The sequence below is a fragment of the Larkinella humicola genome (assembly GCF_008727875.1).
GTDB lineage: Bacteria > Bacteroidota > Bacteroidia > Cytophagales > Spirosomataceae > Larkinella > Larkinella humicola.
In genome coordinates this window covers 575,856-633,526 of the sequence record NZ_VTWS01000001.1, presented here as the reverse complement: position 1 = coordinate 633,526, position 57,671 = coordinate 575,856, and the positions used below count along the sequence as shown (strand labels likewise).

Below are 57,671 nucleotides of genomic sequence, written 5' to 3'. Positions count from 1 at the left end.
CGGAATGGGAATATAAAAGCTTAGGTTTTTCCATCAAATAAGCGCATTTAAGACTCAATAGATAATGTCATCAGAAGCTCCCAAAAACCGCCCGGATATTTCGCCAACCGCTTTTTGGGATGTCGATTTTGAGCACCTTGACTTCGAAATCAAATCCCGGTTTGTGATTGAGAAAGTATTGAATTATGGCCTTTGGGCGGATATTACCGCTTTATTTCACTACTACGGTTTTGAACGGGTTAAAGCCGAAGTGCTTGAAATTGCTTACCTAAAAAAGAAAACGCTTTCGTTTTGTTGCGTTATCTTTGACCTGAAGCCCGAGCAATTTCGATGTTATACACGGCAACAGTCCAGCCCGGCACCCTGGAATTACTAAAAAACTTACTAAAATTTCCGTTGCTTCAACCATTTGCTTTGGCTGGGGAGACGAATTTGTCTTTACGGCTTGGTCATTGGATTTCAGTCGATTTAGATTTGTTTACAAATCAGGCCTTTTCTGAGCAGGAAATTTTTGAAGAAATCTTGTTGCACTTTACCCCGGTTATTGAACTGGACGAAGCCCGAAACACATTGAGCTTATTGATTGAAGGCATCAAAGTTGATTTGCTGGCCCACCGATACCCCCTTGTTCAGCCGTTTTTTCAAGAAGAGACCATCCGTTTTTGGTCAGTTGAGGATGTCATTGCGATGAAGCTGGGAGCCATCAGCAGTCGGGGAGCTAAAAAGGATTTTTGGGATCTAGCAGAACTAATGAACCATTTTTCATTAAACCAAATGCTTGACTTCTTTGTATTGAAGTACCCTAATAGCTATATTGGGTATGTCATACGCTCTTTAACTTATTTTGAAGATGCTGATCCACAAGAAGATCCCGTCAGTCTGAAAGCAGTTTCCTGGGAACAGGTCAAACACTTCATTAATAGCTCGGTCAAGTCTTACATCCGCTTTTAACAAAAAGCAGTCGTTAAAATACATTAGCATGCAATTCTCACACCTCCATTGCCACACCCAATACTCGCTGCTCGACGGGCAGGCTGAGATCAAGAAACTGATTAAAAAAGCCAAATCCGACAACATGCCGGCCGTCGCCATCACCGACCACGGCAACATGTTCGGGGTGTTTGAGTTTGTGGCCGAAGCCGCCAAACAGGGCATCAAACCGATTGTGGGCTGTGAGTTTTACGTGGTGGAAGACCACTCCAAAAAGCAGTTTACCAAAGAACAGAAGGACATTCGCTATCATCAGCTGCTGCTGGCGAAAAACCCGCAGGGCTATAAAAACCTGATCAAGCTCTGTTCGCTGGGCTATACGGAAGGACTCTACGGGAAGTACCCCCGGATTACGAAGGAACTGATCGATCAGTACAAGGAAGGTCTGATTGCGTCCACCTGCTGCATCGGGGCGTCGGTGCCGAAAACCATTCTGAAAAAAGGCGAGGAAGCGGGTGAAAAAGAATTTCAGTGGTGGCTCGACCGGTTTGGGGAAGATTATTACGTGGAATTGCAACGCCACGAGATTCCCGATCAGATCAAGGTCAACGAAGTGCTGGTCAAATTTGCCCGGAAATACAACGTCAAAATCATTGCCTCCAACGACTCGCATTACGTGGATCGGGAAGACTGGGTGGCACACGACATCCTGCTGTGTGTCAATACGAACGAAAAACTGAGCACGCCGTCGGAAAAGGAATTCAACGATGAGGAAGGTTCTAAAAAAGGAACCCGCTTTGCGTTTTTCAGCGACCAGTTTTACTTCAAAAATACCCAGGAAATGTCGACGCTCTTCCGCGATTTGCCGGAAGCGATCGATAACACCAACGAGATTGTGGACAAGGTGGAGACGCTGAAACTGAAGCGCGACATTCTGCTGCCCAACTTCGTGATTCCCGACGGTTTTGCATCCCAGGATGACTACCTTGAATTTCTAACCTTCGAAGGGGCCAAACAACGATACCGGGTGTTGACGCCCGAAGCCGACGAGCGGTTGCGGTTTGAGCTGGGGGTGATTCGCCAGATGGGTTTTGCAGGGTACTTTCTGATCGTTTCGGATTTCATTCAGGCCGGGCGCGACCTGGGCGTGATGGTGGGACCGGGCCGGGGGTCGGCGGCTGGGTCGGCGGTGGCCTATTGCATCGGAATAACGAACATCGACCCGATCAAATACAACCTGCTGTTCGAGCGGTTTTTGAATCCCGACCGGAAGTCCATGCCCGATATTGATACCGACTTTGACGACGAAGGTCGCCAGAAGGTAATCGATTACGTAGTCAAAAAATACGGCAAACAGCAGGTAGCCCAAATCGTAACGTACGGTACGATGGCGGCCAAATCGGCCATCAAGGACGTGGCCCGAGTGATGGAACTGCCGCTGCCCGAATCGAATGCGCTGGCGAAACTGGTGCCCGACAAGCCGACGTACAACATGACCCTCAAGAAAATTTTTGAGGATTCCATCGAGTCGCTGGGCATGATGATTCAGCCGGAAGAGGTCGAGAACGTGAAAAAGATGCGGGCGATCGAGTCGGGAAATGACTTGCAGGCAAAAGTGCTGAAACAGGCCCGGAAACTGGAAGGAAACATCCGAAATACCGGTATTCACGCGGCCGGGATCATCATCGCACCCGAAGATTTATCGAACATCGTGCCGGTTTCGACGTCCAAAGAATCCGACTTGATCATTACCCAGTATGAGGGGAAAGTGATTGAGGATGCGGGGGTTATCAAGATGGACTTTCTGGGTCTGCGAAACCTCACGATCATCAAGGAAAGCCTGCGGCTGATCAAGCAAAACCACGGCGGTTTGTTTGTCAACGGCGTCGAAACCGACATTGACGACATTCCGCTCGACGACGAGGAAACGTACAAAACTTTCCAGCGCGGTGAAACGAACGCGATTTTCCAGTTCGAATCCGACGGGATGAAAAAATACATGAAAGACCTCAAACCGGACCGGTTCGAGGACTTGATTGCCATGAACGCCCTCTACCGCCCCGGCCCGATTGCCTACATTCCTAACTTTATCAACCGGAAACACGGGCGGGAAGAAGTGAAATACGATTTGCCTGAAATGGAAGAATACCTGGCAGACACCTACGGGATCACGGTTTATCAGGAGCAATTAATGCTGCTGTCGCAGAAATTGGGCAACTTCACGAAGGGGGATGCCGACGTGTTGCGGAAGGCGATGGGAAAGAAAGACCGCGCAACGCTCGACAAAATGAAGGGCAAGTTTATGGACGGTTGTGCGGCTAACAAGCTGGCCATCAAGACCTGCGAAAAAGTCTGGACCGACTGGGAAGCCTTTGCCTCCTACGCCTTTAACAAATCACACTCGACTTGTTACGCCTTTGTTGCGTACCAAACCGCGTATTTAAAAACGCATTACAAGTCGGAATACATGGCGGCCGTTTTGACCAGCTCACTGGGCAACATCGAAAAAATTACCTTCTTCATGGAAGAATGTAAAGCCATCGGCATTCCGGTTTTGGGGCCGGACATCAACGAATCGGAGCGGTTTTTCGGGGTCAACCAGAAAGGAGAAATCCGGTTTGGATTGGGTGCCATCAAAGGTACCGGCGACGCAGCGGTAGATTCCATCATTGAAGAACGCAAAAAAGGCGGGCCGTTTAAAGATGTGTACGATTTCGTAATTCGGATCAATTTGCGAACGGTCAATAAAAAAACGCTGGAAAGTCTGGCCTACGCGGGAGCCTTTGATAATCAGGAGGAATTCCACCGGGCGCAGTATTTTACCCCCGCCGAGGGAGAAACCGCCACGTATATTGAGAAACTGACGCGATACGCCAATAATTACCACGCCGAAAAGTCGGCGGCCCAGCAATCGTTGTTTGGCGGAATTGGCGGAGAACCCAACATTGCCCGGCCTAAACCGCCCGTTGTAGAGCCCTGGAGCGAGATTGAACGGCTGAAATTCGAAAAAGACGTGGTCGGTTTTTACATCTCCGGTCACCCGCTGGATGAATTTCGGATTGAACTGGAAAGTTTCTGTACCTGTACGCTCGATAAACTATTCGACGAAGCGAATCAGGGACGGGAAATTACCGTGGGCGGTATTGTGACAACCAAGCAACTCCGGCAGTCGAAAAACGGAAACCCGTTTGTGATTTTCAAACTGGAAGATTACAATGGAACGGTCGAAATGAGTTTATTCGGGGAGGATTTTGTGCGAATGGGGAATTACATCGAAGAAGGCTTGTTTCTCCATGTGAAAGGAAAACTGCAAAACCGCTGGAACTCCGACGCCTTCGAATTCCGCCCGAATTTCATTCAGTTACTAACCGAAGTCCGGACAAAATACAGCAAAGAATTGTGTGTTCAACTGGATTTGAAGCTGATTAACAATGAGTTTGTGACCAAAATTGCCGATCTGGTGAAGACCTATCCCGGTTCCTGCAACCTGATACTGCGGGTAACGGACGACGAAGACCGGGTTGACGTCAGCATGCTGTCGAGGCCGTTTAAAATCTCGCCGGTCAATGAATTACTGAAAGAATTGGACGCCATCGATGGAGTCGGCTATCGTTTGAATTAACAGTGAAGAGATTATGTTAACGTCATTGATTGAACACAATCTTGAGCCTATCAGGCAAATTGCCGCGCGACATCACGTAAGCAAATTATATGCTTTTGGCTCGGCTTGTACGGGTCATTTTAAGCAGGATAGTGACATCGATTTACTTCTCAGCTTTGATCGCGAAAAGATCAAAATTGAAGATTATGCGGATAACTATTTTGAACTGGCGGAAGAATTGGAAACGTTATTAGGACGCCCGGTTGAGTTAGTAGAAGAAGTTACTTTGCAGAATCCGTATTTCATTCGGTCGGTGAATCGTACCAAAATATCAATTTTGGAATGACCGAAGAAATCCGCAAATGTTTGACAGATATTGTAGTCTCTATAGACTCAATAGATGGCTATCTGGCAAACAATAGATCATTTCAGGTATATCAAACCAATAAAATGCTTCGCAGGGCTATGGAACGGGAACTCGAAATTATAGGAGAAGCAACCAATAATGCATTGCGTCTGGATTCTGCGCTTTCCATTTCTAATACCCGGAGAATTGTTGATACCCGAAATCGAATTATACATGCGTATGATGCTGTGAACGATACAGTTGTGTGGTCAATTGTGATCAAACACCTTCCAATTTTGAAAGGCGAAATTGTACAATTGCTTGAAAATACGAATGATTCAGTTCGTTGAACTTTTTTTCAATTCAAAACATTGTACGTACATAAGAGTTAAAGAAGACAAAAAATCGAGATACAATCATGGCAAAAGCGATTGAAATAACCGACGCCAACTTCGCAGAAGTAATCAATTCTGATATACCGGTACTTGTGGATTTTTGGGCTGAATGGTGTGGCCCCTGTAAAATGATCGGACCCGTTGTGGAACAACTGGCTGGCGAATACGAAGGCAAAGCCATCGTGGCGAAAATGGATGTGGACATGAATGCCCAGATTCCGGCCCAATTCGGTATCCGCAGCATTCCGACTTTGATGGTGTTTAAAAACGGAAAAATGGTGGACAAGGTCATTGGTGCCGTTGCCAAATCCGTTCTGGAACAGAAATTAGTAGCCCAATTGTAAGAATTGCGTGCTATTTTATCATAGATTGCCAAAGCCCGACAGCCATGTTGGGCTTTTTTGTTTGCATTTTGGGTGATTGAGTCACAATCTACTTGTCAAAGCTTGCCCGGTTTCGCGTTTTGGCCTATCTTACGAAGGAACGAATACCGCCTTTACACCCTGTACGATGCGATCACTTTTCTTCCTGCTTATTCTCCTGAGTGCATTACCCGCCTGGACGCAGGCTTTCCGACCCGACGAAGTCAAACGCTGGCAGCAGCGGGCCAAAGGCATCACCATCACCCGCGACACCTGGGATATTCCGCACATTTACGGAAAAACCGATGCTGACGTCGTTTTCGGGCTGTTGTATTCCCAATGCGAAGACGATTTTGCGCGGGTGGAAGAAAATTACATCGATGCCCTTGGCCGCATGGCCGAGGTCGACGGCGAAGACGCCCTGTACCACGATCTCCGCGCCCGGCTTTTTATGGACACCACGCAGGCCATGGCGATCTACAAAAAATCACCGGCCTGGATGAAAAAACTGCTGGATGCCTTTGCCGAGGGGACGAACTATTATTTGGCCACACACCCCAATGTCAAACCGCGCTTATTAACGCGGTTTCAGCCCTGGATGCCCCTCATGTTCAGCGAAGGTAGCATCGGCGGGAACCTGAGTGTTATTTCTACGGAGCGGATCAAAGCGTTTTATACCATTTCGAAATGGTCGGCGCAGGCGTATGATTTTGAGAAGACCGATCGCGAACCCGTCGGATCGAACGGTTTTGCCATTGCGCCTTCTAAAACCGCATCGAAAAACGCCATGCTGTTGATTAATCCTCACACCTCGTTCTATTTCCGGTCGGAAGTGCATGTGGTCAGTAAAAAAGGCTTGAATGCATACGGGGCTGTAACCTGGGGGCAGTTTTTTGTCTACCAGGGGTTTAACCAGAATTGTGGCTGGATGCACACCTCCGGTGATGCCGACTCGATGGACGAGTACCTGGAAACGGTTGAAAAGAAAGACGGCATTTACCAGTACAAATCCGGTACGGAATGGCGTCCGGTGAAAACCGAAACGATCTCGTTGCCCTACAAATCCGGAAATGAAATCAAGCACAAAGACTTTACAATTTACCGCACGCACCACGGCCCGGTGGCGGGTCAGCTCGGTGACAAGTGGATCACCATCAGCATGATGAACGACCCGTTGAATGCGCTGGCGCAATCGTATCTGCGGACGAAGGCCAAAGATTACAAGAGCTATCAGAACGTCATGAAGCTCAATGGTAATGCGACCAACAACACGGTTTATGCCGACCGCCGGGGAACGATAGCGTATTGGCACGGAAATTTTATCCCGAAACGAAACCCGAAATTCAACTGGAACGAGCCCGTCGATGGGAGCGATCCGGAAACGGACTGGAAAGGACTACACGACATCACCGAGATTGTGCAGGTGAAAAACCCGGTTAGCGGCTGGATTCAGAACTGCAATTCAACGCCGTTTTCCGTTTCGGGACCCAGCAGCCCGGCCATCAGCCAGTATCCGACCTACATGGCACCGGATGCCGAAAATTACCGGGGCGTCAACGCGGTCCAGGTGTTGAGCCAGAAGTCGGTTTTCACGTTGGATACACTGATTGCGGCCGCCAACGACCCCCATCTGCCCGGTTTTGACGACCTGATTCCGTCGCTGGTGCAGGCCTATAAAACCGTTTCTGCCAAGTCAGAGGAACCGTCCAAACCGTTGGGCGAAGCCATTGACCTGCTAAACAACTGGGATAAAACGTACGGAACAACTTCAGTGGCCACCACGCTGGCGGTTTTCTGGGGCGAAAAGATTCAACGGCTGGCCCGTGCGCAAATCAAAGGAAATCAGCGGTTTGACTTTCTGACGTTTACGGACTACGTCGTGAAAAACACAAGCCCGAAGGATAAAGTGAAAGCACTTGCCGAAGTGCTGGAGGAGCTTACGCGGGATTTTGGCACCTGGAAAACCCCCTGGGGCGAAATCAACCGGTTTCAGCGACTTACCGGAAAAATTAAAGAAACCTTCGATGATCAGAAGCCCAGCTTTCCGGTCGGTTTCACCTCCGCTACCTGGGGATCGCTGGCGTCATTTGGAGCACGGACCTATCCCGGAACGAAAAAAAGATACGGCAGTGTGGGCAATAGTTTTGTCGCTGTCGTGGAGTTTGGCGATCGCGTGAAAGCCCGGACGGTTGTCAACGGCGGCCACAGCAGCGACCCGGCTTCTCCGCATTTCAATGATCAGTCCGCGCTGTTCAGTGCCGGGAAATTCAAGGACATCTGGTTCTACCCGGAAGATATTCAGCAACACGTTGGCAGGACGTATCATCCTGGGGAATAGGATTTCTAATTTCAAATGAAAAAGGTTGAATGTTGAATGTAAAAGTGGCATAACGCTCTTTAAACACTTTTACATTCAACATTCAACCTTTTTCATTTGAAATTCTTTATGAAACAATTTACTGAAACATCCGAATGATGGCGAGAACTTCTTCGCCGATCATTTTGACTTTCGTTTTTCCGAACCCTTTTACGGTTAATAATTCATCCAGCGTTTTGGGCCGGATGCGGCTTAGTTCCAGGATCGTTTTCCGGGGAAGCACCATGTACCCGGCACTGTCGTTTTCACCGGCCAGATCATCCCGCCATTTCGTCAGAGCTTTGTAGAGGCTGGTACCGTTTTTACTACCGCTGCTGTCGGACGGCTCACCGGTTTTCCGACGCTCCTTTAATTTCCGGTTCGGCTGAAAAGCCAGTTCAGATTCGTTGCGTGCTTTCAGGTACGCCAGTGCTTCAAAACCGCTTCGGCAACCGTCGAAACAGTGCATTTTGATGAACAATTCTTTCTCCAGTTCTTCCAGTGATTCGCGCAGGGACTCCTGAACCAGTTTGTTATCGGAACCGGTTGGATAATAATAAAGAATGGGTAATAGTTCGTTATTGATCAGGTTGTAGAAGTAAGAGCCCGCTTTTCGAATGCGCTCTTGCAACGGCTGGTTATCCTCCGGCAAGAGATTTTCGGCAAAGTAGGCCGGCAGTTGCTGGCGGAACCGCATGGCTAAACTACCGGCTTTTTCGTGGAAGTGGGTCTTAAAATGAGTCAGAATTTGCCCGGCCCCTTCATCCAGACTGGAAACATTTTCAGTAACCAGCCGCAGCGATTTGTTGATCAAATACTCCGATCGGTCGAACAGAAACAGGTCCAGCAGCAGGTTTTCCTGGTTGATTTGCTTCGAATTCCACAACTCCTGTTCGTCGGGCGTTTGCAATTGAACCTGTTCGTGGAATTCCTCCAGCATCAGCTCGGTTTTAATGCTGTGGGAGGGTATGGGCGCACGCAGCACCAGCCCATCCAGCGATTTGCAGCGACTCAGGGCCACATATACCTGCCCGTGAGCGAAGGCCGAAGCCGCGTCGATAATGGCTTTTTCAAACGTTAGGCCCTGGCTTTTATGAATCGTAATGGCCCAGGCCAGTTTGAGCGGATATTGAACAAATTTACCGACCGGCTCTTCTTTGATTTCATTGGTAGTCGCATCCAGCGAATACCGGATGTTCGTCCACTCCATTCGATCCACGGCGAGTGTTTCGATTTCTTTGGGACATTTTACATAAATAAAATCGTCGTCGATGTCGGTTATTTGCCCAATTTTTCCGTTATAGAACAGCTTTTCGCGGGAAATATCATTTTTGATGAACATCACCTGCGCACCCACTTTCAGTTCCAGGCTGGCATCAGTGGGGTAAGCGTGGGCGGGAAATTCGCCTTCGAGGGTGGCTTCAAAGGTGTGGGAGGGCGTCTTTAAGGCCCGCAATTTCTGATTGTTGATTTGCTGGGCCGCGTTGTTATGGGTCGATAGGGTGATGAATCCTTCGCTGTCGTCCGGTGAAAAATCGGCAATATACCGTTGGTTCAACTCGTCCAATTGCAAATGCGTGACGCGTTTTTCGCGAATGCTGTTCAGAATCTCGATGAAGCGCTGGTCGGACTGCCGGTAAATGTGCTGGAGTTCGATTGAGATATACGGCGTTTTGCGGAGGGCGCGACTCCCGAAAAAATACCCGGTTTCGTAATAGGGTTTCAGAAAAGCCCAGTCGTCGTCCCGAATCACCGGCGGTAACTGCTGCATGTCACCAATGAGCAGCAACTGAACGCCCCCAAAGGGTTCGGAACGATGCCGGTAGCGTCGCAGTACTTCATCGATGCCGTCGAGCACATCGGCGCGAACCATGCTGATTTCATCGACAATTAACAGATCAAGTGTCCGGAATAATTTGATTTTTTCCCGGTTTATTTTTTTGGATTCCTGACCGGCCGTTCCCGGAACCAGCGGGCCAAACGGCAATTGAAACAGCGAATGAATGGTGACGCCCCCGGCGTTGATGGCGGCCACGCCGGTGGGAGCCACTACCGCCAGTCGTTTGGATGTCAACTGTTTAATTTCGTGCAAAAATGTTGTTTTCCCCGTACCGGCTTTTCCCGTCAAAAAGACATTTCGATTGGTATGCAGGATGAAGTCGTGCGCAAGCTGGAGCTTTTCGTTTACAATGGTGGGCATAAAGAAACAACTAATAAACAGATAGCGGATAGCAAGTTACAGATTGGGAGGAACGTGCCAGTTTTTCCCGGAAAAGGTGAAGATAGCAAAAGGAAAGGGGACTGCCAATCCTTTTTTTGCCCCAAACCGCTTTCCAGATTTACGGTGGGCAGGCAGCGGTTTTGCTCGCATTGCTCTCGAAATAGCACTATTCTGGTAACAAAATTTATTAATTGAAAGAATCCTGGTAAAGAAAAAATCATACTGACTGTAGAGCTTGCGGTTTTGGTGTCTGCGACTTATTTTTACTCATCATATCATCTGATGACTACCGATACGATCTTAATCAAGCGCGAGAGTCTGGCCGATGCGGTTGTCAACAAGCTCCAGCACCAAATCGCGTCGAACCACTACAAAATTGGCGAAAGGCTGCCTTCCGAACCCGAACTCATGCACCAGTTTGGCGTGGGCCGCTCAACCATCCGGGAAGCGATTCGCATTCTGGTCAACAAGGGACTCATTCGGGTACAGCAGGGCGTCGGCACCTTCGTGGAACTCCAGCAGAACAGCGTCGAGCCGTTTCACCAGAGTTTGTCGCGGGCCGAGGGCGACGATGTGAACGAGGTTCGCCAGTTGCTGGAACTCAAAATTGCCGAGAAAGCCGCCCTGAACCGGACGCAGGAAGACATTGATGTCATGACCGGTTATCTGCAAAAACGGCACGAAGCCGCCCTGCAAAACCGCCCGGAAGAATGCATCGAAGCCGATATTCAATTTCACATCCGCCTGGCAATGGCATCGAAAAATGAAGTTCTCGTGGATCTCTACCGGATCATTGCCAATAAAATGAAGAAGTCGTTTATGGAAGTTTTTATAACGACGGAGACGTTGCTGAGTAAACAAACCATGCACACCTCCCTGCTGCAAAGTGTTGCCGACCGTGATCCTAAAAAAGCATGGTATTGGGCAGCAAAGATTACGGGCCAGATCCGGTAGTGCGTTCGATACCCGTAGATTCCAACTTCTAACCAAGGACAGTACGTTATGGATTTAATCCGATCAGCCCTTCGCAAACCCATTACCGTGCTGGTATTGGTGGCGGGTTTATTTTATTTCGGTGTCGGTGCCGTTCGCACGATCAAAATCGACATTTTTCCCAATCTGGATTTGCCGGTTATTTACATTTCCCACCCCTTTGGCGGTTACACACCCAACCAGATGGAGTCGTTTTTCGGGAAACAGTACGTCAATCTCCTGCTTTATGTGTCGGGGGTGAAAAGCATCGAAACCAAAAATATTCAGGGACTTACGCTGATCAAATTATCGTTTTACGAAGGTACGAACATGGCCCAGGCGGCCGCCGAAGTGTCGTCGTATACCAACCGGGCGCAGGCCATTTTTCCACCCGGATCGCAGCCGCCTTTCATCCTTCGGTTCGATGCCTCAACCTTGCCGGTGGGGCAGTTGGTGTTGAGCAGCCCCATCCGAACCAACAACGAACTGCAGGACATGGCGAATGTGTACATACGGGCCGGTTTCAGTTCAATTCCCGGTCTGGTAGCACCGGCGCCCTTCGGGGGCAATTCGCGAACCATTGTCATTAAAGCCGACCCGGCCTTGCTGCGCTCTCACAATCTTACGCCTGATCAGTTGGTAGCGGCTTTACGGATTAATAACCAGGCAACTCCCGCCGGGAACGTGCGGGTGGGTGACCTGAATTATTTTACGCCCGCCAACACCACCATCAGGGAAGTTAAAGACTTTGAAAACATTCCGTTATACACCGGAACGGTTCAGAACATCTACCTCAAGGATGTGGCTAAAGTGGAAGATGGTGCGGATATTACGTCGGGTTATGTGTTGGTCAATGGGCGTCGTTCGGTGTATTTGCCCATTACCAAATCAGCCGATGCCTCCACGTGGGAAGTGGTTCAGAATCTGAAAAAAGAATTGCCCCGGTTTCAGTCGTTGTTACCCGAAGATGTTAAGTTGTCGTATGAGTTTGACCAGTCAGTTTATGTCATCAATTCGGTCGAAAGTTTGATAACCGAAGGCGTCATTGGCGCCATTTTGACCGGGTTAATGGTGCTGCTCTTTCTGGGCGATCCGCGTGGGGCATTGATCGTTATTATTACCATTCCGATCTGTATTATCTCCGGGGTTTTATTCCTATCGCTATTCGGGCAAACCATCAACATCATGACGTTGAGCGGGTTGTCGCTGGCCATCGGAATTCTGGTAGACGAATCGACCGTAACGATCGAAAATATACACCAGCATCTGGACATGAAAAAGCCCAAGGCGCTGGCCATCTGGGATGCCTGTCAGGAAATCGCCTTCTCTAAACTACTGATTCTCTTCTGTATTCTGGCGGTTTTTGCCCCGGCCTTCACCATGAAAGGCATACCGGGTGCCTTGTTTTTACCGCTTTCGCTGGCCATCGCGTTTTCCATGATTACGTCCTACATCATGGCCCAGACGCTGGTGCCGGTGCTGGCAAACTGGCTGATGAAAGCGCACGTCATTAAAACCAACGGAATAGCCGGGAAACAAGACGCCAGACTGGCCCAGTCGATTCCGGTGGCGGCCCAGTCGTCGGAAGAACGCATCCTGAGCGGAAAACAGAAACTAGCGCACCAGGCTGACCTCAACAACGATGGTAAAATCGGTCGTTTCGAGCGGCTTCGGATCAATTTTGTGCGGTTTATTTCGTGGACGATTCCCTATAAAAAATCCATAACCGTCGGCTATGTCGTGATCGCACTGGCCAGCACGGCTTTCTTTTTATCGATCATCGGGCGGGACGTGTTGCCTCGGGTCAATGCCGGGCAGTTTCAGGTTCGCCTTCGGGCTCAGGATGGTACGCGGCTTGAGAAAACCGAAACTACGATGCTCAAAGCCATTGATGTTTTACACGACCTGGTGGGAAAAGAGAACGTCGATATTACCTCGGCTATGGTGGGGATGCACGGATCACAGTTTTCAACCAGTCCGATTTACCTCTTCATGGCCGGTCCGCAGGAAGGGGTGTTGCAGGTAAGTTTAAATCACGATTATGACGTCGATCTGGATCAGCTAAAGGACCAGTACCGGGATAAAATGAAGGCCGCTTTGCCGGATATAAAACTCTCCTTTGAACCGATAGAGTTAACCGATAAAATTTTGAGTCAGGGTTCGCCTACACCGATTGAAGTGAAGGTGATCGGGAAAAATAAACCGCAAAACGAAGAATATGCCCAAAAGGTAATTGCCAGTTTGAAAAAAATCCCTTACCTGCGGGATGTTCAGATTGGTCAGGCGATAAATTATCCCGCAATTAACATCGAAATTGATCGGATCCGGGCCGCGCAGTTGGGAACGGACGTCTCGGCAATTTCACGTTCCCTGACGGCGTCGACATCCTCGTCGCGGTTCACTGAAAAAAATGTTTGGATTGATCCGAAAAGTGCGCAGATGTACAGTGTTCAGGTGGTGGTCCCCGAAAGCAAAATGGCGAACATCAGCGATATTGGCGAAATTCCGGTGACGCCCAACGCCAACCGACCGGTGCTGAGCGATATTGCCACCATAAAAAAAGGCCGGACCTACGGCGAAAATGACAACATCGGAGCCGTACCGGTCTTGTCCGTGACGGCTAATTTGAACGATATGGATTTGGGAACGGCGACGAAAGACGTGAACAACGCCATTGCCGATCTGGGAGAATTGCCGCGCGGCTTACTCATCGAAACCCGGGGGTTAACACAGGTGCTGACCGAAACCCTGGATAGTTTACAAACCGGTCTGCTAACGGCCATCATCGTGATCTTCCTGATGCTGGCGGCTAACTTCCAGTCGTTTAAAGTATCGCTGGTCGTTTTGTGTACCGTTCCGGCGGTTTTGGCGGGCTCCCTGGCCCTGTTGCTGCTGACGGGTTCTACGCTCAATCTGCAATCGTACATGGGCATGATTATGTCGGTAGGGGTGTCCATTTCCAACGCCGTGTTGCTGGTGACCAATGCCGAGCAGTTGCGGATGAAAAACCACAACGCCTTGCTGGCGGCCAAAGAAGCCGCTTCGCTGCGGATGCGGCCCATTCTGATGACCAGCGTGGCGATGGTGGTGGGCATGCTTCCGATGGCCCTCGGATTTGGTGAAGGCGGTTCACAAACCGCCCCGCTGGGCCGGGCCGTCATTGGCGGACTGATCGCTTCGACGTTTGCGGCTTTGCATATTTTGCCGCTGGTATTTGCCTGGGTGCAGGAAAAATCATCGACCCAGTCGGTTTCGTTGGACCCTGAAGATAAAGAAAGTAAACATTATATTCCCGGCGTATATGAATCGGTTAATTAACAGAGTAGGGTTTTCAGTATTGGCGGTTATTTCCGGCATTTTGGTGGTCAGTTCCCTGAATGGATGCCACTCGAGCGACGGAAAAACGGAAAAAACGGCCGTAGCGGAGGAGCCGGAGCCGCTGGAAGTGATTGCGTTGCGCAAGGGCAAACTCTCGTCGAGCCTGCAGATTCCCGGCGAACTGGTGGCGTTTCGGGATGTGGATCTGTACGCCAAGGTGAGCGGCTTTATTAAATCCATTCATGCCGACGTGGGCACGGAAGTGAAAGAAGGGCAGTTGCTGGCCCTGGCCGAAGCCCCCGAACTGAACGCACAACTGGCGGCTGCCCAGTCGAGACTGAAGTCGCAGGAAGCCTTGTACATCGCCAGCAAGGCCAATTACGACCGCTATGTGGATGCCGCCAAAACACCGGGAACCGTCGCCCAAACGATGATTGAACAGACGCTGGCGAAAAAAGAATCGGATCTGGCCCAACTGGAAGCCGCCAAATCGTCGTACCGGGAAGTGGCTGACATGCGCAAATACCTGGAAATCCGGGCGCCCTTCAGCGGGATTATCAGTCTGCGGAATGCCAGCACCGGGGCCTACATCGGGCCGTCGGGAAAGGGTTCGGAGTTTCCGCTGTTCGTACTGACGGAACAAAAACGGCTGCGGCTGGTCATTGCCGTTCCCGAAGCCTACACGGGGTATGTTGATCTAAACGATGAGGTGACGTTTACCGTGAAAGCCTATCCCGATAAAAAATTCAGCGGGAAAGTGAAACGGCTGGCGGGGGCGCTCGACAAACGCCTGCGCTCGGAACGAACCGAAGTGGATGTCATCAATACCGACCGCAAACTCCTGCCGGGTATGATTGCAGAGGTGACCATTCCGTTACCGACCAAAAATACGACTTTCGTGGTGCCCAAATCCGCCGTCATCAATGCCACAACAGGCGTTTTCATCGTCAAAGTGATCAATCAGAAGGCCGAATGGGTTCCGGTTCAGAAAGGGCTGGAAGACGGCGACAGCGTCGAGGTGTTTGGCGAAGTGAAAGAAGGCGATCAGATTCTAACCACCGCCACGGAAGAAGTGCGGAACGGTTCTGCCATTCGCTCGGTAAAACAACGGACGTAGTCGCCGGAGAGTCGGTTTTAGGAATCGATGGCGTTTAGAATCACCGCACAGGCTTCCCGAATCTGCTCCTCGGTGATGATCAGCGGGGGCGCAATGCGCATGGAATTGTCGCAGAACAGAAACCAGTCCGTAATCACGCCCTTCGCAATGGCCCGGTCAATGACCGGTTTTAAAACGTCGAACGATTCAAATTCGGCCGCCAGCATCAGCCCTTTACCCCGGACTTCTTTGATGGCCGGATGTACCAGCAACTGCTTGAACAACTGGCCTTTGGCTTCGGCCTGTTCGTGCAGTTTTCCGTCCAGAACAACGCGCAGGGTAGCTAGCGAAGCCGCCGAGCAAACCGGGTGGCCCCCAAACGTCGTGATGTGGCCCAGAATCGGGTTGGTTTTGAAAACGCTCATGATTTCCGCCGAACTGATGAACGCGCCGATCGGCATACCACCCCCCATGCCTTTGGCGCAAACCAGCACGTCGGGAACAACTCCAAAATCTTCGAAGGCCCAGAAGGTTCCGGTTCGCCCAAAACCGGTTTGAATTTCATCAAAAACCAGCAACGCGCCCACCTCCGTACACCGTTGCCGCACGGCCTGAAGATACGAGGCTTTCGGCACGCGAACGCCCGCTTCGCCCTGCACCACTTCCAGAATCACGGCAGCGGTTTTTGGGGTGATTTTCTCCAGGTGCTGCCAGTCACCGTGCTGGATGTGCCGAATGCCGGGGAGGAGGGGGCGGAAGCTTCGTTTGAAATTCTCACTCCCCGACAGCGAAAGCGCGCCCTGTGTGGCCCCGTGGTAGGCATTGAAACAGGAAATGATTTCCCGCCGTCCCGTAAAGCGTTTGGCCAGCTTCATGGTGCCTTCGATGGCTTCCGTACCGGAGTTGGTGAAATAGACGCTGGATAGCGGTTCCGGCAGCGTTTGGGCTAGCGCGTGGGCCAGTTCAACCTGGGGCGTCTGCACATATTCGCCGTAGACCATCAAATGCAGGTATTTATCCAGTTGCTCCTGAATGGCCGTCAGCACGCGCGGATGGCGGTGACCAACGTTGCTCACGCCGATGCCGGAGATCAGATCGATGTAGCGCTGGCCGGTTCCGTACAGATAAATGCCCTCCGCCCGCTCGATTTCGAGAGCCAGGGGAAAGTCGGACGTTTGGGCGACATGCTGAAAAAACAGTTGCCGGTGGGTTACTACTGTGTTGTTCTTCAAGGAAATAGTTAGTTGCCGGTGCAAAAATACACCTATATAACGCTTGGGCGAAATCGGTAAGTTTATTAACTTTATTAGTTATGAAATTTTCCTGCCTATGAAGCTAATCTACCTGTCTGTTATTCTGGGAATTTTGCTGGTTTCGAAGGGGTGGTCCCAGGACGTGTATTACGAACCGGGTCAGTCGCATATTCCCGGAACCTATGATTTTCTGCTCAAAAATGGCACCACAATACGCGGCCAATTCGTCCGGCGGGATAGCGCTTCGTATCTCATCCGAACCAAAAAGGAGGGCGACCGGCTGCTGGCAGCCCATGAGATTCAGCGCGCCGATCTGGTTGGGGGCACCCTCCGCAGTGGCCCTGACTTTCCGAACGGTTTTCCCTTCCGGTTATTTTTGATGCCCACGGCGTATATGCCCGAAAAAAAGAGCCTGTATTTTCAAAGCAGCTACGTTTTGTTCAGTCGGCTGGATGTGGGAATTACCAAAAACCTGAGTGTGGGTACGACCTTTCAAACCCTGAATCCCCGAAATTTTCACACGTTTTCGGCCAAATACGGTACTAAATTGATGCACCGAACCCACATCGCGCTGAATGTCCAGTACATCGGTATTCGTCTGAATGAACACCTGTTAACCAAACTGGGATTAGCCCAGGGCGTGGTGACCGTGGGGGATGCGGATCGCAACATAACCGTGGGAGCCGGTGTGACTTTCTCCCGGCAGGGCATTGCTTCATCGGGCGTTGTCACCATCGGCTACGTCCGCAAATTGACACCGGATCTGACGTTCATCAATCAGAACAACATTCTGGTGGGAGAAGCCATTGAGCCGCAATATACCTACCTCTCCGGTTTGACTTCGGCGGGCTTGCGGTTCAACCGCCGTCGACACGCATTCGATACGGCGATTCTGCTACCCGTCTACAGTTCGAACGGCCTGATTCGCACCAGCCCACTGCCGTATCTGAGTTACATGGTTCGGCTTGGGAAATGAGAGTTTTGGGTTGACGATGGACCATCGACCATTGACGATCGACCATTGGTAATGGTCAATCAGTACTGTACGAAGGATTTAAAACAATTGGTAAACCGCTTTTTCTTCCCTTTTTTGGTTACGATTTTTGCAAACCCCTGTCGATGCTAACGTCAATGAGGGGGTCGCGTAGCGGACGAATGTTTGTAGCGAAAAGACTACCCGGTTCCTGCCGCGTGCCTTTGGGTACGCAATCGCCTGCCCCTGCCTGTTGCGTACCCAAAGGCACGCGGGTTTTCCCGATGACATACTGTGGCTACAGATATCCGTCCGCTACGCGGCCAACCACCCTTATTCGCGTTACAGCATCAGAGAAAACCATTCTAAAGATCGTTCTACGCCAACAACCAAAGAGGATGGGGGAAAAATGCATCCTTCATACAGTACTGATGGTCAATTGGCAATGGTCAATCGTCCTCGACCATCGTCTATTCCTCAAAAAAACACACGGTTCCCCCCACCCAGTCGAAATCTTTGTTGAAACGGACGCCGATCATTTCGCCCCGGCTCAAACGCGCCAGGTTGGTCAGGAGCGTCGGGCGCGGGTCTTTTTCGTGCCAGATGTAGAGCATCCGGATTTCGCACTTCACCAACCCGTCCGGTGATTGAATGACCGGTTCGTATTTGACTTTTTTCTGGAGTAAATAATTCTCTTTGTCAGAAATTGAATCCAGATCTTCTTTCGAAATATTCAGCATAACGCCACTGCCCGCGAAGGAAAAAAGCGGTTTCAAAACGTAATTTTCCAGATCGTCGGGATAGGTTTCTACCTGATCCAGGTATTGACTGGTCGGCACGTAGGGGCTGTTCAGCAGAGGAAGGGTATGTTTACTGATGCGGAAAAACCAGTTCGGGTGGCCAACCCATTCAACGTCGACGTCGTCCGTTAATGAGAAAGCGGTTTTTAGTTCCGGAAAATCTTCTAACTCGTCAAATATCAGTCGGTTATAGATTCGCTTAATGTGGTAACGCTGTCCCTCTTTTTCGTAAAAAAGCTTCCGGCCCTCTTTCTGAATCTTTGTTAAACAAACCGCTTCGATGCCCAGCATCTCGTGGGTGATGGCAAAGTCGATGCGGGTTTTCTGTTTTTCCGGGTAAATTTCCAGCAGAATCACCTGCTCCGGCGGTTCCGTTCCAATGATCAGCCGACGCAGATGCTGGCGGTAGGTTTCGTCGGAATCGACGTCGAACAAATGGTTGAAACCGTCGGGAATAGGAAAGTAATTTCTAAAATTACCGGACAAATAAGATTGAAAACCGAAGATCGACGGAAAGCCCTGCAATTCGATCAATTGTGGCAGTAAATCGCCGTTTTCATCCTTGCAAATGGCAAAGTCGATGGCCAGAAAAGAGGTGTGCCCGTTCTCGTTCGGCACCCGCTGGCCGGGTGGAATGGCGGCTTCCGACCACGCTTTAAACTGTTCGTCGGTGATTGTATCGACAATCGAATCGCAGGCTTCCAGAATCCGGTTTTTCAAGGCCAGCGGTACAAAAACCGGGGTTTCGGCCACCCGGAAATCCAGTTGCCCCGGATAATCGTGGTCAATCTGATCCAAAAAAGCCCGGTAATTTTCCGGGCTAAAGGCTTTATTGTAGGCTTGACGAATCGATTGAATCATAGTCGCTGGACGTGACCCGATGTCTGAAAACCGGGTCACGATTTAAAGGTGGTCAGATGGTTTGGCGCAGAAAACCCGGAATCAGCACCGATTCGGTCAGCCCGATTTTTTGAGGGTCCAGCAGTGACGCAACCATTTCGTTGTATTTTTCTTCGCCGTGGTTCTCGACAATCTGCTGTTTTTTCTCGTCTTTCATGAAATACCGCAACATACCTTCGCCGTCGGCTTCCGGGTGAAACTGGGTTCCGAACACCTCATCGGTAAACCGGACAGCCATAATGGCCCGTTCGTAGTCGACGTGAGGACGAATTTTTTCCAGGCATAACACCTTGGCATCCAGATCGCTAATGCGTTGCCAGTTAGGTTCGGTGAGTTGGTAATCCCGCGAATCGACCGCAAAAAACGGATCGGGCAATTTCTGAAACAACGGATCGGTTTGGCCTTCGTCGGTTTTGTGAATCGGGAAAATGCCAAAGGACGTCGACCGCCGTTTGCTGATGGTGCCGATGCCGAGGTGCCGTGATACCAACTGAAACGAATGGCAAATCAGAAACAGATACTTCTTTTGATTGCTCGTCCGGTTGTGCGAAAAAAGCCGATCGATTAACTGAAAATAGGGGTCTTCCCAGGGCTCATCGCTCGGCAGCGGACTGCCGGGACCACCACTCGAAATATAAATATCGTAGTCCAGTCCCGGAACTTCGTTCTTGCCCCGGACGTCGAAAACCGTATGCGTTAATTCAAGCTGTTCCTTTTCGCTGATATTCCGAATCAGTTGCAAAATACAGCGCATTCCTTCATTCGGGACATTGTTGTATAAGTCCAGAATGGCCACTTTCATAGATTCCATGGGTACGTTTCAAAGCTACAGGTAAACCCCCAACCCCCTGAAGGGGGCTTTCCCAAATGCTGTAAGCCCCCTTCAGGGGGTTGGGGGCAATCACATATCAAAGATAACTATCTCAAACCGTGAGAAGTTTCCTCCACAATGTAATCCACAACGCGCTTGAGATCATTGGTTTGCCGAAAAACCGCCAACTGCCGATCGGCACCGGTACCCATTTCGAGAATGGTTTTGACGTATTCGACATCTTTCCGGCTGCCGAGTTCGTCGACCACATCGTCGATGAAATCGAGCAGTTCCTGTGCCAGGGTGTGGTAGGGAACCTCCTCCTGCTTGCCGAAGTCGATCAGTTTTCCTTCAATACCGTACCGGGCCGCCCGCCATTTGTTTTCGTTGATCAGCAGCCGGCGATACGGCCTGAAATTCAGGTTTTGCTTATGGAGTTTGTGGATCTTCGCCACCAGCGCCTGCATCACGGCCGCCAGACAAATCGTTTCGTCGACACGCATCGGCACGTCACAAATCCGGAATTCGATGGTGTCGAAAAACGGATGGAGCCGGATGTCCCACCAGATTTTCTTGCCGTTGTCGATGCAATTCGTCTTGACCAGCAGGTTGATGTAATCGTCGTATTCGGCCGCCGACGAAAAATAGTCGGGAATGCCCGTTCGCGGAAACTTGTCGAACACTTTGGAGCGATACGACTTGAAACCGGTATTTCGCCCGCACCAGAACGGCGAATTGGTCGAAAGGGCATAAATGTGAGGCAAAAAATACCGCACGGCATTCATGATGTGAAGCCCTTCGTTCCGGCTTTCGATGCCGACGTGAACGTGCAGGCCAAAAATCAGGTTCGACCGGGCCACGTCGCGCATCTCGTCGATGAGTTTGTCGTAGCGTTCGTTGTCCGTGATAAGCTGATCCTGCCAGTCGGAAATGGGGTGCGTGCCCGCAGCCGCAATCCGCAGGTTCTGTTTGTCGGCCAAATCCAGAACCATCTTGCGGAGGTAGGTAACTTCTTCGCGCGCTTCGTGAATGTTCGTGCAGATGTTGGTGCCGACTTCCACCACGGCCTGGTGCATCTCGGCTTTCACCCGTTCCTGCAACTGAATTTGACCGCCCTCCACAATTTTCGACATGTGCGAACGCAATTCGCGTGTGACGGGGTCGATCGTCTGAAATTCTTCTTCGATTCCTAACGTGAATACTGGCATGAAACAGAGTTGGGCTGCGTGAACCGATTACTTAGTGGACTTTTTCGCCTTTTTCTTCTCGACAGGTGCCGCCACGGGTTCTTCCACCAGGGTTTCCGGAACAAAAAGCCGACCGTGCGACGAACTTTGGACATAAGACCCCCAGGTCAGGTTATCCTCGCCCGGTTTTTGGGCTTTCGCCCGCGCAATGGCCATGGTAGCGGCTGCCTCTACCACCCACTCGAAATTGGCCAGGCCCACCGAGTGAATATCGGCGTCCGGTGCCGGGTTGCAGAAGTCGATGGCGTAGGGAATGCCGTCGCGGATGGCAAACTCGACCGTGTTGAAATCGTAGCCCAATGCCCGGTTGAGGGCGATGACGTAGTTTTTAACGGTGGTCATCAGTTTTTTGTAGGCATCACCGGTCACTTTCGGCTCGGCTGCGTAGCGCAGGTGGTGCGGGTTGCGCGGTTCGTAGGGCATAATCCGGACGTCGGTTCCGCCGATGCAATAGCAGCGGAAATAGTCATCGAAAATGATTTCTTCCTGCAACATCATCACCAACTGGGCGGTTTCGGCGTATTTTTCCCACAGGTCCTCCGCGTTGTAGATCTTGTACACGCTTTTCCAGCCCCCGCCGGAATGTGGTTTCATGTAAGCCGGAAAACCGATGTACTTGAAAATGAACTCCCAATCCATCATTTTCAGATTGCGGAACGAGTTTTCATTCGTATCGTCGGGCCGGTCTTTCGAAGGTAGCAGAACGGTATTCGGAACCGGCACATTCAGTTTGGTCGCAATGGCGTTATTAAAAAACTTCTCATCGGCACTCCACCAGAAGGGGTTGTTGATGACCGCCGTACCGCTCAGGGCTGCATTTTTGAGATAAGCCCGGTAAAACGGAACATCCTGCGAAATCCGGTCGATGATGACGGCATAGTCGGTGGCTTCGCCCTGAACGACTTTGTCGATGGTCACGAATTCGGCCACGATGTCGGTTTCTTTTTTGCTGTTGACGCGGTCGATAAAAGCTTGCGGAAAGGAGTTTTCCTGCCCAAATAGGATTCCAATTTTCTTCATATGCGTTTTACGGGATCAAAATCGGTCGTAACGGAATAAAGGATATGCCCACTATAATTGTTTAAAATGATGCCCCAAATGCGCCACATAATCGTCGATGAGCCACAGCAGGGTTACCGTCGGCGAATCATCAGGCGGGATGACCGGCTTTTGAAGGGTTTCCTCCGGTATATTTTCGGTAACATACAAAATTTGTCGATTCAACGATTGCCAGTACGTCAGTAAATGTTCCAGCGGAAGTTGCTGGTAGCGGTTCAACACCACCGACTGGTTCTGATGATACCGCTGAACCACAAACGGCGACGGCAGAAACTGCGCATCTGTAAAGCGCTTGAGGTTGTTCAGCCCCGAATCGATCAAGTGCCCCAGAATCTCCTTCCTCGACCATTTTCCGGGATTTCGATAGGTCAATTCCTCCTCACTGTAGCCCCGCAAACGCACCGGAACTTCTTCAAGGTACGTTCGAAGCTGTTGCAAAGCCTCCGACAGCGGACGCTGGTTTTCGATGTAGCCGTATTTCAAAACGGAAGGTGGTTTATGGTTTTTGGTTTACGGTTTTTGGTTTACGGTTCGGTTCCCCAACTGGACTGACACATTCCGTGTTTTTTCTTTCGTTATTCAAAATTCGATATTCCGTATTCAATATTCATTCAATCAGCACGCGCCAGCCCCTGTAAACCGCAAACCGAATACTGCAAACCGAATACCGTAAACCGCCTTCACACCTGTGACAGATAATGCGGAAACATTTCGCGCCAGACGGGCCAGTCATGGGCGCCCCAGGGCCGGACATCGAGCCAGTGGTGAATGCCTTTGCGGTTCAGGATGCCCGACATCGCATAGTTATCCGGTTTACAGAAATCATGTTCCGACGTTCCCAGAATGATTTTCATCTGGTAAAACTGGTCGTTGTGGGCGTTCGGAATGTAATCGGGCGGGTTGTTAAAATAGACGTTGTCGTCGTAATACCCACTCATGAACGATTTAATGTCAAACTTGGCACCCATCGACCAGAGGTGCGCCACTTTGTCGGGGTGGCGGAACGCGAAGTTCAGTGCCTGAAAACCGCCGAAACTGCAGCCGCCCACCGCGATTTTTCCGACCTGACACTCGTGCTGAATCCACGGCACCAGTTCTTCGTTCACCATTTTGTCGTACCAGATGTGGTTTTGAATCCGGACCGACGGGTGCAGGTGTTTGGCATACCAGCTATCCCGGTCGATGCTGTCGATGCAATAGATTTTAATTTTTCGGTTGTCGACAAACCACTGGGCGGATTCGATCAGTTTGAAGTCTTTGGCTTCGTAATACCGCCCCATCGTGGTGGGAAAAAGGAGTACGGGATACCCCCAGTCGCCGTAAACCAGCATTTCAATGTCGCGACCCAGGTGGCGCGAATACCATTTTCTGTAATGTTCCTGCAAAATATCGGTTGGTTTTTTGTTGATGATTCCGGAGGAAAGATAACCATATTTACGAATTTCCACGAAAACTGTCTGTAATTTTGGGGTAATTAAACCGATCAAATCCGGTAACCCTCAACGGAATGAAAGAATGATGGATACACAGTAACTTTCTTATAATGAGTATAGTTGGTGAAATAGCTTCGCTTGCCGATGGGGTAACGAGCCATGTCGACACCGGTTTGGTATCGGTTTACCTAAACCGGAGCGTCCGGCTGGAGATCGTTTTGCCGAAAGAATACGCGGATTCAGCCGAGTCCTTTCCGGTTTTGTATCTCAACGATGGGCAGGACCTGGAACGACTTCGTATGATCGCGGTTTTGAATACCCTTTCCCACCAGAAAGCCATTCAGCCGTTTATTCTGGTGGCCATTCACTGCGGGGACCGGATTCAGGAATACGGCGTGGCCGCACAGGCCGATTACCTCCAGCGGGGTGCCAAAGCGGGTGCTTATGCGGACTTTGTCGTTCACGAACTACTCCCGTACGCACGGAAACTATACCGGGTTTCGAAAGATCCGAATGAGTCGGTTTTTGCCGGTTTTTCGCTCGGTGGTTTGTCGGCATTCGATCTGGTCTGGCATCGCCCGGAACTGTTCCGAAAAGCCGGCGTGTTTTCGGGTTCGTTCTGGTGGCGGCAGCGCGGACTGAACGATGGCTATTCGGATGATACTGACCGGATAATGCACGCGCAGGTTCGGCAAACCAAGCCACCAGTTGGCTCGGTGTTCTGGTTTCAAACCGGGACGCTGGACGAAATCGACGACCGCGACCAGGATGGCATTATTGACTCCATTGCCGACACCCTCGACCTGATTGCCGAAGTCGAGCGCCGGGGTTTTCGCTGGGGCCGTGAGGTGCAGTATGTGGAGGTAAAAGACGGTCGGCACGACCCCGAAACCTGGGGGCAGGTGATGCCGCAATTTTTGACCTGGGCGTTTGCCCCTAAATCCCGAAGCGTCGGCCCGGCCTGAAGGGGACTTGGACCCAGCTTAAACCGGATTAAGAAGTCCCCTTCAAGGGAACGGAGCAACTAATTTGTTAACCAATTCCTGAACTGAACGTATGAAAACGATCCTTTTAACCGTCGCCATGGCCACCTTAATGGCCTGCAATTTCCCCGAACTGGCCGGAACCGTGGCCGAACGCAAACTCGTCTGGTCCGACGAATTCGAGAAAGCCGGTTTGCCCGACCCCAATAAATGGGCGTACGACGTGGGCGGCAGCGGTTTTGGAAACAACGAACTGCAATTTTACCGCGCTTCCCGCCCGGAAAATGCCCGCGTTGAAAACGGTTTTCTGATCATCGAAGCGCGAAAAGAAAAGCACGAAAACCGCGAGTATACCTCCGCCAAACTGATCACGAAAGGGATTGCCGAGTGGAAATACGGACGAATCGACGTACGGGCGAAGCTGCCGAAGGGGCGGGGAACCTGGCCTGCAATCTGGATGCTCAGCGCGAAAACACCGTTGAAATGGCCGCTCGACGGCGAAATCGACATCATGGAACACGTCGGTTTCAACGAAAACCAGATTCATGGCACCATTCATACCGAAGCCTACAACCACACCAAAAATACCCACAAAACCGGCACCAAAGTCATTCCTGGTGCCACGGACAATTTTCATACCTACTCCATCGACTGGACAGCGGAAAAGATTGATTTTCTGATCGACGACACCACGTATTTTACGATTACCAAAAAAGAAACCGGCAGCCGCTATGAACAATGGCCACTCGACCAGCCGTTTTATCTCATTCTGAATCTGGCCGTTGGCGGCAACTGGGGTGGGCAAAAAGGCGTCGATGAGTCGATCTGGCCGCAGCGACTGACGGTTGATTTTGTCCGGGTGTTTCAATAAACCGATTTCGGTTTTCGGGTTCGCTGGCGGAATCGCCGGCTCATCACAAGGGCCAGAATGACAACGAAACCGCCCCCCAGCCACCACCAGGCCGTTTGGAAGTCAGACAGCGGGTCGGCGTTGCCTACCAGAATGAGTCCGGCCCAGCGATAGGGCAACTGGTCGGCGCGGGAAGCACTGGCCAGCCAGTCGAGTTTCGCTAGCTGAAGCGCCTGATCTTTCGGAAGTCCCTCGCTTAGGTGGTGATAAAATCGCTCCGTAAGCTTGTACGTCGCCTGATCTTCCACACTCCAGAGCGTGGTCAGGACGCTGGGAATTCCGAGCGTGGCGAATCCGCGCGCCAGACTGAAAATTCCCTCGCCCTGCTGGTTGACGCCCAGACTGGTTTTACAGGCCGATAAAACGATGAGCTGCGTCTGGTAGGGGCCAGCGTCGCTGAGTTCCGACAACCGCAGGGTCGAATCGGCAAAGTACAACAGGGGTTCATGTCCAACGCTGTCGGCTTCGGCGTGTGTAAACAACTGAACGACACGGTAGTTCGGGGCCAGTGTCCGGAACGCCCGGCGGGTCGCGGCCTGGTCGGTCAAAACCGTCGGATGACTGAACCGATCACCGATGTTGGCCAGCACCTGACTGGAGCCAGCAAGGGTTGCCTGCTGGAGGGCCTGGTTGAAATGCACCGGAGCCATGCCCAGAAATTCCGAACTCTTCGACGACGGACGCTCCGTTTCTTTCAACAAAACCGTGGCCGAATAACCGTAACTGAACGCGTGGTGTTTGAGGAGAAAGTCGGGTTGATTGGCGGATTTACTGAGCGTTTCAAACGGGATAAAGTGGTAATCGGGCGAAATAATAACGCGTTCTGTAGTCAGATTCAGCGGTTTAAGAAGTTGGTTGTAAACCTGATGGCTCAGCGTCAAGAACCGCCCGAACTGCCGGTTTTGCCGGTCAGTGGCACACAGCGGCAGAAATTCGCCCACCACCTTTTGATAGTCCTGAACGGACTGCCGCACCAACCGGGTGCCGGATGCCCCAACGGCCAGACTATAGAAGGCACTATCTCCGACAAAATAGGTCACCAGCGTCGATTTCCGGTCGCTCAGCCAGTTTTGAAGACGCGCCAGGGACGGAACCGTATTGTCGAATTTGTAGCGGTAATACGTGGGGTTTTCCTGTTCCAGTTTTTTGAGAAACGCATCCAGTTTTTCCTGCTCGGTCATCAAAACCGTTCGCGTTGAATCGTAGGAACGGCTGCCGGGTTTCAACTCCGACAACGCATTTTGCATCGTGTTGATCCGCTGGCGAAAATCCTGTTCCTGCTGCGCCTGTAGCGGAGGCAATTCCTGCCGGGCACCCAGCTCATTGAGTTTGTCGCTCAGCAAAACCGCCCGGCTTTTTTCAAAAAAGTGGAACGCCATTTCGCTGTCCTTCAGTCGGTAAGCGGTTTCGATGGCCCGTTCATACATGCTGTGGGTTTTCTGCCGCCAGTAGAGTTTCGACTGCTGACCCGCCTGCTCGAACCGCATGATGTCGATCATCTGGTCGGCAATCTGGTAGCGTTTCAGAGCTTCCCGAAGGAGATTTCTGGTGGGTTCGGGCCTGCTTTTGGCGTAGTCGAGCCAGGTATCGGCTTTATTCTGGATCACCGTCAGCAGGTACTCTTTGTAGGGCGTCAGCCGGATGGTCCGGGTCAGTTCGGCCGGTTTTTGCCGGTCATCGAAGTGCAGCGTGTCGAGGGCCGTCTGGAAAAACCGGAGGGCGGTTGGGTAGTGCTTTTTTCGCCAGTAAATTTCGCCGATGTTGCTCAGGATGCGGACGCGGCCGTAGCGGGTATCGCCGATGGTTTCCAGCGCTTTCCGGTAGTGAATCAACGCTTTATCGTACTGGTGGAGGTAATTGTCATACAGAAAACCAATGTTTGACGTGACTTCCGACTGACCGGCTGGGTTCTGGATTTGGACATGAACCGCATAGGCTTTTTCATACGCTTTAAGGGCTTCCCCAAAGCGGTGCAAATGGCCCAGCACACTGGCCTGAGACGAATATGCATTGGCCAGCCTAATCGACGGCTCGGGCAAAGTGCCGAACAAAAGGATGATTTGGTTGACGATTTGTAAAGCCTGTTCGTAATCGCCGATTTCTTTCAGGCAATTGGCTTTTTCGGTGAGATTAGCCGCCATCAATTCGGCGTTTCCAATCCGTTCGGCATACGAAACCCCTAATTCAGCCTGGCGGATGCCTTTCTGGTAGTCAGACTCTTTAAAGAAGAGATTGGCTAAATGCCAGTAGGCCAGTCCCACCAGTTCATACCGTTCGGGATACCGGCTTCCCATGGTGACAAACTGCTGAAAAATCAGTCGGGCCGTCCGAAAATCCTGCTGGTCCAGGTAGATGTTGCCCAGGTTAAAATAGCTTTTGGCCAGAAAAGAGGGGCTGACATCGGTTCGTTTCTGGGAGTTCAGCCGGATGGCCCGGCGGGTATAGTCGATAGCGGTTGGGTAATCCTTTTTAAGATACGCCAGGGTGCCCAGCCGGTGCCAGATCTTGGCATAGGTCGAGTCGCGGTTAAGCTGGCAGCGGTCGCAGATCCGAACCAGCGCAGGAAAACCCACGGCCTGTTGGTTGTTATCCAGAGTCATCAGGCTATCATACCGCAACCGGATCATTTCGGGTTGCGGACATTGGCCCAGGCCCTCGAAAAACAGGAAAAAACCGGTCAGAATACCAAAACACCGCCACCCTCCCCAACGCATTCGGAAGAGGAGGGTGGGATTGGCAAAACCGCCTGACATCATGGGGTGGGTTCGTTAGGGTTCATGACGTAACACGTAATGATCTTTTAGCCGATTGGTCAGGCTGGGATCCGTTTTAAGCGTTGTCGGAGAAAGGGTGCGCACTTTGGTGTACAAGTCCGTCCGTTTGTGAGCAGACCAGCCCGGTCCGAGTTTGTTGACCAGTTTGCCCGTCACCACCGGAGCCGCGAAGGAACTCCCCGATTTTGTCCTTCCATTAGTGGCTGTAATGTCAAGCACCTCGCAGCCCGGGATGATCGGGCCGGTTACTTTCAGGTTAGGGTTATTCAATACGCCGATATTAACCGCATGATTCGAATAGTTCTGGTTGGGGCACACATCAAACGGCCCCTCCGGTGAAACGGCGGGATTGGCTTTGCTTTCCTTTGAGTCAGAATGAATGGTCGTAACGGCAATGACATTGTCACGGGTCGTACTGATTGCCGCCGGCCAGAAAGGATTGGTGTCCAGATTGCGGTAGATCCCCGTCAGCCACCCGAGCGGGTTTCTCTCCAGACGTTCGTTTTTATTGCCTGCGGCTGCCACCAGCGTAATCCCAGTGGTGTTCAGTTGTTGAATGAAATGACCCAGTAGTTTGCTTTCCTGCTGGCTGTAAAATCCCCAACTGGCATTGATTATTTTTGCGTTCATTTGGCGGGCATACGACAGGGCGCAGAGGTTATCGAAAAGCGTTCCCTGGCCGTCGGCACCGAAGGTTTTGAGGTGCATAAAGCGGACCTTGCCCGCGGCCCAGGGGTTGTTTCTGAACTGTTCATGGATGAGCGAAGTCACCAGCGTTCCGTGGTTATTGTCGTCGTACGGAAAACTGGCATTGTTCACAAAATCATAGCCAAACTGGTCACCTACCAATCCATTGTGATCGTGATCGGCACCAGAAATTTCGGCCGTGTTGACCCAAAACGAATTGGAGGCAGGGGTATAAAGTGAACCATCGAAGCCCGTATCCAGGATCGCGATAATGAAGGGGTGATCGGTTGGATTCGCGGGAGGAAGTAGTACTTTAACCGCCTTTCCCGGCTCATTAACGGGACCGTAGGGCAATGAAAGGCGGTAGTTTTTTGAACCCGGTTCTTCCAGTTGTGGCCAGGTCAGGCTTCCATCGGAATTCAATTTAATGCCATACGGAGGCTCTCCACTAACGCCACTGCCCCCCCCTGTACTGGACGCCATTTCTTTTCCGCTAATAATCAACTGGTCCAGGTTTTTTCCTTCCAGCAACACAAGGGCGCTATCACAGGGACACCAGTGTTTGATTTTTATGGTCTCTTTCCCATTGCTTAAAAGCTCTTTATTGACTGAATCGACCATCTCCATTTGTTTAGCAACTGGTATAAAAACTTTTTCTCCTTTCACATCGATGAGGGGAAAAAGAATGATGTTCTGGTCGGGAAGATGTCCGGATTCAGGGAAAGATCGAATTAAATTGCAGGAAAGCAGGGCCCAAAAAGCCACTGTGAAAATGAGCAGGTTGGTAAAAATACGCATGGGGATATGAAAATTTTAGTTAGTTATCCGTGATCTTCTCTACCAACTGCCCGGCTTCTTCCTTTCCTTCCAAATTGCCTTGAATAACAGTCAGTAACAACTTTTTAGCCCGGTTTTTATCCATCGGTTGTCCGCGCTTCAAATAGGCGAGTGCTTCCAGAAAAATACCCGGGTTGGCATACAGATCGGTTTGCTGGCCAAGCCGGCGAAACCGTTCGATGGCTTGGTCGTAGTTTCCGAGCCGCAGGGAAACAAGACCGGCCCGTTTTAGTGCTTCCGGATGCGTAGGCTCCCGCTGGAGAATGCTTTCAAAAACCGTTTCCGCTTTTCTGAATTCCCCCATATTGTAGAAGTGAGAACCGGTTTTCAGACTGTCGCTTTGCCCATCGAGTGAAACCGGCAGTTGACTATACCGTTCAGAGAGATACTGATCGGCTACTTCGCGGGCCGACGGGGGCGTTTGCCAAACCGTCAGATACCAGCCCACCCCCAGTACCAGAAGCAGACAGGCGGCCAGAAGCGTCAAAAACCGCACCGGCAGTCGGCGCACCGGCAACGGTTTCAGCATCCGCCGGGCTTCCTGACGGGCGGTCTGGCGGGCCAGCAGGTAAAAGGCCACGGATCGGGCCAGAGCCGGATTCTGGGGCAGAGTAGCTTCAAACCGATCCCGGTCTTCCGGTGACAGCCGACCTGCAAAGTAGTCGTCGATTCGTTCCAGTTCTTTCATTATGGGCGATGCATTTACGTCCTGGTTGGTGTGGAATGCGTCAACACCTTAGTCGTTTTTTTGCCGGATTACGCTAACAGCTTGTCTGAAAATTCGGTTTTCGGTATTCGGTTTACTGTATTCAGTGTTCAGTATTCGATGTTCGGTTGACAGTGCGCTAACCCCGCTGCAGAACCGCACCGTAAACCGTAAACCGAAAACCGTAGACTTGTTTCCAACACGCCGGTTTCTGCCGACTAAGGGAGTGAACCCCAACCCAAGGAAATGTATGGCAGTCCGTATTGTGATTTATGAGCGGGATTATGGTTTTCGAAAGGCTTTGTCCAGCCAGATTGCCGTCACGGCGGGGTATGTTCTGATGGGGGCATTTGCCGACACGAAGGAATTGGAAAACCAACTCCGCGGGCTAAATCCGCAGGTAGTGCTGCTGGATATTGAACTCTCCGTGGAGCTCGGAAAAACCGCCAGCGGGCAACTGCAACGTGAATTTCCGGATGTCGATGTGTTGTTGCTGACCAGTGATGACCTGGACGAACGGGTGATGGAGGGGATTTGCGCGGGGGCTTCCGGGTATTTGCTCAAAAAAAGACCAGCCGATCGGATTCTTCGGGCCATTTGCGAGATTTACGATCGGTCATAGCGACCCAGAATTGAGCTGGGAAAACCGGTTCTATAATTTATCAATCAGTACTTCGGCTTCCGCCTTTCCCTCCAGATTCTGCTCGATGACCGTTTTGAACAGGGTTTCGGCCTGACGACGATCGTCCGGTTGTCCCCGTTTGAGTCGGGTCAGGGCTTCCAGAAACCGACCAGGGTTGGCAAACAGATCGGTGCGTTCGCCCAGCCGGTGGAAATGGTCGATGGCCTGGTTGTACTGACCGGTTCGGAGCGCGACGAGTCCGGCCAGCTTTTGAGCGTGGTCGTCGGCGGGGTTGCGTTGCAGCAGAGCATTGAAAATCGCCCCGGCTTCCTGTAGTTTCCCTTCGTTGTAGCGGGCAATCCCGGTTTGAAGGCTGTCGGGTTGACCATTCATATGAGTAGACAACTGGCTGAAATTCTGCTGAATATACTGATCGGCCAGTGCAGCAGCCGACGGCGTCTGACGCTGGAACAGCCAGTATCCCCCCAGTCCGAGAACCAACATGGCGCTCGCTGCTATCGCAAGCCAGGTGCGAGCCGGCAACTGACGAACCGGTCCTGACTCTTTCCGCAGCGTTTCAAAGCGCGCTTTCCGGTCGGCGCGGGCTTCGTTTTGGGCCGCTTGCCGCGCGGTCAGGTAAAAGGCGACGGCTTCGGCTAGCGCGGAATCGGTTTCCAGGGAGGATTCAAACCGAACCCGTTCCTCCACCGGCAGGCGGCCCGAAAAATAGTCGTCGATGCGTTCCAGGTCGTTCATTTGTATAAGTCCCTCAAACGTTCCAAACACCGCAACCGGCTGGTTTTGGCAACCGAAGCCGTGTTGTAATTCAGTTGCCGGGCAATTTCCTCGTCGGAATACCCTTCACCCCACGCCAGAATCATCTCCCTGCACTTGTCGCCAAGCGTACCAATGAGTTTACGCAGCCGCTCAACATCGCTCTGGGCGATGAGTTGTTGCACCACCGAGCGGGCCGAATCGGGCAGTTGCAGGAGCGAATCATCCAGGGAAATGGCATCATGCACCCGGTCCCGTAGCGTTGATTTTTTTCGAATCAGGTCGATGCACTTGTTGGTAAAAATCTGATAAATATACGTTTTTAGTTCCGACCGTCCTTCAAACCGTCCTGCGAGGACATTTTCGATGACGGTGAGAACCGTATCGGAATAGGCACTGGCGCAGTCATCTTCCCCTAAACGGTGTTTGCGGGCACCGTCGGCGATCAGATAGGCGTATTTCTGGTACAGACGATTTTCACATTGTCTGCGTTGAACACCTCCGGCTTCTAGTCCGGCAATCAAGTCTGAATCGGTTGGCTGGCGAGCAAAAAACCGCATGAGTAGGAGAGTCTGCTTGAACCAAATATGCCGAAAATTGCGCGCTTTTCAATTTTTTCTGTGCAAGATGTTACCAATGTGGGGAACGAGTGCGACTAAGAAGTCAGAACAAAACTATTGCACACACCATGAAAACGATTTTAAGTAGTTCATGCCTCTGCCTGCTTTCGGTTGGGACATTGCTCGCTCAACCGAAGTCTTCCACCGAAGACCTTACGCCAATCGACCGTCCCGGTTATTGGGAGGTTTCAACCGATTACCGCACCAACGGTACGGCCATCCGGTACTTCAATGCCGACAAGCGCTTGATTCACCAGGAAATTCACTCGAACAAACTGGTCAAGCTAACGAAGAACAATGTACGACGGCTGAATGCTACGGTGACGAAAGTGACTCAGAATCAGTTGGAACCCTCCAATGTCAAAACGGTGAGTTTGCCGACCGACAACGAAGATCCGAGAATTGCGCATGATCGAAAACGACTGATGACCGCTGAACGCCGGGCATCGACCGCCGACGTAATGGCGCGGATTGTACCCTCCGTAGTCGGGTTTGAACCTTGCCTGAAAGTGTTCATTTATAACCCGCACGAAGAACGTTTGCGGATCGAAATTCTCAACTCAAAGGGCTTTGCAGTTTGCCAGGAGTACAGCAACACTTACCAGCGGTATTACCGGTTTAATATGAGCAACATGCCCGTTGGTGATTATCGGGTTCAGATCTATAAGGCTTCGGAAAAAAAGCCCAGCTTCGAGAATCTGGTTTCACTGAGCCGCAAACCGTCACAAGCTTTTATTTCAACGAAGCCTGACGTACCGGCCGGATCAGCCGTCGACTCGCTCGTTTCGGAGAAAGACTGATCCTTCAGATGGGTTCATGAATCGGATTCCGGGAAGACGCGCTTTCTTCCCGGAATTTTTTTGGTAAACCGCTGCAATCAGATCGTGAGCAGAAAGGCCATCGTGTCGACTCCGTCCGCATACGCATTCAGGCCGGGGCGCTGCGTGTGGCCAAGGGGAACACTGCCCGGATAAAAACCGTCTTTCGAAGCCACACACTGAATTCGATCGGAAAGAGCCGTGAGTTTGCCTGCCAGGGTTTCCGGGTCAGCGTAGGTTTGGTAGTAAAGCGTTGAAATGGGTGAAACCAGCCCTTCGTTTTCGGTCAGCAATAAAAAACCGTTGTCGAAGTGCGGCACGCCGTTGATGAGGTAAATTGACTTGTTGTAGTCGTAGTTGTTGTTGTATTTGTGGTGGCTCGTGAATTGAAAAGCAAGTGGGTCCAGTCGTTGCAGGAACGGAATGAAATCGTAGTGTTCCGGAACGAACAGTGTGGAGACGTTACGGCAACCCAGGCCAAAATAGTCGAGGGCGTCGTGGCCCAGTTTGTCCAGATCGTCGGTCGTTTCAGTGCCGGTCAAAACAGCGACGGACGAGCGGTTTCGGCGAATTATGTGCGGTTTTTTGGAGAAATAATACGCAAAGTACCGCGCGGAGTTGGAACTGCCGGTGGCAATGAACGCATCGGCCTGGTTCAAACGCTCACTAACGTGGATCCGATCCGCAAATTTGGGGTTGATTTCAATGATTTTTTGTATTAAATAATTGATAAGTACAAAATCGGGGGTACTTAGCTTGGCCAGCAGGTGATGTCCACTGAGCAATACGCACAGCAAATCATGAAAACCGACGGCAGGAATGTTCCCCGCCATGACAACTCCCACATTTTTAGGTGTTTCAGTTGTGACGTTATAACCTTTTATCCATGCCGATAACTTTTCTTCATTGAGGTACTCATCGGCGATAGCCTGGAGGGATTTCAGGCCGTTTTCCGGGGTAAACCAGTGGTTGGAATAAAAGGCTTTTTCGGCGATTTCAGGCAATTCTGACGTATTCCGGGCTTCTTTCAGGAAATTACCCAACTGGACAAAGGTGGCAACTCGTTCGCTTAAATTCATTCTAATTCGGGGTGCTTTACAGAGTATTGAACGGGTAAAATTAAATTATAGTTTGGTGTCAAACTTTAAATAATTATATTTGTTGATTAATTAACATAGACACTTAAACAGCAACCGTTTCGAAAGGTACGATTCTTTACACGGAAGAAGCCGTTCCCTACGAATCATTAAAATTCTACCTGCAAATGGCAATCATGATCACAGATGAGTGCATCAATTGTGGTGCCTGCGAACCCGAATGTCCGAACACGGCCATCTATGAAGGCGGTGTTGAATGGACCTGGGGCGGAGGAACCGAATTGGATGTTGTCGATTTTGGTGATGGTACGGTAGTCAACGGTAAAGATCCGCAAACCCCGGTATCCGACGAATTTTATTACATCGTTTCAGATAAATGTACGGAATGTGTTGGTTTCCACGAGGAACCACAGTGTGCAGCCGTTTGTCCGGTCGACTGTTGTATACCCGACCCGGATAATGTGGAGGAAGAAGATACCCTTCTGGCCAAAAAGTCGTGGCTCCATGCCGAGGCTGCCTGATTGACTCACCACCAGATACACCAAAAAATCCCGGATCGCCGATCCGGGATTTTTTTTGTGCTCATAATTCAGGAATGTTGGGATGAAATAGAACTATTCAAATAATTAATTGAATGGCATGTTAGGGTGTAACTTGTATATTATTCCAAAATAACGCTTGTTCACAAAATATGCTACAATGGCATAGTTCATATAAAATTACGCAATATGGCTCTAGTTTTAGGTGACTTTTGGCAATTTGTGCATGATTTCAAGGAAAATTGCATTAAATTTTACCAATTGCTTGCAAATTAGGTGTCGAGTAATAATATTTGTGCGTCAATTTAATTAATCAGTTTATTCTCGAACAAACCAAAGGAAATTATGAAAAAAACTGTTTTACTGGTATGTTGTTCGTTTTCCTTCTTTTTGTCCAAAGCTCAGGACGCAACGACGACTACTTCTAAGCCGCAGGAAGTAGCCGCCACGGAGTCTGAAGCCGAAAACAAGGGTAAATTCTCTTTCTCAGGCTACATCGATTCGTTTTACAGCGGTAATCTTAATAATCCTCGTTCGGGCAGCAACCTCGGAGCAGCCGGTACGGCTCGCGTTTTCGATCAGCGCGCCGGTCAGATTTCACTGGGTCTCATTCAAACCAAAATCGGGTACAGCACTGACAAGGTCGATGCCGTACTTGACCTGACCTTTGGTCCGAATGCCGATCTGGGTAATTATGGTAACGTGATTGGACCCTTATCGGGAGGAACGTCCCTCGCTGCTATCAAGCAGGCGTACATCAACTGGAAGACGTCCGATAAATTCTCGATCATGGTGGGTCAGTTCGGTACACACATCGGATATGAAGTAATCGACGCCCCGGTCAACTACAATTACTCCCTGTCGAACCTGTTCAACAACGGTCCTTTCTACCACACCGGTATTAAAGGGACGTATGCCTTCAGCGATAAAGCGTCGCTGATGCTGGGTATCGTGAACAACGTCGATAGCTGGAAAGACAACAACAAGGCGAAAGGCATCATTGGCCAGTTGTTCTTTGCACCGGTTTCGGGCTGGAACGTCTACCTGAACGGAATTGTGAGCAACGAAGCCAACCCGGATTCGACGGGAAAAGCTGTAAAAGGCATGTACTCCGTATTCGATTTGACGACGACGTACCAGATCACAGAGAAATTCTACCTGGGTCTGAATGCAGCCATCGGTTCGCAGAAAGAAGATTTTCAGGGCTATGCCCCCGTTAAAGCCGGTACGTCCAAATGGAGCGGTGTGGCCGTTTATACGAACTACGCTTTCACCGGCAAATTCGGTCTGGGCGCCCGCTACGAGTATTTTGACAACAAAGACGGTGCCCGCGGTCTGCGCAATTATCTGGGCGAAGGAACGAGCGTCAACTCGATCACCATTACGGGTAACATCACGGCTGCCGACGGCAACCTGTTGATCAAACCGGAGTTCCGGCTCGATAGTTACGCCAAACCTGCCGGTAGCAACACCGCGGAAGCCCAGCAATTTGAAGACAGCGATGGCGCGTTTACCAAATCCTCGCAATCGACGCTGGGACTGGCCTTTATCTACAAATTTTAAGAAGCAACCCCACACTGGTCTCTCGGGACCTTTCTCAACCTAATGTACAACTAAACCGTTCAAGTATCATGCAAAAACCATCTTACTTACCGCTTGCCCTACTGCTGATAGTCAGTGTGTTGGGTGTGATTTTTCCAGCCGTTCCGAAGGGCATCGTCACCGAAGGCATCAACTCGGGAGATACGGCCTGGATGCTCGTTTCCGCTGCGCTGGTGTTGTTGATGACTCCCGGTCTGGCTTACTTCTACGGCGGGATGGTGAACAACAAAAACGTCATCTCGACGATGCTGCAAAGCTTCATAGCGATGGGCGTCATCAGTATTCTCTGGGTGGTAGTCGGTTTTAGTCTGGCTTTTGGTGAAAGCATTGGCGGTTTCATCGGAAATCCAACCACTTTCTTCATGTTCAATGGCGTACTGGATGGCAAACCATGGCCATTAGCAGCAACGGTTCCCCTGGTCGTATTCGCGTTTTTTCAATTAAAATTTGCCATGATTACGCCGGCTCTCGTAACCGGTTCGATGGCAGAACGGGTCAATTTCAAATCCTACGTGTTGTTCATGATCCTGTTCAGCCTGATTGTGTACACGCCCCTGGCCCACATGACCTGGCACCCGGACGGTTTCCTGTTTAAATTGGGTGTTCTGGATTTTGCCGGTGGTACGGTGGTTCACATGTCGGCCGGCTGGGCCGCTCTGGCCGGTGCTCTGTATCTGAAACGCCGTAAATCACACATGGAAGCCAGCTACTTCCCACCAGCCAACATCCCGTTCGTTCTGTTGGGTACGGGTTTACTGTGGTTCGGCTGGTTCGGTTTCAACGCCGGTTCGGCAGTAGGCGCAACGCCCCTGGCTGCCTCGGCTTTCGCCACCACCAACACGGCTGCGGCTGCGGCTGGTTTGGGCTGGGTCTTGTTTGATGCCGCTAAAGGCAAGAAAGTATCCGGTTTAGGTTTCGCCATTGGTGCGGTTGTCGGTCTGGTTGCCATCACTCCGGCAGCTGGTTTCGTAACGATCCCGACGTCGATCTTTATCGGAACGGTCGCTTCACTGGTTAGTAATACCGTTGCTCACCTGCGTACAAAATCAAGACTGGACGATACGCTGGATGTGTTCCCTTGCCACGGTGTAGGCGGTATGGTCGGGATGCTGATGACGGGTATTTTCGCTTCGAAAGGTGTTAACTCGGCGGTTGTCGACGAAGGTCTGGCTTTCGGCGATACCAAATTGTTCTTCATCCACCTGATGGCCCTGGTGATCGTATCGGTTTTCGCTTTCGGTGCTTCCTACCTGCTGCTGATCATTACCAACGCCATCCTGCCACTGCGGGTTAGCGAAGAAGACGAGAAAGTGGGTCTGGATGTTAGTCAGCACGACGAATTCTTAGTTGACGCTTAGTCCCAAGATATACCAACAGAGCCACAGGGGTTGCCTGTGGTTTTGTTGTACTCGATGAAGGTATCTGTCTTTGACGGATACCTTCTTTTTTTGGGAAGGGAATCACAAATTTAAAATGATGAATGCTAAATGTAAATGGGAAGGATCGCATCCTCAAACCCTTTTACATTTAGCATTCATCATTTTAAATTTGTGATTCCCTTTAGGACTTTCGCTTTCTGCCCCGTTCCCCTAAAGGGGACTTGGACGCGGCTTAGTCCGGATGCTAAAAGTCCGGCAGCGGCCGACCGCCCTTTAGGGGAACGGGGCAGAAAGCGAAAGAGTGATAGAATTATCAGACGTAAGTCCTACCCTTATTTAGACGAGTATACCTTACTGAAAATGAACGACGGATGGTTCCGCAATGCTTTCCGTCACTTCCATCAACCCGGCGCTGTTCAGGCCCGTCAGCAGAACGGATTTGGTTTCGTTGATGAGCAGCGGATCGTAGGTGGCCGTCACCCGAACGTAGTTTTCGGTAAAACCCAGCATCTGACCGTTTTCGATGTCTTCTTCGAATAGAACGGAAGCTTCCCGACCGACCTGCTGTTCGTAGAAAAACCGCCTTTTTTTGTCGGAAAGGCTGTGCAGCATTTTCGAACGGTCGGCCCGTTTGGACGGATTGACCACCGGTTTCAGGTTCAGGGCGTGCGTGTTGGGCCGCTCGGAATACGTAAAAACGTGCAGATACGAGACCGGAAGTTCGTTCAGAAAGTGGAAGGTTTCAAGAAAAGCCTCGTCCGTTTCGCCGGGATGCCCCACAATCACATCGACGCCAATGCAGGCATGCGGCATCAGCTCCTTGATTTTCGCCACCCGTTCGGCATACAGTTCGCGCTTGTAGCGACGGCGCATCAACGCCAGAACGGCATTGGAGCCTGACTGGAGTGGAACGTGGAAATGGGGGACAAACCGCTTTGAGCGGGCGACGAACGCAATGATGTCGTCGGTCAGCAAGTTGGGTTCGATAGACGATATCCGGAACCGTTCAATGCCTTCCACCTCATCCAGGGCCTGAATCAGTTGCAGGAAAGTTTCTTTTGGCTGAGCATCCTGCCCGGTTTGGGGTTGCAGCCCAAAATCGCCGATGTTGACGCCTGTCAACACAATTTCCTTTACGTTGCGGGCGGCAATTTCGCGGGCGGCCCGCACCACATTGGCAATCGTGTCACTCCGGCTGTTGCCGCGGGCGAGCGGAATGGTGCAATAGGCGCAGGGGTAATCGCAACCGTCCTGTACCTTCAGAAACGTGCGGGTACGGTCGTTGAGAGAATAGGACGCGTGGTAATCGACGGCTTCTTCAATGGGGGAGTTATAAACGGCGGCTTTCCCGGACGGTTCCTTGACAAAATCGCCCAGCAATTCGGCCAGCCGAAATTTCTCGGAAGCTCCCAAAACCGCATCCACACCGGGAATGGTGGCAATTTCGGTCGGTTTCAGTTGCGCGTAACATCCCACAATGGCCACATAGCCATCGGGGTTGATATGTTGTGCTTCCCGAACAATTTTCCGGCATTTCTTGTCCGCATTGTCCGTAACCGAGCAGGTATTGATGATAAAAATATCGGGCTTCTGATTAAATTCTACGCGCTCATATCCCTTTTGCTCCAGGATGCGGGCCAGGGTGGAGGTTTCGGAGAAGTTGAGTTTGCAGCCGAGTGTATAAAAAGCAATTTTTTTCATTTGACTGCAAAATTACAAAACTATTCGGTACAGCCGAATCAAACCGATGAGGTGGTGGGACGAAACCCGCAAGGTTTTCAAAACCTTGCGGGTTTATAAGGCTTTTGACAACCCGAAACCTGTTAGGTCTTCAATACCTAACAGGTTTCGGGTTGTCAAGATTATTTATTCAGAAAATCCTGATAGGATTCCTCTTCGTAGGCTTCCCCCAGTTCGATATCCTGTTTTTGAATGACGCCCTTGGAAGAAATGAGTTGGCGGCTGGTGTTGTCGAACAGCAAATGCCGGTTGGGTTGGACGACGCCAAAACCGTTGTTAAACGCAAAATAAGCAAATGGGCGGTTTTGCGGATTCAGCAAATCCCGGCTCCATTTAAAATCGGTAACGTTCACATTCAGTTGCTGCAACAAGGTGGCCGCCAGATCGGTTTGGGATCCAATGCAGTCGATGACCCGCGGTTTGGCTTTCAAGGCGCCCCCCAGCCACAACATGGGAATGTGAAAATCCCGTACCCGGTCGGTTGACAACACCGGCAAACGGTGTCCGTGATCCGCCGTAATCACAACGAGCGTGTTTGCCCACCACGGCTGTTTTTTGGCCTGAGCAATAAACTCGCCCAAACTGCGGTCGGCATAATACATCGAATTCAGAAACAGTGATTCTTCATCTGTGCCGGGAAACACCGTCGGCATCGGCACTTCGAACGGTTCGTGACTGCTCAAGGTAAAGAGCGACGCAAAAAATGGCTGCTTTTCTCCGCTCAGATCCGACAGGATCCGGCTGTACACCACATGGTCGTGGGCGCCCCATTTGGAATTCCAGTCGCTGGATTTAAAATCCGGTTTGGAAATGATTCGGTTAAACTGGTTGTGGTAGAGGTAGGATTTGATGTTGGCAAATTCGGTTTCACCGCCGTAGTAAAACGACGTCTGGTAACCGGCTTTTCTAAATTTCTCCCCCAGCGTTGGCAATTTTGCCGATTTCGTCGGTAAGGTCATGATGGAAGCCGTTGCCTGAGCCGGAAAACCGCTCAAAAGTGCAATCAATCCTTTTTCACTTCGGTCGCCACTGGCGAAGAGCTGGTTGAACAGGATGCCTTCGCGGGCGAGCTTTTCAAACTGCGGGGTAACACCGGCCCGCCCGCCCAGACCGGCAACGGTTTTGGCCGTAAAACTTTCCCAAACGATGAGAATGACATTCGGTTTTGAGGTGGTCAGTAACGACGGAGGGTTGGTAACTGGCTGAAAAAGCGGTTGTAGTGTTCGGTTTGCCTGTCCTTTGGGTAGGAAACTGAAGGGATTTATGCCGTATTTATTCCGTTCCAGAACGGAATGCATAAAATTCCACTGGGGGGTTACGGCGGCATAGTTGGCAAAAGCGACCGGTGAAAAGTAAACGGCGCTGACATTCATTGGAGCCAGTTGGGTTCCCCCCCGAATTGGAATAACCAGGGCGGCCGTCTCGACCAGCAGCAGGGGCGTTGCAACCCACCACCGAACTGGTTTCAGATGTGTGAGCAAGCGGTGTACCAGCCGTTTAAAAAAATAATCGCCCACGAGCAGCATCGCTACAAAAAGCGTTGCCAGTGACAAAATCGGGGAGGATGCCATCGACGCGGCCGCTTCGCGTGGGGATGTCAAATAGTGCAACGGGGTGATGTCCAGGTGAAAACCCCAGGCGCGAAACACCTCGAGATCAGCGACCGTGATCAGAGAAACAACGATCAGTTCGATAAAAATGATGATTCGCAGGGACAGCGCAAGTTTGGAAGAAGACCAGTTGGGCCGCAAGGTAAGGAGCAGGGCGGGAATGACGGTCAGGTAACCGGCCGTTGAAAGGTCCATCCGCAGACCATTGGCAAAAACACCCGCTACAGCCGCGGTATTCAACTGACTGGATTGGGGTTGATACATCAAAAAGAGAACGCGGCTAGCCAGCAACCAGCCGGTCCAGCCCATCAAACAGGCAACAGGAATAAGCAATCGACTCTTCATTACTTCTGAAAATACAATGACCAGGGGATCGCAAAGGTAACACGAAACCGGGCGGGATAATTGCTTATTATGTAAACGGTTATAGAATTGTGGTTTACTTTATCTTTCGTACGTACAATTTGTTCTGGGGTACGTACAAAATTTGGATGAAATAGGTATTTTCTCAGATGCAAGATTTTCGATAGCGAAAAACCAATTTTGGTAATTTTGAGCAAATTTTCGTGAAAAATAGGTTAAAACGCAGGTTGTTTCTTGGAAATTACAACAAATAATCAGTATTTTTGGGTGTTTTTAATCCAAAAACCACCTCGAACCTAATATGTCAAACTTTCGGTTTAAAGCTCTCGAAATTGCACAAAGTCGGCAAGCCCTCTCTGTTCCACCTCCGGCAGAACGTGTAACGGAATACTATGGCTCCTACACATTTAACAACGAGGTTATGCGTTCCCTGCTGTCGCCGGAAGCATATCTGAAAATCACCCAGGCCATCGATACCGGCGGTAAAATTGACCGCGACATTGCCGATGAAGTGGCGAATGCCATGAAAGCTTGGGCAACGGCGAAAGGGGCCACCCACTATACGCACTGGTTTCAGCCATTAACGGGAGCAACGGCCGAAAAACACGACGCTTTCTTCGATGTGACGATGGACGGAAAAGCCATCGAAAAATTCAAAGGGGGGGCCCTGGTTCAGCAGGAACCGGATGCTTCTTCGTTTCCGAGTGGTGGTCTGCGGAACACCTTCGAAGCGCGCGGCTACACCGGTTGGGACCCTAGCTCGCCGGCTTTTTTGATGGACAACGGCGCGGGCGGAAAAACCCTTTGTATTCCCTCCGTATTTATATCGTATACCGGCGAAGCGCTTGACTACAAAACGCCTTTGTTGAAAGCCCTACTGGAAGTTGACAAAGCAGCTACGGCGGTTTGTCAATATTTCGATCGGAATGTAACCAAAGTAACCCCAACACTGGGTGTCGAGCAGGAGTATTTTGTCGTTGACAAAGCATTGTTCTATGCCCGCCCGGATTTGGTAATGGCCGGTCGGAGTGTGTTCGGCCATTCTCCGGCGCGTGGTCAGCAATTGGAAGACCACTATTTTGGCACGATTCCGCCCCGGGTGAATGCCTACATGGTTGACTTTGAATTTGAAGCCATGAAACTGGGTATGCCGGTTCGGACGCGTCACAACGAAGTGGCTCCGGGTCAGTTCGAGGTAGCACCCACGTTTGAAGAAGTGAACCTGGCCATCGACCACAACGCCCTGTTGATGGATTTGATGGAAAAAGTGGCTGAAAAACACAACTTCAAAGTGTTGTTCCACGAAAAACCGTTTGCCGGCATCAACGGTAGCGGGAAACACAACAACTGGTCACTCGGAACCAATACCGGCGTCAACCTGCTAGCTCCCAGCTCGAAACCAAAAGAAAGCCTGCGGTTTTTGACGTTCCTGGTCAATGTGGTGAAGGCCGTTCACGACCATGCCGATCTGCTGCGCGCCAGCATTGCCTCGGCGGGTAATGAATACCGCCTGGGTGCCAACGAAGCGCCCCCGGCCATTGTATCCGTGTTTCTGGGCGAGTCGCTGACGAAAGCCCTGGAAGACCTCGAAACGAAGTCGGAAGTGATTGTCAACAAAGGCGATAACGTCTACTATAAACTGGGGATCAACCGCATTCCGTCACTGCTGCGGGACAACACCGACCGGAACCGGACCTCCCCGTTTGCCTTTACCGGAAACAAATTTGAGTTCCGTGCCGTGGGTGGTGGAGCCAATTCGGCGTCTACGATGACGGTTCTGAACACGATTGTTGCCGCTCAGTTGGCGACCTTCAAACAGGAACTGGATGCGCGTCTGGCCAATGGCGAGAAGAAAGAACTGGCCATCGTCGAGATTCTGAAAGAGTACTACAAGTCGTCAAAACGCATTCTGTTCGAAGGCAACGGTTATTCGGATGAGTGGGTTGAGGAAGCCGCCAAACGGGGACTGTCGAACATCAAATCGACACCGGAAGCCCTGGGCGTATACCTGAAACCCGAATCGCTGGAATTGTTCGAACGTGTGGGTGTTCTAAGCCATGCCGAAGTCGAATCCCGCTACGAAATCGAACTGGAGAAGTACATTAAAAAAGTACAGATCGAGTCGCGGGTCGTGGGTGATCTGGCGATGAATCACATCGTTTCAACGGCGCTAAAATACCTGAACAAACTGGCAGAAACCGCCAAAGCGCTGGTTGATCTGGGTATGACTGACGAAGCCGAGCCGATCAAAGACCTGATCAAGGAGATTTCGGCCCGTGTCATCGCCATCAAGAAAAATGTCGAAGCAATGACGGAAACCCGTAAAAAGGCCAATAATTTGACCGATACGGCCGAAATGGCGAAATTGTACGCTACGGAAGTGAAAGACTTCTTTGACGTTATTCGCTACGAAGTTGACAAGCTGGAACTCATCATCGATGATGAAGACTGGCCGCTGGTAAAATACCGTGAGTTACTTTTCGTCAAGTAATAGTAATTTTCCAACCATATCGTTACATAAAGCCTGCGCCAATTGGTGCAGGCTTTTGTTTTGTAACGGTACCAGGCTTTTTTTAGCCCTATTAATCGGTTTTGACGACAATCAGTGGTTTATTTACATTTCTGCCTGCAAAACCTCAAAACCGGTTTTGCGCGTTTAGAACGTAAAGGCCCAACCTCTAACCGAACTAGAAATGCCGTTTTCGATGGACACCCTGCTGCGCGATTTGAGCCGTCTGCCACACCGGGGGGCGGCTACAGCTTTCGAAGCGGCCGCGATTGAACGGTTATCATTGGCGCTCCGGGAACTGCAGGCCACCGTAACGGTCGAACCCTTCCGGACGCCCCGCACCTACGTGACGGTAATTTACTGGCTAATTGCCGGCATCGTCACCGGGCTGTTGACGGCGCCCTGGCTGGGCTGGGTGGCGGTGCTCTGGACGTGGGGCTGGGTTACGCTGGCCTGGTTGTTTTTCAACTGGCGGTTTTCACCCGTCACCCGACTCCCTCCGCAGGTAACCTCCCACAATGTCATTGGCCGCTGGCGTGAAACCGGGTTTGGGTATGCCGGTGACCAGGAAAAACCGGTGATGAAAGTCATCTTGATGGCGCATTATGATACCGCTCCAATCTCGCTTCTATACCGAACCGGCGCCGTCAACAGTTTCCATACCACCCTCGTTCTTTCGCTGGTGCTGATGCTGGGGGCCGGGCTGCTGGTGCTTTTTGAGCAACTGGGTTTTCACAGCGACTGGATGCCGTGGATTCGCTACGGCCTGATCGCGTATTTTGTTCTCCAGGCCCTGCTCGGAACGCTCGGTTACTGGCTCTATGGCTACACCAACGGAGCCAGCGATAACGCAACCGGGGTTGTGGCCGCCATTGCTACCGCCGAACGGCTGCGGCAGCTCTATATGCCCGGACTGGAAACCGAAGTGGTGCTGACCGGCGCGGAAGAAGCGGGCCTGATTGGCTCGCGGGCGTACCTGGACAAACACATCGGCAGTTGGCCCCAGGGACGGACGGTGGTGGTCAACTTCGATACGCTGGGCAATGGATCGCTGCGGATCATTAAACATACCGGAACCGTTGAAGTTATTGAATATACCAACGACCTGATGAGAACGGCGGAACGATTGCTGGAGGAAAAACCGTTCCGGGGAGTTGTCAAACCCGGGCGCTGGCACACGGCCGATTTCGACAGCGTCTGGTTTGTGCGCCGGAAAATTCCGGTAATGACTCTGACGGCGATGGATGCCAGAGGCCGCATGCCCAACATTCACCGCCCGGAAGACCAGTTGCTGGTCACGGATGTCAGTGCCCTTCCTACGGCGGTCGATTTTGCCATTCAAACGCTGGTGCGGCTCTATCAGACGTATGAAATCACCGCCGAGCGGTTGTGAATTGAACGGTATGCTGGTTTTGAATGTTGAATTTCACGGGCAGGTTTGTAGATTTGTCCGCACGATTAAACGAATATTTTAACGATTACTGCAATGGGGACGTACAAAAATGAGGGATTTGAACCCGCAACGATTCAACTTCTGAAAGAGGAATGCAAAGAAGATGGAAGTTCATTTGTCTATGTAGAAGATGAAGACGATGATCTGGAGGTTTTGAATTCCGGAGAGTGCGTTCACGTTCAGTTTGTTGGCAAGCACAAGGAGAACGAAGTCATTTACGATGCCATCATTTATACGCTGCGACTCCACCACAGCAGCCTGGTGTATGAAATGGCCATGGAAAAAGTCAAGAAATCGTTCCCCCAATACATTCCGGTAGAAGAGCGGAAACCCGATTACCGGATCGATGCGGAACTGGAAGAGGAAATTGAGTTGTTCTTAACCGAGTTGATCGAGGAAATCGAAGAGACCGAAGCGGTTAAAGTGCAGGAACACATTGAAATCGATCACGAGTTTGAATACGGAATCAGTCTGGATGTCTGCCTCAATGTGGAAGAAATTTCGGAAGAGGTCATTGAAGACTTTATTGCTCGGTTCAACAGCAATACGCTGACTCTGGACAAGACGATGTATTCCTTTACCAACGACGAACCCGAAGAATAAGCGAAAATTTCGACGGTTCGTCCGTATGTATGCACCTGTTTTATCAGCCCGAAGCGGAAACAAACGCCTATTTGAGCGAGGAAGAATCCCGGCATTGTGTCAAAACGCTGCGGCTGGCCAAAGGAGCGGTTATTGATGTGACCGACGGTCGCGGTAAACGTCACAACTGTGTCATTGAGACCGCCGATCCGCGCCGGTGTACTTTTCGGGTTGTTGACACACATACCCAGGCTGCTCGGCCCTACCGAATTCAACTGGCCGTTGCACCGACCAAAAACATGGACCGGATCGAATGGCTGGTGGAAAAATCGGTAGAACTGGGCATCGATCAGTTCAGTTTTTTCGTTAGCCAGCATTCCGAACGCCGGATGCTCAAAACCGACCGGCTGGAGAAGATCGCTGTTGCTGCCATGAAGCAATCCCTGCAGTTGTTTATGCCGGTCATCGATCCTTTGCTGGATTTCAAAACCGTATTGACGCAGGCTGCCGATGAGCGGTTTATTGCGCATCTTCCTGAAAATGAACCGGCGGTGTCTTTGTTAAAAGCCGCCAAACCGGGACGGACAACCCTGGTGCTGATTGGTCCCGAGGGTGATTTTTCGGAGCGTGAAATTCAGCAGGCAATTGAAAATGGATTCAAAATGGTTAAATTGGGGGAGACCCGGCTGCGCACTGAAACAGCGGCTCTGGCAGCCTGTCATACGATTCATTTGATTAATACGACAACCTGAACATGAAGCGACGTACTGGAATTTCTTTGGTGATTTTGGTTTTAATGTTGACGGCAGCGTTGTCGGGGCAGGCGCAGTATTCGTATAAAATTGCCAAATTGAAATACAATGGCGGGGGCGACTGGTATGCCAACAAAACGTCCATCCCCAACTTGATCAAGTTTTGCAATGCGAACCTGCGGATGAATATTTTTCCGGAAGAGGACATTGTGGAAGTGGGAAGCCCCGAATTGTTTTCGTATCCCTTCGTTCACATGACGGGCCACGGGAACGTTGTTTTTTCGGATGCGGAAGCCCAGAACATGCGCCGATATCTGATGTCGGGCGGTTTTCTGCACATCGACGACAATTACGGACTGGATAAATTCATCCGGCGGGAGATGAAAAAGGTGTTTCCGGAGCTTTCATTCATCGAATTGCCCTACAATCATCCCGTTTATCACCAGAAATTCAACTTCACAAACGGCCTGCCGAAAGTGCACGAACACGATGGAAAGGCACCGCAGGGATTTGGATTAATCTGGGAAGGGCGTTTAATCTGTTTCTACAGTTATGAGTGTGATTTGGGGAATGGCTGGGAAGACCAATCGGTCTATAACGACCCGGAAGAGGCTCGTCAGCAAGCTTTACGCATGGGAGCCAACCTGTTACAGTATTCGACAACCGCATTTTGAGAAAATAAATAAAAAATAAAAATTTGTCTTATTCGGTTAACTATCGACGTTATTGTTGTAGATTTGTAGAATCTAATTGCACTGAAGTTGGTTTTTAGCCATTCACCTTTAACAAATTTAATCCCGTGGTAATAATCCTTATTGCCTTTGTTGTTCACTGGTACGTATCGCTTTTCTGCCAGACATTTTTTCTGCACCGGTATTCGGCTCACAAAATGTTCACGATGAGCAAGGTATGGGAACGTTTTTTCTTTTTCCTGACCTATCTCTCACAAGGGTCCTCGTATTTGAGTCCTCGCGCTTACGCCGTTCTGCACCGGATGCACCATGCGTTCAGTGATACTCCCAAAGACCCGCATTCTCCACACCACACGAAAAACGTGTTTACGATGATGTGGAAAACGAAAGATCTATACAATGCCGTCCTGAACCGGGTGCGGCCGATTGAAGCTAAATTTGACCGCAACTACCCGGAATGGTATGCACTGGAAAAAATCGGTGATTCCTGGATTTCACGCGTAGCCTGGGGAACCGTGTATTCCTTGTTCTACATCTTCGCCTTCGTTTACCTGGATATGCACTGGGCGTTTTTCTTCCTGCTGCCGATTCACTTCCTGATGGGACCGATCCACGGCGCGATTGTGAACTGGAGCGGACACAAGTACGGTTACGCCAACTTCGACAACCATGACCGGTCTAAAAACTCGATGTTTTTTGATTGGCTGATGATGGGCGAACTGTTCCAGAACAACCACCACAAACGTCCGAATGCCGCTAACTTCGGTGCGCGTTGGTTTGAACTCGATCCGACTTACCCGGTTATCCGGCTGCTGTCGGCGGTGGGAATCATTAAAATGCGCCCGGCGAAAGTAACCAGCCCGGAATTCGAAACGGGTCATGATCGTCTGGTGGAACATAACGAGAAAATGTCAGCTTAATCTGCCTTGACTTTCAACACGAAAAATGCCCGCCAGTCTGACTGGCGGGCATTTTTCGTGTTGGAGAAGAAAGAGGTTAGACAAAAGAATAAAGACTTTATCATGGTGGAACTGTCTTTACTCTCTTGTCTAACCTCTTTACTCTTTTTCACAACAACTCCTTCGCCACTTCATCCCACGAAAGTACTCGTTGGAAGATGGTGTTATCACGGTTGTGGGGAGCATCGAACAAAAGGCCTTTCCCCTGAAAACTGACCAGATTATACGGCATGTCGTCGATCATAAAGTCGGCCCGCAGAATGCTCTTGTCACCACAGAAGACCCGGTTTTTCCAGTGAATATGCGGGAAATGCTGATCCAGCCAGTCGTATTTTTCCGAAAGCGAATTGCGAAACTCCATGGCCGCGGAGGTAACGAACAGGTCGTATTTTTCGGAAAGTGCCTGCGTTACTTCAATGGCTCCGGGCATCACCGGTATGTCGGCAAAGAAACCGGGTTCGTGCACATAATCCGCCAGACGCTTGTAAACGTCCTTTTCCAGCAGTTCATGAAACGAATTGTCCCGGAATACGGTGGGCAATGCCGTTGTATCAAAATCACGGCGGAAAATGGCAATAAACTTGCCGACGGTGTCCGCCAGCACATCATCCATGTCGATGGCAATACGTGGTTTCATTCTTTAAATTTTATGCCAATGGCTCTTTTGCCGCTTGAATAGACAATGGCGTCGATGGGCTTCTTGGCTTCGGTTGCTTCTTTTTTGACCCGACGAACAAACTGTTCGACATCTTCTTCAATGGAATTGTTCACAATACCACCGGTAAAGTAGGATTTGGCTTTCACGCCCCCGGATGCATCGACGACAGTTTCGTAATCCAGCAGCGGCTCATTCATGACATAAACGGCCAGTCCATCAATTTTCCGAACCTTCGCAAGGCCTTTGTTAGCACCGGCTTCCTCTTTGAATTTAACAGCGATGGCGGTTTTTGAGCCCGAAATGACGACGGCATCAAACGCTTTGTTGTCTTTTTTGCCATCCTTACTCGCCCGTCGGACAAACTGGGCGGCTTTTTCAGAAACCCCTTCATTGACGACTCCGCCAGTAAACAGCGATGCCGCCTTGGCACCGGATGCGATTTCGAAGACGGTTTCGTAGGCACGCAGCGGTTCGCACATCACGTACGTTTCAATGCCCTGAATTTTTTCAACCCGTGCGTTTGTCTGCGCGAAAACGGAGGTGAAACCAAGGATGGTACAAAGAACAGCGGAAAGAACCAGTTGTAATTTCATGAGTAAAGTATGTTGTTTGCGTAAAATGACCCGAAACTACAACACTGGCAAACCCCAAACCCGCATGAAATGCTTCGCATGGCATTTTTACGTCCTGAAAGGCATAAATGCCGGGATGAACGGTTAGACAATTTTTCGGTCCGGATCGAACCCTTCCAGGTAATCCGAAACGCGCTTGACAAATTGCCCGCCCAGCGAACCGTCTACCACCCGGTGGTCGTAGCTGTGGGAGATGAACATCTTTTGCCGCACCCCGATCAGATCGCCCTGAGGAGTTTCGATCACCGCCGGTTTTTTCTCAATGGCTCCAAAAGCCATGATGGCCACCTGTGGCTGGACGATGATGGGCGTCCCCATGACGTTGCCGAACGTGCCGATGTTGGAAACCGTGTAGGTGCCATTGGCCAGATCGTCGGCGGTGAGTTTATTCTCTCTCGCACGACGGCTCAGGTCGTTCACTTTCCGGGTCAATCCAACCAGATTATACTGATCGGCGTTGTGAATCACCGGCACAATAAGATTGCCGCTCGGGAGTGCCACGGCCATGCCAATGTTGATGGCTTTTTTAACAATAATCGTATCGCCATTTACCGAGATATTGATCATTGGAAAGTCACGGATGGCCTTTACGACGGCTTCGATCAGCAAGGGCGTGTAGGTGATATTTTCGCCGTACTGTTGCTGAAACGTCTTCTTGTTGCGTTCGCGCCATTGCACCAGAACCGTCATGTCGGTTTCGACAAACGAAGATACGTGGGGTGCAATCCGCTTTGATTCGACCATCCGTTCGGCGATCATCTTCCGCATCCGGTCCATTTGAATGATGTCGTTCTGGCCGGTGATGGAAGCAGCTTTTGGAAACGAAGCTCCGGTTGAAACTGGTTCGCTTTTCCGTTTTTCGACATACGCCAAAATATCGTTTTTTGTGATGCGGTTTTCGGCACCAGTGCCCTTGATCGACGCCAGCTCAGCCTGAGAAATCCCTTCGGCCTTGACTATGCTCAGCACCAGGGGCGAATAAAAACGGTTATTTTCAGACACACCGGTTTCGGCATCGGTCCGGATTTCCGGATTACGCGACGAAATCTGCGATAGGTCGTCTTCCAGTTTGGCCGCTACGCTGGCTACGTCCTGTTCCTCGGTTTCTCCGAATGGGGGGGAGTCCGGCGTTGGGGATGCCGACAGGTCCTCCGCATTCCCTTCGACTTCAATTCGGGCCACCGGGCTGCCAATGGCCACGACGTCGCCATCGTTCACCAGAATTTCTTTGAGAATACCGGCATGGGATGATGGTACCTCGGTGTCCACTTTGTCGGTGGCCACTTCCAGAACCGAATCGTCGGCTTCAATGCGGTCGCCCGGCTTTTTGAGCCAGGAGATGATCGTGCATTCTACAATACTTTCGCCCATTTTGGGCATAACCATGTCAACAAGTGCCATTGGCAGGGAGTTTATTTTTCTTCCAGCAACGTTTGCCGGAGAAGGTTTAAGACTTGAACCGACGTGTTCTGAATATTCTGCTCGCGGTAAGGTCCCAGTTTCAGCAAGCGGGCGACGGTCTGTTTTTCGGTCGAACAGGCAATCCAGATGGTGCCGACCGGTTTTTCGGGTGTTCCGCCGTCGGGGCCGGCAATGCCGCTGGTGGCAATGCCCACGTTGGCACCCAACTTCGTTCGAACGCCCTCTGCCATCTCCCGCACGGTTTGTTCACTGACCGCGCCAAACTGGCTCAGGGTCTCCGGTTGAACACCCAACTGATTGACCTTGACGGTATTGCTGTAACTGACTACCCCGCCGACGAAATACCGGGACGAACCGGCGTATTTGGTCATCTGACTCGCCACAAAACCGCCCGTGCAGCTTTCGGCGGTGGCTAGCATCCAGTTTCGTTCGGACAACAACTGCGCCACTTTGGTTTCCAGTTCATCGTCGTCATAGCCAAACACAAAAGGCTGGATCAACGGCAGAACGGCCTCCACCTGTTCATCGATTTCCTGTTTCAGCACCAACGGATCGCTACCGGTTCCGGTGAGCCGCAGCCGCACCTGGCCAAAGTGGGGCAGGTAGGCCAGTTTGATGTGCGCGGGCAGCGCATCTTCCCAGTCGGCAATCGTTTCGGCCAGAAAAGACTCGCCGATTCCCACCGTCCGAATTATTTTATGTACGATCGTCGGTGTTTCAAACTGGTTCTGCAACATCGGAATGATCCGGTATTGCATGAGGTTCTTCATTTCAAACGGTACGCCCGGCAGGGAGACATAAATGGTTTCATTTTCGTTGAACCACATGCCCGGTGCGGTTCCCCAGTCATTCGGCACGTAGGTGCAATTGAGGGGCAGATCGGCCTGTTTGGCGTTAATTTCGGTAATCGGACGTCCCCGGCTTTCAAAGAACTTCGTCACAAACGCCAGCGCTTCGGGATTTCGTTCGAGGGTCGTATTAAAATACTCGCAAATGGTCACTTTCGTGATGTCATCCTTGGTGGGGCCGAGACCACCGGTCAGAATGACCAGATCAGCGCGTTCGGTGGCTTCTTTCAAAATACTGAGAATCGCTTCCTTTTGGTCGCCAACCGACGATTTTCGAATGGTCCGGATTCCGATTTTTGTCAATTCCGCCCCAATCCACTGGGTGTTGGTATCGGTAATTTGTCCAAACAGTATTTCGTCACCAATCGTTATGATTTCGGCCAGAATGGGTTTCATGAAAAAGAATCTACAAGTTTTTGTGGCTTGACCCTTTACTTTTTGTCAGTTTTGCTGTCTTATAGAGAAAGGCCGATTGACAAACTAACAGCAGAACGCTGTCTTTCGAGCCAAAAATACGTAAAAAAACGGTTTATCTTTTGCCGACAGACCATCGGCGATCGTTTCACAAAGAGAATCAACCTGAGAAGCACATGAAAAAAACAGTCCTTTTTGCCCTCCTGCTTGCCGGGTATTCCGGTGCCGCAATTGCCCAGTCCGATTCGACCCAACCGAAAAAGAAGGGTATCTTCGGACAAATTCTGGATAAAGTAGGCGATGTTGCTTCGGGCGGAAGCTCATCCAATGACGAAATTGCCAATGGATTGAAAGAAGCTCTCCGGATCGGGATCAGCAAAGGCTCCGATCAGGCTTCGGCCGTGGATGGCTATTACAAAAACACGCTGATCAAGATACTGATGCCCCCGGAAGCCCAAAAGGTGGAATCGACCCTGCGTAAGCTTGGCATGGGAAAACAGGTCGACCAGTTCATTATGTCGCTCAACCGCTCGGCAGAAGATGCGGCCAAAAAAGCCAAGCCGATCTTTCTGAATGCCCTGACGTCGATGACCATTCAGGATGCCGTCGGTATTTTGCGCGGTCAGGACAATGCCGCCACGCAGTATCTGAAGCGCACCACGTCGGATCAGTTGATGGCAGCTTTTACGCCGGTGATCGACAGCACGCTGAAAAAAAACAACGCCACCCGGTATTACGGCGATCTGGTTCGCACCTATAACAAACTACCCATTGCCACCACCAAAGTTAATCCGGATCTGACCAATTATGCCGCCACGAAAGCCGTGGACGGTATTTTTACGCTGGTTGCCCAGGAAGAAAAACAAATCCGCGAAAACCCGGCAGCCCGCGTCACTGATTTGCTAAAGAAAGTATTTGGGCAGAAGTAACCTGTAATTAGGCTGGTTTTTGGTTTTGAATCGTCGGATCGGATTGCAAATCCGTCTCACAAATGGTTACCTTTGAAGTCTTAAAACTCCGGTTAAGTGCCCCCAACCCCCTGAAGGGGGCTATAAATACAACTAGTTTAAGTCCCCTTCAGGGGGTTGGGGGTATTCAAGCGGAGTTTTTTACTGTACTGAAAAGCAAACGATGAAAAAATCAGAAATCAATTTTGCGGTTGAATTAGACGACCACAATATCCCCGAAAAAATTTTCTGGAACGCGACGGACAATCCCAATGAAGGACTGAGTGACACCAAAGCGGTGGTGGTGTCGGTATGGGATCATTACAACCAGGGTACGCTGCGGCTGAATCTGTGGACCAAAGACATGGCCGTCACCGACATGAAGCGGTTTTGCGTCGAAGTGCTCGGCAGCCTCGCCGACACCATCGTAACGGCCACGGGCGACCAATCGATGGCCGACCAGATCGACAACCTTTGCCGGGCTCTAAGCAAAAAAGTGGAGGAAGAATACCGCGAGCAGCAGAAGCAGGCATAGCGAACGACAGGTTGTGTTCGGTTTACGGTATTCAGTTTTCGCCGGGCCGCCGGAGCTGTGCGGTTCCCCGACGGAACTGACGCGATAAACCGAAAACTGAATACCGTAAACCGTAAACCCTTTACTGATGAAAATATTGAGTTTAGTTGTGATCGTTGTTTGGCTGACGATCGGTTTGGCCGTTGGGCAGGGGGTGCAGTTTCGGAAGGAGCCGTTGACGGCGGTTTTGAGTGCGGCCCGAAAAGCCAAAAAGCCGGTCTTTGTGGAAGTATATTCGGAAACCTGCCACGTTTGCCAGAGTTTTATCCCCACGTTTGCGAACAAAACGGTGGGAAAATTCTACAATACCCGTTTTATCAGCACCAAAATCGATATTTCCGATAAGAGTACCATTGCTTTTTTGGACAAAAACCGCCTGTTTGTTCCCTCCTTACCGCTGTTTTTATACTTCAATGCGCAGGGAGATCTCATTCACCTGGCGATGAGTAACAACTCGACGGATGAGGTCATTCGACACGGAACCACGGCCCTGAATCCGGAAATTCGGTCGTCGGCCATGCGCAAACGGTTTGAAGACGGGGAACGCTCCCCGAATTTCCTGATCGATTACGGGATGTATGCCCGGGTGACGCGCGACACGGTGACGAACATCCGGGTGATGAACGAGTATGCCACTCGGCAAGCCGCCAATACGTATGCAAATCCAACGAACTGGCTCGTGTTGCAAAAGCTGATTCTGGACGTCGACAACCCGCTTTTTCAGTACATGATCGGCCATCTTGATCAATTTATCAAACCCAACGGTGCGGAGCTGGTCAAAACAGTGGCGGAGAACATTTTGATGTCTTCTTTATATAGCAGCCGGGGCAATCAGTATCCGGCCGCCAAAATCATCACCATCCGTAACCAGCTTCAACAAGTGGGTATCGACGGACGCGTCGCCAGCAATCGCACGCTGCTGCCCGAAATCAACGCGTATTTTCGGGCGGGTCAGGCCACCAAAGCCGCTTCCCGAATGGACGATCACATTGCCCAGAACCAGTTCTCTACGCCGGAATACCTGTATGTGATTCGGTTGTTCAACCGGAAAAGCCCGGATGCCAGCGATGCGCCGACGGTAGCCCGCTGGGCCAACAAAGCCATCCCACAGGTTAAAAGCCCCGCCGAACAGGCTGATTTGTATTTTGAACTGGCGGAAGTGTATCGCCGGGGTGGAAAAACCGCCGAGGGATTGAAAGCTGCGCAAAAGGCGCTGGAGATGGCGAAAGCCGCTAAAATCGATACGAAGCGGAATACGGAGCAGATTGGCCGGTTAAAATGATCGTCAGGAATAAATGACGTTCGAGAACGGCGGTTGCTTCAACAGATAGGCCGAATTTTCGTCGCCCAGTTCAATGGCCCGAATCAGGTCTTTCTGGGCCGGACCGTACTGGTCGAGCTGCATGCGCGCCAAAGCCCGCCAGCGGATGGCGTCGGGTTGCTGACCCCGGAAATACCAGACCGCTTTGTCAAACTCTTTGAAGGCTTCACCGAATTGGTTCAGTTGGTACAGGGCAATGCCTTTATCGAGATACGAATCGGGAATGGTGTTGTCGAAACTCAGGGCAACCGTCAGATCGAAAAGGGCGGAATACGCATTTTCATTCCGCAGGTGGCATTTTCCCCGGTAGGCAAACGCCAGGGAGGATTTGGGGTGTTGTTTCACAGCCTGATCGAAGTAGGCGAAGGCTTCATCGTAGCGGTGAAACTGGACGAGCGTAATGCCCTCGGAAAACCGAAGACGGTCTTTCTCCGCCTGCGTGTCATGGTCAATCACGAAATACCGGACAACCAGGTAGACTATGAAGAAGAATCCTATCAGCGCAACTTCCATATCCTGAAGCTTTCAGAAAACTACTGTAAACTAGCTGAAAAACCGGGTATTTGCAACCCGTATCCTATTTTTCCAGTTCGTGCCGAACCGCTTTGGGTAGACTGGCAACAATCAGTTCGTAGGAATGATCGATCCATTTTTTCAGATCACTTTCCCGAACCGTTCCGTCGATGATAACGGTATTCCAGTGTACTTTATTCATGTGGTAACCAGGCCGAACCGCATCATATTGCTCGCGCAACTCGACGGCCAGTTCGGGATTGCATTTCAGATTGACCGACAGCGGACGGGCGTCCATCGATGTCAAGGCGAACACCTTGCCGCCAACCTTGAAAACCAGCGTATCTTCACCAAACGGAAACGACTCGTTGGCACCGGGTTTGCTCAGGCAGTAATTCCGCAGCGTTTCAATGTTCATCGCATAATGGCTCTGACAATCATCACAATCAGACAAAACAGAAACATGATGATGGAGATCCGGTTGATCCCGTGCATCATGCGAAGGTTGGTGTTCGTCGGGCGACTCGGGTCCGGTTTTTGAAAAACCCGGTAGAAATACCGGAAGACGTCACCCAACTTGAAATAGTCTCCTATTTTGGACATAATAAGTTAAGAGTTAAGAGTTAAAAATTAAGCGTTAAATCGGTGAGAGAATGCAGAGTGGCTAACTCTTTACTTTTAACTCTTAATTCATCACTCAGATTCCGGTTCATTCCAGCGACCGTCTTCTTTTATCAATTCAATCAGTTCATCGACGGCGTGTTCGGCGGTGACCGACTTTTTGATCACCTGCTGACCCCGGTACAACGAAATTTTGTCTTTGCCGATTCCAACGTAGCCATAATCGGCGTCGGCCATCTCGCCGGGTCCGTTGACGATGCAGCCCATGATGCCGATTTTGATGCCTTTCAGGTGGTCGGTGCGTTTACGAATCAGGGCCGTGGTTTCCTGCAAATCGAACAACGTTCGTCCGCAGGAAGGGCAGGAGATGTATTCCGTTTTCGACATCCGGGTGCGGGCCGCCTGCAAAATGCCAAATGCCGTCGAATTGTACCGGTTTGCCGTCTCCAGGCGCTCATCGGGCGACAGGTCGGGAAGCTGATCGGTCGCTAGCCAGGCTCCGTCGCCCAGGCCATCGACCAGCAAACCGCCGATGTCCGTTGCCGCGTAGAGTTGCAGGGAGTCGCCCTGACTATCCGGAAAACTCCGCAGCGTTACGACCGGGCAGAAAATTTCGCGGTTGATCAACTCGACATACAAT

The 57,671-nt window shown here is 50.9% G+C and carries 51 protein-coding genes (1 of these 51 only partly in view); 27 read left to right on the top strand and 24 right to left on the bottom strand.

Annotation, left to right across the window (positions count from 1 at the left end):
- Positions 1-64: 64 nt before the first annotated feature.
- From F0P93_RS02725 to F0P93_RS02695, 7 genes are all read left to right on the top strand, one after another.
- Positions 65-376 carry a DUF6922 domain-containing protein gene (locus F0P93_RS02725; protein ID WP_150874828.1) on the top strand — a complete coding sequence of 104 codons (312 nt, stop codon included), beginning with the start codon at positions 65-67 and terminating at the stop codon, positions 374-376.
- Between the two features lie 20 nt (positions 377-396).
- Positions 397-951 (top strand): nucleotidyl transferase AbiEii/AbiGii toxin family protein, encoded by a 555-nt coding sequence (locus F0P93_RS02720; protein WP_225309341.1) that lies wholly within the window; start codon positions 397-399, stop codon positions 949-951.
- Positions 952-979: 28 nt separating this feature from the next.
- Positions 980-4,552 carry a DNA polymerase III subunit alpha gene (gene dnaE, locus F0P93_RS02715; RefSeq protein ID WP_150874826.1) on the top strand — a complete coding sequence of 1,191 codons (3,573 nt, stop codon included), beginning with the start codon at positions 980-982 and terminating at the stop codon, positions 4,550-4,552.
- A gap of 13 nt (positions 4,553-4,565) precedes the next feature.
- Positions 4,566-4,877 (top strand): nucleotidyltransferase family protein, encoded by a 312-nt coding sequence (locus F0P93_RS02710; RefSeq protein WP_150874825.1) that lies wholly within the window; start codon positions 4,566-4,568, stop codon positions 4,875-4,877.
- Entirely contained in the window at positions 4,874-5,227 is a 354-nt protein-coding gene (locus tag F0P93_RS02705; RefSeq protein WP_150874824.1) for a HepT-like ribonuclease domain-containing protein, read from the top strand. Before F0P93_RS02710 ends, F0P93_RS02705 begins: the two co-directional genes overlap by 4 nt.
- Positions 5,228-5,295: 68 nt before the next feature.
- On the top strand, positions 5,296-5,616 hold the full coding sequence (gene trxA, locus F0P93_RS02700) for a thioredoxin (protein ID WP_114406522.1): 321 nt from the start codon (positions 5,296-5,298) through the stop codon (positions 5,614-5,616).
- A gap of 166 nt (positions 5,617-5,782) precedes the next feature.
- Entirely contained in the window at positions 5,783-7,972 is a 2,190-nt protein-coding gene (locus tag F0P93_RS02695) for a penicillin acylase family protein (RefSeq protein ID WP_150874823.1), read from the top strand.
- 118 nt (positions 7,973-8,090) lie between these two features.
- Here F0P93_RS02695 and F0P93_RS02690 read toward each other — a convergent pair whose 3' ends face one another.
- Complete coding sequence (locus F0P93_RS02690; RefSeq protein WP_150874822.1) at positions 8,091-10,190, bottom strand: HRDC domain-containing protein; 2,100 nt, start codon at positions 10,188-10,190, stop codon at positions 8,091-8,093.
- 303 nt (positions 10,191-10,493) lie between these two features.
- On the opposite strand from F0P93_RS02690, the gene F0P93_RS02685 reads away from it, so the two are divergent.
- The 3 genes from F0P93_RS02685 to F0P93_RS02675 are packed head-to-tail and all read left to right on the top strand — an operon-like array spanning position 10,494 to position 15,618.
- On the top strand, positions 10,494-11,165 hold the full coding sequence (locus F0P93_RS02685) for a FadR/GntR family transcriptional regulator (protein WP_150874821.1): 672 nt from the start codon (positions 10,494-10,496) through the stop codon (positions 11,163-11,165).
- A 48-nt stretch (positions 11,166-11,213) separates the two neighbouring features.
- Positions 11,214-14,501 carry an efflux RND transporter permease subunit gene (locus F0P93_RS02680; RefSeq protein WP_150874820.1) on the top strand — a complete coding sequence of 1,096 codons (3,288 nt, stop codon included), beginning with the start codon at positions 11,214-11,216 and terminating at the stop codon, positions 14,499-14,501.
- Positions 14,485-15,618 (top strand): efflux RND transporter periplasmic adaptor subunit, encoded by a 1,134-nt coding sequence (locus tag F0P93_RS02675; RefSeq protein ID WP_150874819.1) that lies wholly within the window; start codon positions 14,485-14,487, stop codon positions 15,616-15,618. The genes F0P93_RS02680 and F0P93_RS02675 overlap by 17 nt, the downstream gene beginning before the upstream one ends.
- A 17-nt stretch (positions 15,619-15,635) precedes the next feature.
- On the opposite strand, the gene F0P93_RS02670 is transcribed toward F0P93_RS02675, so the two are convergent.
- A complete protein-coding gene (locus F0P93_RS02670) occupies positions 15,636-16,835 on the bottom strand; it encodes an aspartate aminotransferase family protein (protein ID WP_374756765.1) in 1,200 nt (399 codons plus the stop codon).
- Between the two features lie 91 nt (positions 16,836-16,926).
- Between F0P93_RS02670 and F0P93_RS02665 the strand changes: the two genes are divergently transcribed.
- Positions 16,927-17,826 (top strand): hypothetical protein, encoded by a 900-nt coding sequence (locus F0P93_RS02665; RefSeq protein WP_150874817.1) that lies wholly within the window; start codon positions 16,927-16,929, stop codon positions 17,824-17,826.
- A 467-nt stretch (positions 17,827-18,293) separates the two neighbouring features.
- Here F0P93_RS02665 and F0P93_RS02660 read toward each other — a convergent pair whose 3' ends face one another.
- The 6 genes from F0P93_RS02660 to F0P93_RS02635 all read right to left on the bottom strand — a co-directional run bounded on the left by F0P93_RS02660 (position 18,294) and on the right by F0P93_RS02635 (position 24,025).
- The gene (locus F0P93_RS02660) at positions 18,294-19,484 is read right to left on the bottom strand and encodes a hypothetical protein (RefSeq protein ID WP_150874816.1); all 1,191 of its coding nucleotides are present in this window, start codon (positions 19,482-19,484) and stop codon (positions 18,294-18,296) included.
- 52 nt (positions 19,485-19,536) lie between these two features.
- Complete coding sequence (locus tag F0P93_RS02655) at positions 19,537-20,334, bottom strand: type 1 glutamine amidotransferase (RefSeq protein WP_150874815.1); 798 nt, start codon at positions 20,332-20,334, stop codon at positions 19,537-19,539.
- A gap of 107 nt (positions 20,335-20,441) precedes the next feature.
- Complete coding sequence (locus tag F0P93_RS02650; protein ID WP_150874814.1) at positions 20,442-21,542, bottom strand: carboxylate-amine ligase; 1,101 nt, start codon at positions 21,540-21,542, stop codon at positions 20,442-20,444.
- Positions 21,543-21,569: 27 nt separating this feature from the next.
- Positions 21,570-22,601: an ATP-grasp domain-containing protein gene (locus F0P93_RS02645; protein WP_225309340.1), complete on the bottom strand. Its 1,032-nt coding sequence runs from the start codon at positions 22,599-22,601 to the stop codon at positions 21,570-21,572.
- 51 nt (positions 22,602-22,652) lie between these two features.
- Complete coding sequence (locus tag F0P93_RS02640) at positions 22,653-23,123, bottom strand: DinB family protein (protein ID WP_150874813.1); 471 nt, start codon at positions 23,121-23,123, stop codon at positions 22,653-22,655.
- Positions 23,124-23,320: 197 nt separating this feature from the next.
- Positions 23,321-24,025, bottom strand: coding sequence for an esterase family protein (locus F0P93_RS02635; protein ID WP_150875832.1), 705 nt, complete (start codon positions 24,023-24,025; stop codon positions 23,321-23,323).
- A 158-nt stretch (positions 24,026-24,183) separates the two neighbouring features.
- Here F0P93_RS02635 and F0P93_RS02630 point away from each other — a divergent pair, with 158 nt between their 5' ends.
- Both F0P93_RS02630 and F0P93_RS02625 read left to right on the top strand, forming a co-directional pair.
- Complete coding sequence (locus F0P93_RS02630) at positions 24,184-25,038, top strand: alpha/beta hydrolase (RefSeq protein WP_150874812.1); 855 nt, start codon at positions 24,184-24,186, stop codon at positions 25,036-25,038.
- A gap of 91 nt (positions 25,039-25,129) precedes the next feature.
- The gene (locus F0P93_RS02625) at positions 25,130-25,927 is read left to right on the top strand and encodes a glycoside hydrolase family 16 protein (protein WP_150874811.1); all 798 of its coding nucleotides are present in this window, start codon (positions 25,130-25,132) and stop codon (positions 25,925-25,927) included.
- On the opposite strand, the gene F0P93_RS02620 is transcribed toward F0P93_RS02625, so the two are convergent.
- The 3 genes from F0P93_RS02620 to F0P93_RS02610 are packed head-to-tail and all read right to left on the bottom strand — an operon-like array spanning position 25,921 to position 30,952.
- Positions 25,921-28,722, bottom strand: coding sequence for a CHAT domain-containing protein (locus F0P93_RS02620; RefSeq protein WP_150874810.1), 2,802 nt, complete (start codon positions 28,720-28,722; stop codon positions 25,921-25,923). The genes F0P93_RS02625 and F0P93_RS02620 overlap by 7 nt on opposite strands.
- Positions 28,723-28,734: 12 nt before the next feature.
- A complete protein-coding gene (locus tag F0P93_RS02615) occupies positions 28,735-30,225 on the bottom strand; it encodes a S8 family serine peptidase (RefSeq protein WP_150874809.1) in 1,491 nt (496 codons plus the stop codon).
- 19 nt (positions 30,226-30,244) lie between these two features.
- A complete protein-coding gene (locus tag F0P93_RS02610) occupies positions 30,245-30,952 on the bottom strand; it encodes a tetratricopeptide repeat protein (protein ID WP_150874808.1) in 708 nt (235 codons plus the stop codon).
- A gap of 268 nt (positions 30,953-31,220) precedes the next feature.
- Between F0P93_RS02610 and F0P93_RS02605 the strand changes: the two genes are divergently transcribed.
- Positions 31,221-31,592 carry a response regulator gene (locus tag F0P93_RS02605; RefSeq protein WP_150874807.1) on the top strand — a complete coding sequence of 124 codons (372 nt, stop codon included), beginning with the start codon at positions 31,221-31,223 and terminating at the stop codon, positions 31,590-31,592.
- A gap of 30 nt (positions 31,593-31,622) precedes the next feature.
- Here the strand turns inward: F0P93_RS02605 and F0P93_RS02600 are convergent, their stop codons facing one another.
- Together F0P93_RS02600 and F0P93_RS02595 are read right to left on the bottom strand one after the other, a co-directional pair.
- A complete protein-coding gene (locus F0P93_RS02600) occupies positions 31,623-32,348 on the bottom strand; it encodes a hypothetical protein (protein WP_150874806.1) in 726 nt (241 codons plus the stop codon).
- On the bottom strand, positions 32,345-32,926 hold the full coding sequence (locus tag F0P93_RS02595) for an RNA polymerase sigma factor (protein WP_150874805.1): 582 nt from the start codon (positions 32,924-32,926) through the stop codon (positions 32,345-32,347). Before F0P93_RS02595 ends, F0P93_RS02600 begins: the two co-directional genes overlap by 4 nt.
- Positions 32,927-33,054: 128 nt before the next feature.
- Between F0P93_RS02595 and F0P93_RS02590 the strand changes: the two genes are divergently transcribed.
- Positions 33,055-33,786 carry a hypothetical protein gene (locus F0P93_RS02590; RefSeq protein WP_150874804.1) on the top strand — a complete coding sequence of 244 codons (732 nt, stop codon included), beginning with the start codon at positions 33,055-33,057 and terminating at the stop codon, positions 33,784-33,786.
- Positions 33,787-33,863: 77 nt separating this feature from the next.
- Here the strand turns inward: F0P93_RS02590 and F0P93_RS02585 are convergent, their stop codons facing one another.
- On the bottom strand, positions 33,864-34,883 hold the full coding sequence (locus F0P93_RS02585; RefSeq protein ID WP_150874803.1) for an acyl-CoA reductase: 1,020 nt from the start codon (positions 34,881-34,883) through the stop codon (positions 33,864-33,866).
- Between the two features lie 185 nt (positions 34,884-35,068).
- Between F0P93_RS02585 and F0P93_RS02580 the strand changes: the two genes are divergently transcribed.
- From F0P93_RS02580 to F0P93_RS02570, 3 genes are all read left to right on the top strand, one after another.
- Positions 35,069-35,422, top strand: a complete 354-nt coding sequence (locus tag F0P93_RS02580) for a 4Fe-4S dicluster domain-containing protein (RefSeq protein WP_150874802.1) — start codon at positions 35,069-35,071, stop codon at positions 35,420-35,422.
- Between the two features lie 363 nt (positions 35,423-35,785).
- Positions 35,786-37,003 (top strand): porin, encoded by a 1,218-nt coding sequence (locus tag F0P93_RS02575; protein WP_150874801.1) that lies wholly within the window; start codon positions 35,786-35,788, stop codon positions 37,001-37,003.
- Between the two features lie 68 nt (positions 37,004-37,071).
- Positions 37,072-38,400: an ammonium transporter gene (locus F0P93_RS02570; RefSeq protein WP_150874800.1), complete on the top strand. Its 1,329-nt coding sequence runs from the start codon at positions 37,072-37,074 to the stop codon at positions 38,398-38,400.
- Between the two features lie 372 nt (positions 38,401-38,772).
- Here the strand turns inward: F0P93_RS02570 and mtaB are convergent, their stop codons facing one another.
- On the bottom strand, positions 38,773-40,122 hold the full coding sequence (gene mtaB / locus F0P93_RS02565) for a tRNA (N(6)-L-threonylcarbamoyladenosine(37)-C(2))-methylthiotransferase MtaB (RefSeq protein WP_150874799.1): 1,350 nt from the start codon (positions 40,120-40,122) through the stop codon (positions 38,773-38,775).
- Between the two features lie 161 nt (positions 40,123-40,283).
- A complete protein-coding gene (locus F0P93_RS02560) occupies positions 40,284-42,116 on the bottom strand; it encodes an LTA synthase family protein (protein ID WP_150874798.1) in 1,833 nt (610 codons plus the stop codon).
- 319 nt (positions 42,117-42,435) lie between these two features.
- On the opposite strand from F0P93_RS02560, the gene F0P93_RS02555 reads away from it, so the two are divergent.
- From F0P93_RS02555 to F0P93_RS02530, 6 genes are all read left to right on the top strand, one after another.
- A complete protein-coding gene (locus F0P93_RS02555) occupies positions 42,436-44,625 on the top strand; it encodes a glutamine synthetase III family protein (protein WP_150874797.1) in 2,190 nt (729 codons plus the stop codon).
- Positions 44,626-44,827: 202 nt separating this feature from the next.
- Entirely contained in the window at positions 44,828-46,036 is a 1,209-nt protein-coding gene (locus tag F0P93_RS02550; RefSeq protein WP_150874796.1) for a M28 family peptidase, read from the top strand.
- Positions 46,037-46,129: 93 nt separating this feature from the next.
- On the top strand, positions 46,130-46,699 hold the full coding sequence (locus F0P93_RS02545; RefSeq protein WP_150874795.1) for a hypothetical protein: 570 nt from the start codon (positions 46,130-46,132) through the stop codon (positions 46,697-46,699).
- Between the two features lie 29 nt (positions 46,700-46,728).
- Positions 46,729-47,430, top strand: a complete 702-nt coding sequence (locus F0P93_RS02540) for a 16S rRNA (uracil(1498)-N(3))-methyltransferase (RefSeq protein WP_150874794.1) — start codon at positions 46,729-46,731, stop codon at positions 47,428-47,430.
- 44 nt (positions 47,431-47,474) lie between these two features.
- Positions 47,475-48,104 carry a DUF4159 domain-containing protein gene (locus F0P93_RS02535; RefSeq protein WP_374756764.1) on the top strand — a complete coding sequence of 210 codons (630 nt, stop codon included), beginning with the start codon at positions 47,475-47,477 and terminating at the stop codon, positions 48,102-48,104.
- Positions 48,105-48,229: 125 nt separating this feature from the next.
- Positions 48,230-49,042 carry an acyl-CoA desaturase gene (locus F0P93_RS02530; protein ID WP_138991881.1) on the top strand — a complete coding sequence of 271 codons (813 nt, stop codon included), beginning with the start codon at positions 48,230-48,232 and terminating at the stop codon, positions 49,040-49,042.
- Positions 49,043-49,190: 148 nt separating this feature from the next.
- Here the strand turns inward: F0P93_RS02530 and F0P93_RS02525 are convergent, their stop codons facing one another.
- The 4 genes from F0P93_RS02525 to F0P93_RS02510 form a co-directional block, all read right to left on the bottom strand.
- Complete coding sequence (locus F0P93_RS02525) at positions 49,191-49,718, bottom strand: 5' nucleotidase, NT5C type (protein WP_150874792.1); 528 nt, start codon at positions 49,716-49,718, stop codon at positions 49,191-49,193.
- Positions 49,715-50,332 carry a hypothetical protein gene (locus tag F0P93_RS02520; protein WP_150874791.1) on the bottom strand — a complete coding sequence of 206 codons (618 nt, stop codon included), beginning with the start codon at positions 50,330-50,332 and terminating at the stop codon, positions 49,715-49,717. The genes F0P93_RS02525 and F0P93_RS02520 overlap by 4 nt, the downstream gene beginning before the upstream one ends.
- A 123-nt stretch (positions 50,333-50,455) precedes the next feature.
- The gene (locus F0P93_RS02515) at positions 50,456-51,772 is read right to left on the bottom strand and encodes a dihydrolipoamide acetyltransferase family protein (RefSeq protein ID WP_150874790.1); all 1,317 of its coding nucleotides are present in this window, start codon (positions 51,770-51,772) and stop codon (positions 50,456-50,458) included.
- Between the two features lie 11 nt (positions 51,773-51,783).
- The gene (locus tag F0P93_RS02510; RefSeq protein WP_150874789.1) at positions 51,784-53,037 is read right to left on the bottom strand and encodes a competence/damage-inducible protein A; all 1,254 of its coding nucleotides are present in this window, start codon (positions 53,035-53,037) and stop codon (positions 51,784-51,786) included.
- Positions 53,038-53,231: 194 nt separating this feature from the next.
- Between F0P93_RS02510 and F0P93_RS02505 the strand changes: the two genes are divergently transcribed.
- The 3 genes from F0P93_RS02505 (at position 53,232) to F0P93_RS02495 (ending at position 55,858) form a co-directional block, all read left to right on the top strand.
- Complete coding sequence (locus F0P93_RS02505; protein WP_150874788.1) at positions 53,232-53,984, top strand: DUF4197 domain-containing protein; 753 nt, start codon at positions 53,232-53,234, stop codon at positions 53,982-53,984.
- A gap of 202 nt (positions 53,985-54,186) precedes the next feature.
- Positions 54,187-54,537 carry a gliding motility protein GldC gene (gene gldC, locus F0P93_RS02500; protein ID WP_114406560.1) on the top strand — a complete coding sequence of 117 codons (351 nt, stop codon included), beginning with the start codon at positions 54,187-54,189 and terminating at the stop codon, positions 54,535-54,537.
- A gap of 127 nt (positions 54,538-54,664) precedes the next feature.
- Positions 54,665-55,858, top strand: a complete 1,194-nt coding sequence (locus F0P93_RS02495; protein WP_150874787.1) for a DUF255 domain-containing protein — start codon at positions 54,665-54,667, stop codon at positions 55,856-55,858.
- A 3-nt stretch (positions 55,859-55,861) separates the two neighbouring features.
- Here the strand turns inward: F0P93_RS02495 and F0P93_RS02490 are convergent, their stop codons facing one another.
- From F0P93_RS02490 to ispG, 4 genes are all read right to left on the bottom strand, one after another.
- Entirely contained in the window at positions 55,862-56,410 is a 549-nt protein-coding gene (locus F0P93_RS02490; RefSeq protein WP_150874786.1) for a tetratricopeptide repeat protein, read from the bottom strand.
- Positions 56,411-56,474: 64 nt separating this feature from the next.
- Positions 56,475-56,828, bottom strand: a complete 354-nt coding sequence (locus F0P93_RS02485; RefSeq protein ID WP_150874785.1) for an MmcQ/YjbR family DNA-binding protein — start codon at positions 56,826-56,828, stop codon at positions 56,475-56,477.
- On the bottom strand, positions 56,825-57,013 hold the full coding sequence (locus tag F0P93_RS02480) for a DUF6728 family protein (RefSeq protein ID WP_150874784.1): 189 nt from the start codon (positions 57,011-57,013) through the stop codon (positions 56,825-56,827). The genes F0P93_RS02485 and F0P93_RS02480 overlap by 4 nt, the downstream gene beginning before the upstream one ends.
- Before the next feature lie 90 nt (positions 57,014-57,103).
- Positions 57,104-57,671 carry the 3' portion of a (E)-4-hydroxy-3-methylbut-2-enyl-diphosphate synthase gene (gene ispG / locus F0P93_RS02475; protein WP_150874783.1) on the bottom strand. Its footprint extends 1,451 nt past the window's final position, so the window shows 568 of its 2,019 coding nt (coding positions 1,452-2,019); the start codon falls outside the window, past its right edge; its stop codon occupies positions 57,104-57,106.

Excerpts from the sequence above, each read along its gene's own strand:
- F0P93_RS02490 (WP_150874786.1), bottom strand. The coding sequence starts at position 56,410 with ATGGAAGTTGCGCTGATAGGATTCTTCTTCATAGTCTACCTGGTTGTC.
- F0P93_RS02495 (WP_150874787.1), top strand. The coding sequence starts at position 54,665 with ATGAAAATATTGAGTTTAGTTGTGATCGTTGTTTGGCTGACGATCGGT.
- F0P93_RS02620 (WP_150874810.1), bottom strand. The coding sequence starts at position 28,722 with ATGATGTCAGGCGGTTTTGCCAATCCCACCCTCCTCTTCCGAATGCGT.
- F0P93_RS02570 (WP_150874800.1), top strand. The coding sequence starts at position 37,072 with ATGCAAAAACCATCTTACTTACCGCTTGCCCTACTGCTGATAGTCAGT.
- F0P93_RS02585 (WP_150874803.1), bottom strand. The coding sequence starts at position 34,883 with ATGAATTTAAGCGAACGAGTTGCCACCTTTGTCCAGTTGGGTAATTTC.
- F0P93_RS02515 (WP_150874790.1), bottom strand. The coding sequence starts at position 51,772 with ATGGCACTTGTTGACATGGTTATGCCCAAAATGGGCGAAAGTATTGTA.
- F0P93_RS02660 (WP_150874816.1), bottom strand. The coding sequence starts at position 19,484 with ATGATTCAATCGATTCGTCAAGCCTACAATAAAGCCTTTAGCCCGGAA.
- F0P93_RS02695 (WP_150874823.1), top strand. The coding sequence starts at position 5,783 with ATGCGATCACTTTTCTTCCTGCTTATTCTCCTGAGTGCATTACCCGCC.
- F0P93_RS02560 (WP_150874798.1), bottom strand. The coding sequence starts at position 42,116 with ATGAAGAGTCGATTGCTTATTCCTGTTGCCTGTTTGATGGGCTGGACC.
- gldC (WP_114406560.1), top strand. The coding sequence starts at position 54,187 with ATGAAAAAATCAGAAATCAATTTTGCGGTTGAATTAGACGACCACAAT.
- F0P93_RS02690 (WP_150874822.1), bottom strand. The coding sequence starts at position 10,190 with ATGCCCACCATTGTAAACGAAAAGCTCCAGCTTGCGCACGACTTCATC.
- F0P93_RS02665 (WP_150874817.1), top strand. The coding sequence starts at position 16,927 with ATGAAGCTAATCTACCTGTCTGTTATTCTGGGAATTTTGCTGGTTTCG.
- F0P93_RS02510 (WP_150874789.1), bottom strand. The coding sequence starts at position 53,037 with ATGAAACCCATTCTGGCCGAAATCATAACGATTGGTGACGAAATACTG.
- F0P93_RS02545 (WP_150874795.1), top strand. The coding sequence starts at position 46,130 with ATGGGGACGTACAAAAATGAGGGATTTGAACCCGCAACGATTCAACTT.
- F0P93_RS02710 (WP_150874825.1), top strand. The coding sequence starts at position 4,566 with ATGTTAACGTCATTGATTGAACACAATCTTGAGCCTATCAGGCAAATT.
- F0P93_RS02535 (WP_374756764.1), top strand. The coding sequence starts at position 47,475 with ATGTTGACGGCAGCGTTGTCGGGGCAGGCGCAGTATTCGTATAAAATT.
- F0P93_RS02630 (WP_150874812.1), top strand. The coding sequence starts at position 24,184 with ATGAGTATAGTTGGTGAAATAGCTTCGCTTGCCGATGGGGTAACGAGC.
- mtaB (WP_150874799.1), bottom strand. The coding sequence starts at position 40,122 with ATGAAAAAAATTGCTTTTTATACACTCGGCTGCAAACTCAACTTCTCC.
- F0P93_RS02480 (WP_150874784.1), bottom strand. The coding sequence starts at position 57,013 with ATGTCCAAAATAGGAGACTATTTCAAGTTGGGTGACGTCTTCCGGTAT.
- dnaE (WP_150874826.1), top strand. The coding sequence starts at position 980 with ATGCAATTCTCACACCTCCATTGCCACACCCAATACTCGCTGCTCGAC.
- F0P93_RS02605 (WP_150874807.1), top strand. The coding sequence starts at position 31,221 with ATGGCAGTCCGTATTGTGATTTATGAGCGGGATTATGGTTTTCGAAAG.
- F0P93_RS02505 (WP_150874788.1), top strand. The coding sequence starts at position 53,232 with ATGAAAAAAACAGTCCTTTTTGCCCTCCTGCTTGCCGGGTATTCCGGT.
- F0P93_RS02590 (WP_150874804.1), top strand. The coding sequence starts at position 33,055 with ATGAAAACGATTTTAAGTAGTTCATGCCTCTGCCTGCTTTCGGTTGGG.
- F0P93_RS02550 (WP_150874796.1), top strand. The coding sequence starts at position 44,828 with ATGCCGTTTTCGATGGACACCCTGCTGCGCGATTTGAGCCGTCTGCCA.
- F0P93_RS02595 (WP_150874805.1), bottom strand. The coding sequence starts at position 32,926 with ATGCGGTTTTTTGCTCGCCAGCCAACCGATTCAGACTTGATTGCCGGA.
- F0P93_RS02625 (WP_150874811.1), top strand. The coding sequence starts at position 25,130 with ATGAAAACGATCCTTTTAACCGTCGCCATGGCCACCTTAATGGCCTGC.
- F0P93_RS02645 (WP_225309340.1), bottom strand. The coding sequence starts at position 22,601 with ATGAAGAAAATTGGAATCCTATTTGGGCAGGAAAACTCCTTTCCGCAA.
- F0P93_RS02650 (WP_150874814.1), bottom strand. The coding sequence starts at position 21,542 with ATGCCAGTATTCACGTTAGGAATCGAAGAAGAATTTCAGACGATCGAC.
- F0P93_RS02555 (WP_150874797.1), top strand. The coding sequence starts at position 42,436 with ATGTCAAACTTTCGGTTTAAAGCTCTCGAAATTGCACAAAGTCGGCAA.
- F0P93_RS02485 (WP_150874785.1), bottom strand. The coding sequence starts at position 56,828 with ATGAACATTGAAACGCTGCGGAATTACTGCCTGAGCAAACCCGGTGCC.
- F0P93_RS02525 (WP_150874792.1), bottom strand. The coding sequence starts at position 49,718 with ATGAAACCACGTATTGCCATCGACATGGATGATGTGCTGGCGGACACC.
- F0P93_RS02580 (WP_150874802.1), top strand. The coding sequence starts at position 35,069 with ATGGCAATCATGATCACAGATGAGTGCATCAATTGTGGTGCCTGCGAA.
- F0P93_RS02610 (WP_150874808.1), bottom strand. The coding sequence starts at position 30,952 with ATGAAAGAACTGGAACGAATCGACGACTACTTTGCAGGTCGGCTGTCA.
- F0P93_RS02520 (WP_150874791.1), bottom strand. The coding sequence starts at position 50,332 with ATGAAATTACAACTGGTTCTTTCCGCTGTTCTTTGTACCATCCTTGGT.
- F0P93_RS02725 (WP_150874828.1), top strand. The coding sequence starts at position 65 with ATGTCATCAGAAGCTCCCAAAAACCGCCCGGATATTTCGCCAACCGCT.
- F0P93_RS02540 (WP_150874794.1), top strand. The coding sequence starts at position 46,729 with ATGCACCTGTTTTATCAGCCCGAAGCGGAAACAAACGCCTATTTGAGC.
- F0P93_RS02600 (WP_150874806.1), bottom strand. The coding sequence starts at position 32,348 with ATGAACGACCTGGAACGCATCGACGACTATTTTTCGGGCCGCCTGCCG.
- F0P93_RS02685 (WP_150874821.1), top strand. The coding sequence starts at position 10,494 with ATGACTACCGATACGATCTTAATCAAGCGCGAGAGTCTGGCCGATGCG.
- F0P93_RS02680 (WP_150874820.1), top strand. The coding sequence starts at position 11,214 with ATGGATTTAATCCGATCAGCCCTTCGCAAACCCATTACCGTGCTGGTA.
- F0P93_RS02675 (WP_150874819.1), top strand. The coding sequence starts at position 14,485 with ATGAATCGGTTAATTAACAGAGTAGGGTTTTCAGTATTGGCGGTTATT.
- F0P93_RS02575 (WP_150874801.1), top strand. The coding sequence starts at position 35,786 with ATGAAAAAAACTGTTTTACTGGTATGTTGTTCGTTTTCCTTCTTTTTG.
- F0P93_RS02655 (WP_150874815.1), bottom strand. The coding sequence starts at position 20,334 with ATGGAATCTATGAAAGTGGCCATTCTGGACTTATACAACAATGTCCCG.
- F0P93_RS02615 (WP_150874809.1), bottom strand. The coding sequence starts at position 30,225 with ATGCGTATTTTTACCAACCTGCTCATTTTCACAGTGGCTTTTTGGGCC.
- F0P93_RS02705 (WP_150874824.1), top strand. The coding sequence starts at position 4,874 with ATGACCGAAGAAATCCGCAAATGTTTGACAGATATTGTAGTCTCTATA.
- trxA (WP_114406522.1), top strand. The coding sequence starts at position 5,296 with ATGGCAAAAGCGATTGAAATAACCGACGCCAACTTCGCAGAAGTAATC.